The sequence below is a fragment of the Marinobacter sp. genome, from assembly GCF_046484525.1.
GTDB lineage: Bacteria > Pseudomonadota > Gammaproteobacteria > Pseudomonadales > Oleiphilaceae > Marinobacter.
This window is the reverse complement of the sequence record NZ_JAWOIS010000021.1, coordinates 1-57,671: the sequence shown is the minus strand read 5'-3', so window position 1 is coordinate 57,671 and position 57,671 is coordinate 1. Positions and strand designations below refer to the sequence as shown.

Annotated in this window: 50 protein-coding genes, 1 tRNA gene and 1 pseudogene (1 of these 52 running past the window's edge); 34 read left to right on the top strand and 18 right to left on the bottom strand. The window is 59.1% G+C overall.

Annotated elements, in window-relative coordinates; genetic code table 11:
- The 4 genes from R6W86_RS04985 to R6W86_RS04970 form a co-directional block, all read left to right on the top strand.
- Positions 1 to 722, top strand: the 3' portion of a protein-coding gene (locus tag R6W86_RS04985) for an acetyl-CoA C-acetyltransferase (RefSeq protein ID WP_410328278.1). Its footprint begins 487 nt before the window's first position; the window shows 722 of its 1,209 coding nt (coding positions 488-1,209); its start codon lies off the left edge, out of view; its stop codon occupies positions 720 to 722.
- Between the two features lie 29 nt (positions 723 to 751).
- Positions 752 to 2,902 (top strand): 3-hydroxyacyl-CoA dehydrogenase NAD-binding domain-containing protein, encoded by a 2,151-nt coding sequence (locus R6W86_RS04980; protein ID WP_410328277.1) that lies wholly within the window; start codon positions 752 to 754, stop codon positions 2,900 to 2,902.
- Between the two features lie 222 nt (positions 2,903 to 3,124).
- Positions 3,125 to 5,296 (top strand): carboxy terminal-processing peptidase, encoded by a 2,172-nt coding sequence (locus tag R6W86_RS04975; protein ID WP_410328276.1) that lies wholly within the window; start codon positions 3,125 to 3,127, stop codon positions 5,294 to 5,296.
- A 15-nt stretch (positions 5,297 to 5,311) separates the two neighbouring features.
- Positions 5,312 to 6,052: a helix-turn-helix domain-containing protein gene (locus tag R6W86_RS04970; RefSeq protein WP_410328275.1), complete on the top strand. Its 741-nt coding sequence runs from the start codon at positions 5,312 to 5,314 to the stop codon at positions 6,050 to 6,052.
- On the opposite strand, the gene mtnA is transcribed toward R6W86_RS04970, so the two are convergent.
- On the bottom strand, positions 6,041 to 7,102 hold the full coding sequence (gene mtnA, locus R6W86_RS04965; RefSeq protein WP_410328274.1) for an S-methyl-5-thioribose-1-phosphate isomerase: 1,062 nt from the start codon (positions 7,100 to 7,102) through the stop codon (positions 6,041 to 6,043). The two genes, R6W86_RS04970 and mtnA, sit on opposite strands and share 12 nt — an antisense overlap.
- Before the next feature lie 212 nt (positions 7,103 to 7,314).
- Between mtnA and R6W86_RS04960 the strand changes: the two genes are divergently transcribed.
- The 8 genes from R6W86_RS04960 (at position 7,315) to rdgC (ending at position 13,145) form a co-directional block, all read left to right on the top strand.
- Entirely contained in the window at positions 7,315 to 8,658 is a 1,344-nt protein-coding gene (locus tag R6W86_RS04960) for a TRZ/ATZ family hydrolase (RefSeq protein WP_410328273.1), read from the top strand.
- A 33-nt stretch (positions 8,659 to 8,691) separates the two neighbouring features.
- Complete coding sequence (ubiG, locus tag R6W86_RS04955; protein ID WP_410328272.1) at positions 8,692 to 9,408, top strand: bifunctional 2-polyprenyl-6-hydroxyphenol methylase/3-demethylubiquinol 3-O-methyltransferase UbiG; 717 nt, start codon at positions 8,692 to 8,694, stop codon at positions 9,406 to 9,408.
- Positions 9,398 to 10,063, top strand: a complete 666-nt coding sequence (gene gph / locus R6W86_RS04950; RefSeq protein ID WP_410328271.1) for a phosphoglycolate phosphatase — start codon at positions 9,398 to 9,400, stop codon at positions 10,061 to 10,063. Before ubiG ends, gph begins: the two co-directional genes overlap by 11 nt.
- Positions 10,064 to 10,124: 61 nt before the next feature.
- Positions 10,125 to 10,877 carry a YciK family oxidoreductase gene (locus tag R6W86_RS04945; RefSeq protein ID WP_410328270.1) on the top strand — a complete coding sequence of 251 codons (753 nt, stop codon included), beginning with the start codon at positions 10,125 to 10,127 and terminating at the stop codon, positions 10,875 to 10,877.
- Positions 10,877 to 11,110 (top strand): glutaredoxin family protein, encoded by a 234-nt coding sequence (locus tag R6W86_RS04940; protein WP_410328269.1) that lies wholly within the window; start codon positions 10,877 to 10,879, stop codon positions 11,108 to 11,110. Before R6W86_RS04945 ends, R6W86_RS04940 begins: the two co-directional genes overlap by 1 nt.
- 12 nt (positions 11,111 to 11,122) lie before the next feature.
- A complete protein-coding gene (gene yaaA, locus R6W86_RS04935; RefSeq protein ID WP_410328268.1) occupies positions 11,123 to 11,893 on the top strand; it encodes a peroxide stress protein YaaA in 771 nt (256 codons plus the stop codon).
- Between the two features lie 24 nt (positions 11,894 to 11,917).
- On the top strand, positions 11,918 to 12,118 hold the full coding sequence (locus tag R6W86_RS04930; RefSeq protein ID WP_372985698.1) for a DUF2788 domain-containing protein: 201 nt from the start codon (positions 11,918 to 11,920) through the stop codon (positions 12,116 to 12,118).
- 100 nt (positions 12,119 to 12,218) lie between these two features.
- The gene (gene rdgC, locus R6W86_RS04925) at positions 12,219 to 13,145 is read left to right on the top strand and encodes a recombination-associated protein RdgC (protein WP_410328267.1); all 927 of its coding nucleotides are present in this window, start codon (positions 12,219 to 12,221) and stop codon (positions 13,143 to 13,145) included.
- A gap of 115 nt (positions 13,146 to 13,260) precedes the next feature.
- On the opposite strand, the gene R6W86_RS04920 is transcribed toward rdgC, so the two are convergent.
- On the bottom strand, positions 13,261 to 16,014 hold the full coding sequence (locus R6W86_RS04920) for a GNAT family N-acetyltransferase (protein ID WP_410328266.1): 2,754 nt from the start codon (positions 16,012 to 16,014) through the stop codon (positions 13,261 to 13,263).
- A gap of 210 nt (positions 16,015 to 16,224) precedes the next feature.
- Between R6W86_RS04920 and R6W86_RS04915 the strand changes: the two genes are divergently transcribed.
- From R6W86_RS04915 to rnt, 3 genes are all read left to right on the top strand, one after another.
- Positions 16,225 to 17,151, top strand: a complete 927-nt coding sequence (locus R6W86_RS04915; protein WP_410328265.1) for a histone deacetylase family protein — start codon at positions 16,225 to 16,227, stop codon at positions 17,149 to 17,151.
- An 87-nt stretch (positions 17,152 to 17,238) separates the two neighbouring features.
- The gene (pyrC, locus tag R6W86_RS04910) at positions 17,239 to 18,270 is read left to right on the top strand and encodes a dihydroorotase (RefSeq protein ID WP_410328264.1); all 1,032 of its coding nucleotides are present in this window, start codon (positions 17,239 to 17,241) and stop codon (positions 18,268 to 18,270) included.
- 43 nt (positions 18,271 to 18,313) lie between these two features.
- Positions 18,314 to 18,970, top strand: a complete 657-nt coding sequence (rnt, locus tag R6W86_RS04905; RefSeq protein ID WP_410328263.1) for a ribonuclease T — start codon at positions 18,314 to 18,316, stop codon at positions 18,968 to 18,970.
- A 58-nt stretch (positions 18,971 to 19,028) separates the two neighbouring features.
- Here rnt and R6W86_RS04900 read toward each other — a convergent pair whose 3' ends face one another.
- The gene (locus R6W86_RS04900; RefSeq protein WP_410328262.1) at positions 19,029 to 21,014 is read right to left on the bottom strand and encodes an SDR family oxidoreductase; all 1,986 of its coding nucleotides are present in this window, start codon (positions 21,012 to 21,014) and stop codon (positions 19,029 to 19,031) included.
- 383 nt (positions 21,015 to 21,397) lie between these two features.
- Here R6W86_RS04900 and R6W86_RS04895 point away from each other — a divergent pair, with 383 nt between their 5' ends.
- Both R6W86_RS04895 and R6W86_RS04890 read left to right on the top strand, forming a co-directional pair.
- Positions 21,398 to 21,697, top strand: coding sequence for a hypothetical protein (locus R6W86_RS04895; protein WP_410328261.1), 300 nt, complete (start codon positions 21,398 to 21,400; stop codon positions 21,695 to 21,697).
- A 31-nt stretch (positions 21,698 to 21,728) separates the two neighbouring features.
- Complete coding sequence (locus R6W86_RS04890) at positions 21,729 to 24,566, top strand: insulinase family protein (protein ID WP_410328260.1); 2,838 nt, start codon at positions 21,729 to 21,731, stop codon at positions 24,564 to 24,566.
- 5 nt (positions 24,567 to 24,571) lie between these two features.
- Here the strand turns inward: R6W86_RS04890 and R6W86_RS04885 are convergent, their stop codons facing one another.
- The gene (locus R6W86_RS04885; RefSeq protein WP_410328259.1) at positions 24,572 to 25,204 is read right to left on the bottom strand and encodes a TIGR04282 family arsenosugar biosynthesis glycosyltransferase; all 633 of its coding nucleotides are present in this window, start codon (positions 25,202 to 25,204) and stop codon (positions 24,572 to 24,574) included.
- Positions 25,191 to 25,904 carry a TIGR04283 family arsenosugar biosynthesis glycosyltransferase gene (locus R6W86_RS04880; RefSeq protein ID WP_410328258.1) on the bottom strand — a complete coding sequence of 238 codons (714 nt, stop codon included), beginning with the start codon at positions 25,902 to 25,904 and terminating at the stop codon, positions 25,191 to 25,193. Before R6W86_RS04880 ends, R6W86_RS04885 begins: the two co-directional genes overlap by 14 nt.
- Before the next feature lie 81 nt (positions 25,905 to 25,985).
- On the opposite strand from R6W86_RS04880, the gene R6W86_RS04875 reads away from it, so the two are divergent.
- The 4 genes from R6W86_RS04875 (at position 25,986) to R6W86_RS04860 (ending at position 28,025) form a co-directional block, all read left to right on the top strand.
- Positions 25,986 to 26,062, top strand: a tRNA-Arg gene (locus R6W86_RS04875).
- Positions 26,063 to 26,156: 94 nt separating this feature from the next.
- Positions 26,157 to 26,531, top strand: a complete 375-nt coding sequence (locus tag R6W86_RS04870) for a hypothetical protein (protein WP_410328257.1) — start codon at positions 26,157 to 26,159, stop codon at positions 26,529 to 26,531.
- 48 nt (positions 26,532 to 26,579) lie between these two features.
- Positions 26,580 to 27,314 (top strand): HupE/UreJ family protein, encoded by a 735-nt coding sequence (locus R6W86_RS04865; RefSeq protein ID WP_410328256.1) that lies wholly within the window; start codon positions 26,580 to 26,582, stop codon positions 27,312 to 27,314.
- 15 nt (positions 27,315 to 27,329) lie between these two features.
- Positions 27,330 to 28,025, top strand: coding sequence for a hypothetical protein (locus tag R6W86_RS04860; protein WP_410328255.1), 696 nt, complete (start codon positions 27,330 to 27,332; stop codon positions 28,023 to 28,025).
- Between the two features lie 67 nt (positions 28,026 to 28,092).
- Here R6W86_RS04860 and R6W86_RS04855 read toward each other — a convergent pair whose 3' ends face one another.
- A complete protein-coding gene (locus R6W86_RS04855; protein ID WP_410328290.1) occupies positions 28,093 to 29,529 on the bottom strand; it encodes a TrkH family potassium uptake protein in 1,437 nt (478 codons plus the stop codon).
- 294 nt (positions 29,530 to 29,823) lie between these two features.
- Here R6W86_RS04855 and R6W86_RS04850 point away from each other — a divergent pair, with 294 nt between their 5' ends.
- The 5 genes from R6W86_RS04850 to R6W86_RS04830 all read left to right on the top strand — a co-directional run bounded on the left by R6W86_RS04850 (position 29,824) and on the right by R6W86_RS04830 (position 34,803).
- Positions 29,824 to 30,477 (top strand): potassium channel family protein, encoded by a 654-nt coding sequence (locus R6W86_RS04850; protein WP_410328254.1) that lies wholly within the window; start codon positions 29,824 to 29,826, stop codon positions 30,475 to 30,477.
- Positions 30,474 to 31,835 (top strand): TrkH family potassium uptake protein, encoded by a 1,362-nt coding sequence (locus R6W86_RS04845; protein ID WP_410328253.1) that lies wholly within the window; start codon positions 30,474 to 30,476, stop codon positions 31,833 to 31,835. The genes R6W86_RS04850 and R6W86_RS04845 overlap by 4 nt, the downstream gene beginning before the upstream one ends.
- A gap of 7 nt (positions 31,836 to 31,842) precedes the next feature.
- On the top strand, positions 31,843 to 33,375 hold the full coding sequence (locus tag R6W86_RS04840) for a DUF4118 domain-containing protein (RefSeq protein WP_410328252.1): 1,533 nt from the start codon (positions 31,843 to 31,845) through the stop codon (positions 33,373 to 33,375).
- Positions 33,362 to 34,081, top strand: coding sequence for a response regulator (locus R6W86_RS04835; RefSeq protein WP_410328251.1), 720 nt, complete (start codon positions 33,362 to 33,364; stop codon positions 34,079 to 34,081). The genes R6W86_RS04840 and R6W86_RS04835 overlap by 14 nt, the downstream gene beginning before the upstream one ends.
- A gap of 143 nt (positions 34,082 to 34,224) precedes the next feature.
- A complete protein-coding gene (locus tag R6W86_RS04830) occupies positions 34,225 to 34,803 on the top strand; it encodes a DUF3365 domain-containing protein (protein WP_410328250.1) in 579 nt (192 codons plus the stop codon).
- 36 nt (positions 34,804 to 34,839) lie between these two features.
- Here the strand turns inward: R6W86_RS04830 and R6W86_RS04825 are convergent, their stop codons facing one another.
- The gene (locus R6W86_RS04825; RefSeq protein WP_410328249.1) at positions 34,840 to 35,502 is read right to left on the bottom strand and encodes an alpha/beta hydrolase; all 663 of its coding nucleotides are present in this window, start codon (positions 35,500 to 35,502) and stop codon (positions 34,840 to 34,842) included.
- A gap of 189 nt (positions 35,503 to 35,691) precedes the next feature.
- Here R6W86_RS04825 and R6W86_RS04820 point away from each other — a divergent pair, with 189 nt between their 5' ends.
- Positions 35,692 to 37,188 carry a diguanylate cyclase domain-containing protein gene (locus R6W86_RS04820; protein WP_410328248.1) on the top strand — a complete coding sequence of 499 codons (1,497 nt, stop codon included), beginning with the start codon at positions 35,692 to 35,694 and terminating at the stop codon, positions 37,186 to 37,188.
- A 6-nt stretch (positions 37,189 to 37,194) separates the two neighbouring features.
- Here R6W86_RS04820 and R6W86_RS04815 read toward each other — a convergent pair whose 3' ends face one another.
- From R6W86_RS04815 to R6W86_RS04800, 4 genes are read right to left on the bottom strand one after another with little or no spacing between them, the layout of a single operon-like run.
- Positions 37,195 to 37,803 (bottom strand): condensin complex protein MksE, encoded by a 609-nt coding sequence (locus tag R6W86_RS04815; protein ID WP_410328247.1) that lies wholly within the window; start codon positions 37,801 to 37,803, stop codon positions 37,195 to 37,197.
- Positions 37,796 to 39,220, bottom strand: a complete 1,425-nt coding sequence (locus tag R6W86_RS04810) for a hypothetical protein (RefSeq protein WP_410328246.1) — start codon at positions 39,218 to 39,220, stop codon at positions 37,796 to 37,798. The genes R6W86_RS04815 and R6W86_RS04810 overlap by 8 nt, the downstream gene beginning before the upstream one ends.
- Positions 39,213 to 42,155: a hypothetical protein gene (locus R6W86_RS04805; RefSeq protein WP_410328245.1), complete on the bottom strand. Its 2,943-nt coding sequence runs from the start codon at positions 42,153 to 42,155 to the stop codon at positions 39,213 to 39,215. Before R6W86_RS04805 ends, R6W86_RS04810 begins: the two co-directional genes overlap by 8 nt.
- The gene (locus tag R6W86_RS04800) at positions 42,148 to 42,831 is read right to left on the bottom strand and encodes a hypothetical protein (protein WP_410328244.1); all 684 of its coding nucleotides are present in this window, start codon (positions 42,829 to 42,831) and stop codon (positions 42,148 to 42,150) included. Before R6W86_RS04800 ends, R6W86_RS04805 begins: the two co-directional genes overlap by 8 nt.
- A gap of 217 nt (positions 42,832 to 43,048) precedes the next feature.
- Here R6W86_RS04800 and R6W86_RS04795 point away from each other — a divergent pair, with 217 nt between their 5' ends.
- Positions 43,049 to 43,696: an MBL fold metallo-hydrolase gene (locus R6W86_RS04795; protein WP_410328243.1), complete on the top strand. Its 648-nt coding sequence runs from the start codon at positions 43,049 to 43,051 to the stop codon at positions 43,694 to 43,696.
- Between the two features lie 34 nt (positions 43,697 to 43,730).
- Here R6W86_RS04795 and R6W86_RS04790 read toward each other — a convergent pair whose 3' ends face one another.
- Both R6W86_RS04790 and R6W86_RS04785 read right to left on the bottom strand, forming a co-directional pair.
- Positions 43,731 to 44,354 carry an L-threonylcarbamoyladenylate synthase gene (locus R6W86_RS04790; RefSeq protein WP_410328242.1) on the bottom strand — a complete coding sequence of 208 codons (624 nt, stop codon included), beginning with the start codon at positions 44,352 to 44,354 and terminating at the stop codon, positions 43,731 to 43,733.
- The gene (locus tag R6W86_RS04785; RefSeq protein WP_410328241.1) at positions 44,351 to 44,707 is read right to left on the bottom strand and encodes a BolA family protein; all 357 of its coding nucleotides are present in this window, start codon (positions 44,705 to 44,707) and stop codon (positions 44,351 to 44,353) included. The genes R6W86_RS04790 and R6W86_RS04785 overlap by 4 nt, the downstream gene beginning before the upstream one ends.
- A gap of 351 nt (positions 44,708 to 45,058) precedes the next feature.
- Here R6W86_RS04785 and R6W86_RS04780 point away from each other — a divergent pair, with 351 nt between their 5' ends.
- The 4 genes from R6W86_RS04780 to R6W86_RS04765 all read left to right on the top strand — a co-directional run bounded on the left by R6W86_RS04780 (position 45,059) and on the right by R6W86_RS04765 (position 51,221).
- Positions 45,059 to 47,233 (top strand): DNA topoisomerase 3, encoded by a 2,175-nt coding sequence (locus R6W86_RS04780; RefSeq protein WP_410328240.1) that lies wholly within the window; start codon positions 45,059 to 45,061, stop codon positions 47,231 to 47,233.
- A 63-nt stretch (positions 47,234 to 47,296) separates the two neighbouring features.
- Entirely contained in the window at positions 47,297 to 48,025 is a 729-nt protein-coding gene (locus R6W86_RS04775; protein ID WP_410328239.1) for a response regulator transcription factor, read from the top strand.
- Complete coding sequence (locus R6W86_RS04770; RefSeq protein WP_410328238.1) at positions 48,018 to 49,220, top strand: FecR domain-containing protein; 1,203 nt, start codon at positions 48,018 to 48,020, stop codon at positions 49,218 to 49,220. The genes R6W86_RS04775 and R6W86_RS04770 overlap by 8 nt, the downstream gene beginning before the upstream one ends.
- Before the next feature lie 108 nt (positions 49,221 to 49,328).
- Complete coding sequence (locus R6W86_RS04765) at positions 49,329 to 51,221, top strand: ATP-binding protein (RefSeq protein ID WP_410328237.1); 1,893 nt, start codon at positions 49,329 to 49,331, stop codon at positions 51,219 to 51,221.
- A 35-nt stretch (positions 51,222 to 51,256) separates the two neighbouring features.
- Here R6W86_RS04765 and R6W86_RS04760 read toward each other — a convergent pair whose 3' ends face one another.
- From R6W86_RS04760 to R6W86_RS04750, 3 genes are all read right to left on the bottom strand, one after another.
- The gene (locus R6W86_RS04760; RefSeq protein ID WP_410328236.1) at positions 51,257 to 51,643 is read right to left on the bottom strand and encodes a fibronectin type III domain-containing protein; all 387 of its coding nucleotides are present in this window, start codon (positions 51,641 to 51,643) and stop codon (positions 51,257 to 51,259) included.
- A 248-nt stretch (positions 51,644 to 51,891) separates the two neighbouring features.
- Positions 51,892 to 52,713 (bottom strand): ethanolamine ammonia-lyase subunit EutC, encoded by an 822-nt coding sequence (eutC, locus tag R6W86_RS04755; RefSeq protein WP_410328235.1) that lies wholly within the window; start codon positions 52,711 to 52,713, stop codon positions 51,892 to 51,894.
- A complete protein-coding gene (locus R6W86_RS04750) occupies positions 52,706 to 54,118 on the bottom strand; it encodes an ethanolamine ammonia-lyase subunit EutB (RefSeq protein ID WP_410328234.1) in 1,413 nt (470 codons plus the stop codon). Before R6W86_RS04750 ends, eutC begins: the two co-directional genes overlap by 8 nt.
- A gap of 394 nt (positions 54,119 to 54,512) precedes the next feature.
- Between R6W86_RS04750 and R6W86_RS04745 the strand changes: the two genes are divergently transcribed.
- Together R6W86_RS04745 and R6W86_RS04740 are read left to right on the top strand one after the other, a co-directional pair.
- Entirely contained in the window at positions 54,513 to 55,253 is a 741-nt protein-coding gene (locus R6W86_RS04745) for an NYN domain-containing protein (RefSeq protein ID WP_410328233.1), read from the top strand.
- A gap of 27 nt (positions 55,254 to 55,280) precedes the next feature.
- Positions 55,281 to 56,027, top strand: coding sequence for an SDR family oxidoreductase (locus tag R6W86_RS04740; RefSeq protein ID WP_410328232.1), 747 nt, complete (start codon positions 55,281 to 55,283; stop codon positions 56,025 to 56,027).
- Here R6W86_RS04740 and R6W86_RS04735 read toward each other — a convergent pair whose 3' ends face one another.
- Positions 56,028 to 57,359, bottom strand: coding sequence for an NADH:flavin oxidoreductase/NADH oxidase family protein (locus tag R6W86_RS04735; RefSeq protein WP_410328231.1), 1,332 nt, complete (start codon positions 57,357 to 57,359; stop codon positions 56,028 to 56,030).
- A 47-nt stretch (positions 57,360 to 57,406) separates the two neighbouring features.
- A pseudogene (locus R6W86_RS04730) lies at positions 57,407 to 57,601 on the bottom strand (hypothetical protein); the annotation flags it as partial.
- Positions 57,602 to 57,671 lie beyond the last annotated feature (70 nt).

Below are 57,671 nucleotides of genomic sequence, written 5' to 3'. Positions count from 1 at the left end.
GCCGGGAAGATGTGGACGGATTTGCCGTCCGGTCCCAGCGGAAAGCGGCCCACGCCTGGGAAAAGGGCTATTTCAGCAAATCCATCATTCCCGTCACCGACCGGAACGGCGTGGTCATCCTGGACCGGGACGAACACGTGCGCGGCAACACCACCCTCGAATCCCTGGCCGGGCTCAAGCCTTCCTTCCAGATGATGGGCGAAATGGGCTTTGACGGCGTCGCCCGTGAAAAATACCACTACGTGGAGAAGATCAACCATGTGCACCACGCCGGCAACTCCTCCGGCATTGTGGATGGCGCGACCGCCATGCTCATCGGCAGCAAGGCCAAGGGCAAGGCCCTGGGGCTGACCCCGCGGGCCCGCATCGTCGCGACCGCGGTCACCAGCACCGACCCGACGATCATGCTGACCGGTCCCGCCCCGGCAGCCCGCAAGGCGCTGGAAAAAGCCGGCATGACCGCAGATCAGATTGACCTGTTTGAAGTGAACGAAGCCTTCGCCTCCGTGGTAATGCGCTTCCAGAGGGAACTCTCGGTTCCGGACGAGAAAGTGAACGTGAACGGTGGCGCCATTGCCATGGGCCACCCCCTGGGTGCAACCGGCGCCATCATCCTCGGTACCCTGCTGGATGAGCTGGAACGCCGAGAACTGCGCTATGGCCTCGCCACTCTCTGTGTCGGCGGCGGCATGGGCATTGCCACCATCATCCAGCGCGTTTGAACCCACGTTCCACAACAGGAGAACCGAACATGAGTGCCATCAAGTACGACCTGGGTTCAGACCAGATCCTGACCCTCACCATCGACATGCCAAACCAGTCCGCCAACACCATGAACGCGGACTTCCGCGCCGGCCTGTCCGAAACCGTCAGCCGGGTAAAGGCCGACCTTGAGAGCATCCGCGGCATTATCATCACCTCGGCCAAGAAAACCTTCTTCGCCGGCGGCGACCTCAAGGAACTGCATAGCGTCACCCGGGACCAGGCCCAGGAATTTGAAGACATGGTCAATGGCCTCAAGGCCGACCTGCGTTTTCTGGAAACCACCGGCAAACCCGTTGTCGCTGCCATCAACGGTACTGCCCTCGGTGGCGGACTGGAAATTGCCCTCGCCTGTCACCACCGTATCGCTCTGGATGACGACAGCATCCAACTGGGCCTACCGGAAGTCACCCTGGGCCTGCTACCCGGTGGTGGCGGCACCCAGCGACTGCCCCGGATGATTGGCCTGGAAGCCGCTTTCCCCTTCCTCATGGAGGGCAAGAAGGTAAATCCTGAGGCGGCCCTGAAGGCCGGTATTGTGGATGAACTGGTCAGCACCCCTGAGGAACTGCTGGGTACCGCTCGGGCCTTCATTGAAGCCCACTCGGAAAAACAGCAGCCCTGGGATCAGAAAGGCTTCAAGTTTCCCGGCGGTGCACCGCACCACCCGGCCATGGCCCAGAAGCTGGCCATTGCTCCGGCCATGCTCAAGCAGAAAACCAAGGGCTGTTACCCGGCGCCTGAACGCATTCTGTCCGCCGCCGTGGAAGGCGCGCAGGTGGATTTCGATAACGCCAGCCTGATCGAGACCCGGTACTTCACCGAATTGGTGGTGGGCCAGGTCGCCAAGAACATGACGGGCACCTTCTGGTTCCAGCTCAACGCCATCAAGGCGGGTGGTAGCCGACCGGACGGTGTTGACCGTGCGACCTTCAGCAAGGTGGGCGTGCTGGGCGCGGGCATGATGGGGGCAGGTATTGCCTATGCCACCGCCGTTCGCGGCCTCGACGTTGTCCTCAAGGATGTGTCCGTGGAGAACGCCGGAAAAGGCAAACGCTATTCCGAACAACTGCTGGACAAAAAGGTCAGCCGTGGCCGGATGACCGATGAGCAGAGGACGGCCACCCTGGACAGGATTACGCCGACGGCCTCTGCAGATGATCTCGAGGGTTGCGACCTGATTATCGAGGCGGTATTCGAGGACAGCGCCCTCAAGGGCAAGGTAACCCGGGAAGCGGAACCGAAAATGGTAGCCAACGGCATCTTCGCCTCCAACACCTCCACCATCCCCATTACGCAGCTGGCCGAAGCCTCCGGGAAGCCCGAGAACTTCATCGGTCTGCACTTCTTCTCGCCGGTGGACAAGATGCAGCTGGTGGAAATCATCGTGGGCGCCAAAACCTCCGATGACACCCTGGCCCGCGCCTTCGATTACGTCCAGCAGATCGGCAAGATCCCGATCGTGGTGAATGACAGCCGGGGGTTCTTCACCTCCCGGGTATTCGGCACCTTCGTAAATGAAGGCATTGCCATGCTCGGCGAAGGTATTCACCCGTCGAGTATTGAAAACGCAGGTGTGTTGTCCGGTATGCCGGTGGGTCCACTGGCAATTTCGGATGAAGTCAGCATGACCCTTATGCAACATATCCGGGACCAGAGCAGAAAGGACACCGAGGCGGCCGGCGGAACGTGGAAGGCACATCCCGCCGAAGCCATCATCGATGCGATGGTCAACGAACATGGCCGCAAGGGCAAGGCGGCCGGCGCCGGTTTCTATGAGTATCCGGACAAGGGCAAAAAATATCTCTGGCCGGAACTCGAGAACTTCTTCGTTGACCGGGACAAGGCCCGAAGCACCTCGCTGCGGGACCTCAAGGACCGAATCCTGTTTATCCAGGCCATCGAAACCGTGCGCTGCCTTGAAGAGGGTGTGCTGAGAACCGTTGAAGATGCCAACGTCGGCAGCATCTTCGGTATCGGCTATGCCCCCTGGACCGGCGGCGCCATCCAGTTCATCAACCACTATGGTGTGCGCGCCTTTACCGAGCGCGCCAGGGAGTTGGAGTCACAATTCGGTGAGCGTTTTGCGCCTCCGCGCATGCTCCTGGAGAAGGCTGAAACCAATACCGGTTTCGCCTGATCCCACCCGGCCAGCGGGTGTTTTTCACCCGCTGGCACTCTTGCCTGTTGTTTTGTCCTTCCCGGTTACCAACCTGACGATTTCATGGACAGATTGTCACGAACCGATACTCCCTGCCTATGGCAACAGGGAAAGCGCTTGCCTACAATAAATTTATCGCTCACGCGTTCGATATCGCCAGAAGGTGGCTATCGATTACCCAGCACCGTCAGGTAAGTACTTATGACCATCGCGGAAAACATGATGTCCCGTCGCCTTCCATTCACCGGTCGAGGAAAAGGCCTTGGCCGGGCGCTGGCTGTAGCCCTGCTGGTCTCGACGTCACTCGGGCTACAGGCAAAAACGGAAGACAGCACGGCCTACGAACCGGTTGCACCGACCATTGACCAGGCCCGGGCCAACATTCTTATCGCCCGCCAGCTGCAGTTCACCCACTTTCGAGACCTGGGCATCAGCGACGAACTTTCCGGGGATGTTTTCAGCTCCTACCTGGAATACCTTGATGGACAAAGGATCTACCTGACCCAGGAGGACCTCCGGCGGTTTGAAAGGGTAAAATCCCAGCTAGGCTCCGCCCTTAAAACCGGCCAACTCCAGCCCGGATTTGATATCTACAACCTGGTCCAGCAACGCATAATCGAACGCCTCCAGTTCGCGTTGAAAACGCTCGATCAGGGCCTCGACAAGCTGGACTTCTCCGCCGAGGAAACCGTCCTGCTGGACCGGTCCGAGGCAGACTGGGAGCCTGACACCGCCGCGCTCGACAAACTCTGGACCAAACGCATCAAGAATGCGGTGCTTGCGCAGCGTCTGAACGGCACCGAAGACGACAAGATCGAAGAAAACCTGCGTCAGCGCTACGAGGGCCAGCTCAAGCGCGCCTACCAGGCTCGCAGCGAGGATGCTTTCCAGGCCTACATGAATGCCTTTACCAGCATGTGGGACCCGCACACCTCCTACTTCTCTCCCCGCACCTCCGAGAACTTCAACATCAATATGAGCCTCTCGCTGGAGGGCATCGGGGCCGTCCTGCAATCCGATAACGAGTACACCAAGGTTGTGCGCCTGGTGCCGGGTGGCCCGGCCTCTAAACAGGGCCAACTGCAGCCAGCCGACCGGATCGTTGCTGTGGGCCAGGAAGGCGAAAAAACCGTTAACGTAATTGGCTGGCGCCTGGATGAAGTCGTGGATCTCATCCGCGGCCCCCGGGATTCCGTGGTGACCCTGGACGTAATTCCCGCCAACGCTTCGGACGAGACGGTCACCAAGACCATTGCCATCAAGCGGGACGAAGTGAAACTCGAGGAGCAGAGCGCCAGCAAGGACGTGATTGAGCTTGAGCGTGGCAGCGAGGATTACAAGGTAGGTGTGATCACCATCCCCACCTTCTATGCCGATTTCCAGGCCATGCAGGCCGGTGATCCGAACTACAAGAGCACGACCCGGGATGTGCGCAAGCTGATTGGGGAATTGCAGGATGACGGCGTCGACGGCCTGGTAGTTGACCTGCGTAACAATGGCGGCGGCGCCCTGCACGAGGCCAACGATCTGGTCGGCCTGTTTATCGACAAGGGCCCCACCGTACAGATCCGCAATGCCAACAACGACGTCCAGGTCCTGAACGATGAGGATCCGTCGGTCGCCTACGATGGTCCCCTGGTGGTACTGGTCAACCGAATGAGCGCCTCGGCCTCGGAGATCTTTGCCGGCGCCATTCAGGATTATGGTCGCGGGCTGGTGGTAGGCTCCCAAACCTTCGGCAAAGGCACCGTACAAGCGGTTCGCCCGCTGAATCACGGTCAGCTGAAAATCACCCAGTCCAAGTTCTACCGGGTGTCCGGTGGCTCCACCCAGCATAAGGGCGTGATTCCGGACATTGAGATCCCTTCCAGGATCGACAAGACCCGGATCGGTGAAGATGCCCTCGATCATGCCCTGCCCTGGGATCAGATTGAGGCGGTGCCACACACCCGCTATTTCGATTTCAGCGGGATCATCGGTGAGCTGCGCAAACGCCACGAGACCCGGTTTGGCACCAGTCCGGAATTCAAGCTGCTTCAGAGGGAAATCGAATTCCTTGAAAAGCAGAGGCAGCTTGAGACCGTCAGCCTGAACTTCAAGGAACGCAAGGCCCAGCATGAGCAGATCGAGCGCACCCGCCTGACCATTGCCAATGCCCGCCGGGAACTGCGCGGCGAGGAGCCGTTCGAGTCCCTGGAAGCCCTCGAAGACTGGCAAGACGCCCAGGCGGCAGATCTGGACACCACCGATGAGGAGCTCGACTTCGTCATTCGTGAGGGTGGCCACATCATGGCAGACATGCTGGAACTGGATCAGCAGATGGTCTCCATCCTGCAACTCCGGCACTTTGCAGTCCAGGCACCGGCCCAGTAAACCAGTGGCCCTCTTATGACCTCCAGGAAGGAAACGTCGAAAAGCAGCCAGCAGAATGCCCGGGAAATCCGTGACATGCTGCTGGATGCGCTCCATGCCATGAAGTCCATGGAGAAAGTGGAAGCCATCGACACTTCCGGTGCGACCGAGAAAACGCCGGAAAGCCTCGTCGACCGAATCTATCAGCTCACCGGATCCGCCCTTCGCTTCGGCGCCCGCGCCACTGACACGTCACTCCGGTTTGGTCGGGCCCTGATCAACTCCCAGGACCAGCTCCGGGCGATGTTGCTGGCCGGGCAGTCTCTGAAAGACATCCGGGAAGTGGCAGGGCTCACGCTGACGGAGATGAGCGAGGCGCTCAATCTCAGGGACAAATCGGTGCTCGAGGCCATCGAGAACGGCACCGCGACCCTCTCCTTCGAACTGATCCTGCGCCTGGCGGCATTGATTGCCCGCAATGATCCTATCCCCTTCATCATGCGCACCACCCGGAACTACAACCCGGAAGTCTGGGAGATACTGAACGATTGGGGGGTGGGCAGACTCCCGCTGCAGTTTGAACGGGAGCGGGAATTCATCAACATCTTCCGCCGCCACGATGACGCCCGGAACCTGTCCGATGAAGGGTTCCGGCGGGTCCTGGAATTCACCCGCCAGAGTTTCGAGATGTCACTGCACTTCGTGGAAGAACAGGAGCAGGAAGTCCGCAATCTGAAAGCCCGCTACGACGACAAGGACGACACCTCAACCAAATAGCGCCCGCATCCCGGTAATGTTGGGATTGTGGATGACGCCTTTTTCCGTGACGATGGCATCGATCAGACTGGCCGGAGTCACATCAAACACCGGATTGAATACCTGTACACCCGGCGGCGCCAGCGGAATGCCCCGAATCTCTCGTACTTCGGTGCCGTCCCGTTCCTCGATGGGGATGTCACGGCCGGAAGCCAGGGACATATCGACCGTGCTGGAGGGCGCCACCACCATGAACCCGACCTTATGGTGCCGGGCCAGTACCGCGAGACTGTAAGTACCAATCTTGTTGGCAACGTCACCGTTGGCGGTAATCCGGTCCGCGCCCACTACGATCCATTTAACCTTGCCGCTTGCCAGGATGGCAGCCGCCGCGCCGTCGGCATTGAGGGTCACCGGAATGCCGTCCCGGGACAGTTCCCAGGCTGTCAACCGACTGCCCTGCAGCCAGGGCCGGGTCTCATCGGCATAGACTCGCCGCAGCAGCTTTTCCTCGTGCAACCGGCGGATGACGCCCAGGGCAGTGCCATAACCGCCAGTGGCCAGGGCCCCGGTGTTGCAGTGGGTCAGTACGGATATCGGCTTATTCGGGTTGATGAGTTCCAAGGCATGATCCGCCATGGCGAAATTCGCTTCCAGATCCTCTTCGTGAATGCTTTGGGCCTCTGCAGCAAGGCGTTTTACCGCCTCATCCAGGGAATGGCACTCATGGAATACCTTCTCCATCCGCTGCAACGCCCAGAACAGGTTCACCGCCGTCGGCCGGGATTCCGCCAGCTCGCGGATCGCCTGCCGGATTTCCGCTTTCCAGTCGCCACCCCCCGCGTGGCGGGCGGCCAGGGCGACGCCGTAGGCGGCACTGATACCAATAGCCGGTGCACCCCGCACGACCATGTCCCGGATACACTGGGCAACACCCGAAGCCCCTTCCGAGGTAATCCAATGCTCCTCCGTGGGCAACAGCCGTTGGTCCAGTAACGCCAGGGAGTGCCCGTGCCAGCGCATGGCCACGGTACCGATGTTGCGTTCAGCCGGACGGGATTCTTTCGCCATAAACGTGCTCCGTGTCAGTCCTTCAAAAGCCCGCAGTATAACGGTGATGGCCGGGGAAGCACCCCGAAATTTCGCTGCTCTATTAAGGTTGGTGCCAACCCACGCATTAAACAAGTCCCCGGGTAGTTCTTGCCGCAGCCACTGGTTATACTTTCGGGCTACATTTCATTTCGGAGCGTACTGAGTGCGCCCAGTTGCTGTAAGGCAGGTCCATGACGGCAGAAACCATCACCACCGCGGCTGATATCCGAATCAATGCCAGATGGGTGATTCCCATCGAGCCCGCCAGAGTCATCCTGGAGAACCACGCCATTATCCTCCAGGGATCGCGCATGCTTGCCCTGCTCCCGCAGGACGAGGCGGACCGGGACTACCGGGCCCGGGAAACCATCGACTTGCCCGATCACGTAGTCATGCCCGGCCTGATCAACATGCACGGCCATGCCGCCATGTCCCTGTTCCGTGGAATGGCCGACGACCTGCCGCTGATGGCCTGGCTGAACGATCATATCTGGCCGGCGGAACATCAGTTTATCGGTGAGCAGTTCATCGCCGATGGCACCCAACTGGCCATGGCCGAAATGCTGCGCACAGGCACCACCACCTTTTCTGACATGTACTTCTTTCCGGAACTCGTTGCCCAGGCCGCCCACGATGTAGGCATGCGGGCGCAGGTGTGTTTTCCCCTGATCGACTTCCCCACTGCCTGGGGCTCAGGGCCTGAAGAATATCTGAGGAAAGGGGCCGACCTGATCGAGGCCTGGAAAGACGATGAATACATTACGCCGGCGATCGGTCCCCATGCGCCCTACACTGTTTCCGACGGACCACTGGGCGATGCCCTGGCACTCTCGGAGGCTACTGGCGCCCGCATCCAGATTCACTTGCACGAAACCGCGTTTGAAGTGGCGGATGCCGTCGAGAAATTCGGCCAGCGGCCAACCGGGCGCATTGAGGAGAAAGGCCTGCTGGGCCCCCGCACCCAGTGCGTGCACATGACCCAGATTGATGATTCCGACATCGAACGGCTGACGACCAGCGGGGCCCATGTCATCCACTGTCCGGAATCCAACCTGAAGCTGGCCAGCGGTTTTTGTCCGGTACAGAAGCTGATTGATCAAGGCATCAATGTCGCCATCGGTACCGACGGCGCAGCCAGCAACAACGATCTCGATCTGTTTGGTGAGCTCCGCAGCGCCGCCATGGTAGCCAAGGCCGTCGCCGGCGATGCCGCGGCCCTGTCCGCCCACCAGGCACTGGCCATGGCTACCATCAATGGTGCCCGGGCACTGGGTCGCGAACACGATCTTGGCTCCCTGGTACCCGGCAAACTGGCGGACATCATCGCCATCGACCTGAGCGATCCGTTCCTGCAGCCGGTCTATGACCCGGCCTCCCATCTGGTATACAGCAACCACGCCCGGGCGGTAAGCCATAGCTGGATTCACGGCGTACCACAGTTACAGGAAGGCAAACTGACCCGGATCGATGTGGCCGACCTCATGCTAAGGGTCAATGACTGGCGTGACCGTATCCGGCAATATCAGGCCCAATAACCGATTTCAGACGTTTTCCAGGCAGAGACCAACATGACCAATCAGAACGTAGACCGGAATGAAATTGCCAAATTCGAGGCTCTGGCCAGTCGCTGGTGGGATCCTTCCAGCGAGTTCAAGCCGCTGCACGACATCAACCCGCTGCGGCTGAACTACATTGACGAGCGAGTCTCCCTGGCGGGCAAGAAGGTACTCGATGTGGGTTGCGGCGGCGGCCTGCTATCCGAAGGCATGGCCCAGCGCGGAGCCCACGTGACCGGCATCGACATGGGCGAAGCCCCGCTGTCCGTCGCGAAGCTCCACGGCCTGGAAAGTGGCATCAGGGTGGACTACCGGCAAACCACGGTCGAAGACCTGGCCCGTGACCCGGACCAGGCCGGCCAGTACGACGTGGTTACCTGCCTGGAAATGCTCGAACATGTGCCAGACCCGGCCTCGGTGATCAGGGCCTGCGCTGCCATGCTCAAACCCGGCGGACACATGTTTGTCTCCACGATCAACCGGAATCCCAAATCCTTCCTGTTCGCCATCGTCGGGGCCGAGTATGTGCTGAACATGCTGCCCAAGGGGACCCACGAGTGGAAAAAGTTCATCCGCCCGTCGGAAATGTCCGATCACCTGCGCCACGCCGGTCTGGAGGTGCAGGAGCTCACGGGCATGACCTACAACCCGATCACCAAGGTCTACAAACTCGGCCGGGACGTGGACGTGAACTACCTCATGCACGCCAGGGATGCCCGTGACGACTGATCCGAAACCTTCCGTGGTGCTGTTCGACCTGGACGGCACCCTGATCGACACCGCTCCGGATTTCATCCGCTGCCTGAACCAGCTGCGGGAACAGCACGGTCTGGCGCCGCTGCCTCCGGAAAGGATCCGCCGCTCCGTCTCCAACGGCGCCCGGGCCATGATACGGGTGGGCTTCGGCCTGGAACCGGAACACCCGGAGTACACGGAAAAGCACACAGCCTTCCTGGACCTCTACGAGGCCGGCGTCGCCGTCGAGACCACCCTGTTCGAGGGGATGGAAGAACTCCTGCGCAGTCTTGAAGAGCGGGATATTCCGTGGGGCATTGTCACCAACAAGCCATTGCGCTTTGCCGCTCCGCTGGTGGAGGCGCTTGGCCTGGCCCAACGCTGCGCCGCAGTGGTCTGCCCGGACCATGTGGCCCAGCGTAAACCCCATCCGGAAGCCCTGTTCCTGGCCTGCACACAGATCGGAGCACAGCCGGAAACCGCCATTTACGTGGGCGACCACGAAAGGGATATCGAGGCCGGTCGCAACGCCGGTATGCGGACCATTGCGGTACGCTATGGCTACATCGAAGAGCCGGAGACGGTTGATTTATGGCAAGCCGACCTCATAGCCGATACCGTCAGCGATCTGGCAAAGCTGTTACAATAGCGCCTCAAATGAATCCGTATCCGGCATACAGACCGGCAACAACCTGAAACGGAGACAGGTTATGCATAATTACCAAGCACCCGCCGATCTTCTGCAGGACCGCATCGTGATGGTGACGGGTGCCGGCAGCGGAATCGGACGTGCCGCCGCCAAGGCCTATGCCGCCCATGGCGCCACCGTGATCCTGGTGGGTCGTACCGTGTCGAAGCTTGAGGAGGTCTACGACGAGATTGAAGCCGCCGGGCATCCCAAGCCCGCCATCGTCCCGATGAACTTCGAGGGCGCGGCTGTGAAGGAATACGAAGAGCTAGCGATGACCATCGAGGACAACTTCGGTCGGCTGGATGGCCTGCTGCATAACGCTGCCATCCTGGGGAACCGCAGCCCGGTGGAGCTGTACGATCCGGAAATGTGGAACAAGGTGATGCAGGTGAACGCCACCTCGCCGTTTCTGCTGAGCCGCGCCATGATCCCTCTGCTTCGCAAATCCGACGACGCTTCGGTGGTTTTCACCTCCTCCGGCGTGGGTCGCAAGGCCAAGGCCTACTGGGGCGCCTACGCCGTCTCCAAGTTCGCCGTTGAGGGCCTGAGCCAGCTGCTGGCTGATGAGCTGGACGACGAGCGCCACAGCATCCGCGTCAACAGTCTGAATCCGGGTGCCACCCGGACCAATATGCGCGCCAAAGCCTACCCTGCGGAAAACCCGCAACAAAACCCGGCGCCGGAAGATCTGATGCCTATCTACCTGTACCTGATGGGTAAGGACAGTCAGGACGTCAACGGCCAACAACTGGACGCGCAGCCCAGGAAATAATGGAACTGTATTTTTACACCACATCCCAGTGCCACCTTTGCGAACTGGCAGAAGCCCTGCTGGTGAGCACGCCGATGCCGGAACCGATTCCGGTGGACGTGGTGGACATCGCCCAGTCTGAAGAGCTGGTTGAGCGTTACGGAACGCGGATTCCGGTGCTGCGCCGTAACGACACCGGTGCGGAGCTGGACTGGCCATTTACCAGGGACCAGTTACTGACCTTTCTGCAATGAGGATTTCCTGACATGTTGATGGTTATCTCCCCTGCGAAGACGCTGGACTACGAGAGCCCGCCGGCAACGGAAAGCTACACCCAGCCGGATTTCCTGGACGATGCCTGCGAACTGGTCGACCAGCTCAAGGAACTGGAGCCACACCAGATCAGCAACCTCATGAGCATCAGCGACAAGCTGGGCCAGCTCAACGCCGAGCGCTTCCGGACCTGGCACACGCCGTTCACGCCAGAGAATGCCCGCCAGGCCGTTCTCGCGTTCAAGGGCGACGTGTATACCGGCCTCGACGCCGAAAGCTTCAGCGAAGAGGATTTTACCTTCGCCCAGGAACACCTGCGTATGCTCTCCGGTCTTTATGGCATTCTTCGCCCGCTGGATCTCATGCAACCCTATCGGCTGGAGATGGGAACCAGGTTCGAAAACAATCAGGGCAAGGATCTCTATGCCTTCTGGGGCAGCAAGATTACCGACGAGATCAACCGCCTACTGGCCGAGAATGACGGTGTACTGGTGAACCTGGCTTCCAACGAGTATTTCAAGAGTGTGAAGAAGAAAGAACTCGATGGCAGACTCGTAACTCCCCAGTTCAAGGACTGGAAAAACGGCCGGTACAAGATGATCAGCTTCTACGCCAAGAAAGCCCGGGGCCTGATGTGCCGCTATGCGATCCAGAACCGCATCACCCAGGCCGACGACCTCAAAGGTTTCAACCTCGAAGGCTACTATTTCAGCGAAAACCAGTCCGACAAGAACAACTGGGTTTTCCTGCGCGACGAACAGTAATTTCAGTTGTTATCGGAGTAATCAATGAACGAAGCAGTCTTTTCCCAGATCGCCATGCTGGTGTTTCTGACCGGCCTGATTGTCTGGATGGGTTTCATCGTCTGGGATCTCGCCAAGAAGTCCCAGGCTGGCCGGTTCGGCACCATGGCCCTGTTTACCGTACTCGGTGCCGGCGTGGTCGGCTTTATCGTCAAGACCGTTCTGGTCGAGATCATGCAAATATAGCGTTATACCCGTCACTTTACGGCCACCGTCCGGTGGCCGTATCATCCTTACCCCTTTTCGAACCGTCACCGATTCAAATCAAGAGCAAGGACCGAACCTGATGTGGTTTCGTAACGCCCGTGTATTCCGTTTCACCAAGCCGTTTGATATCTCCCCTGAAGAGCTCGAGGAGAAACTGCGGGGCGATGCCTTCAAACCCTGCGGGCCCCAGGAAACCAGCCGTCAGGGTTGGGTGGCGCCGCTGGGCAAGCATGGCGAGCAACTGGTGCACAGCGCCAATGGCTATCACCTGATTTCCCTGCGCAAGGAAGAGAAGATCCTGCCGGGCCCCGTGGTGAAGGAAGCCGTGGAAGAGCGGGCCGAAGCTATTGAAATCGAGCAGGGTCGCAAGGTGCGCCGCAAGGAGAAGGACGAAATCAAGGAACAGGTGATGCTGGAGATGCTGCCCCAGGCATTTTCCAAAAACCGCCGCTGCTACGCCTACCTGGCACCCCAGGACGGTGTTCTGGTGGTGGACGCAGGATCTGCCAAACAGGCGGAAGATCTGGCCTCTACTCTGCGCAAGAGCCTGGGCTCCTTGCCGGTTCGCCCGCCCGCAGTGGAGCAGTCACCCGCCTTTACCTTTACCGGCTGGCTGAACGAAACCATCGACCTGCCCGCCAGCATTGCCCTGGGTAGCGAGTGCGAACTGAAGGATCCCTCCGAGGATGGCGGTGTGGTGCGCTGCAAAGGACTGGACCTGAAAGCCGACGAAATCCGCAACCACCTGGAAGCCGGCATGCAGGTCACCAAGCTTGCCGTAACCTGGGACGACAACGTCTCCTTCGTGCTCGACGAGGAGCTGGGCATCCGCCGCCTGAAATTCGGCGAGACCCTGCAGGAGCAGTTGGATGATGTCGACGCCGATGATGCCGTGGCCAAGTTTGATGCCGCCTTCAGCCTGATGACGCTGGAGCTGTCACGGATGATTCCGGGGCTGCTGGAGGCGCTTGGCGGCGAGGATCGCTCGGCGATTGTCGAAGAGTGAAGTGTGAACATGGGGTCAGATGAAAGCCTTCATCTGACCCCGTCTTGGACGAAACCTCTTGGGCAGGCGTGAACTTGAAGTTGGGGTCAGAAGAAAGCTTTCTTCTGACCCCCTCTTAGAGATGCGCCCCGCGCTTCTTCAGCCGCTCCTTTTGCCAGTCCTTCTCCGGCTCGTTAAGCACCAGCCGAAGATCCATCACCTCTTCTTCGGTGTTGTACTTGATCTCGAAACCCAGGTGCTCCGCCAACTGCAACATCGGCCGATTATCGGACATTACGTTACCGACCATCTCCACGGTGCCCCGAGCGCGGCAGTAGTCGATCATTTTCTGCATCAGCGCCACGCCCAGACCCTCGCCTTTCATCTTGTCATCCACCATCACGGCGAACTCGCAGCGCAGGTTGTCGGCGTCGGTCCAGGTGCGCACGGTGCCCAGCGTTTCCTCACCCTCACCATCTTCCCGGGGCGCGTTGGCGATGAACACCATCTCCCGGTCGTAGTCGATCTGGACCATCTGGGCCACGTCTTCCCGGGAGAAGTGCTTGCGGTACTGGAAGAACCGGTAGCGGATCGATTCCGGCGACTGGTGCTCGTGAAACTCCCGGTGCGCTGGCTCGTCCTCCGCCAGCACCGGCCGGATGATCACCCGGCGGCCGGACTTGGGCAGCACAATCCACTCTTCCAGTTCGCGGGGATATGGCTGGATAATCGGCCTGGTCGGGGTGTCATCGAGATTGATGGCGATGTTGACCGCCACCGCCCCGCTCTCGTTGAACAACAACGGCGAGATCTCCAGCCCCTTGATCTCGGGAATATCGATCACGATCTGGGATAGCGTCACCAGGGTTTCGGATACCGCCCGGATGTCTTCCTCCGGCTTCAGGCTGTGCTCCTTCAGGAGCTTGTACATGTAAGTACGCCGCAGCAGCTCCCGTGCAAGAACCATGTTCAGCGGCGGCAACGCAATCTGCCGGTCCGTCATCACATTGATCTGGGCACCCGAGGCCCCGCAGACCACCAGTGGCCCGAATTCGGAATCCCGGGTAATACCGACACTGAACTCTACGCCGCCCACATGCTGGTAGGAGCGCTGGACCGCAAAACCCAGGAACCCGCTGTTCGGAAAATGCTCCTGGTACTCCTCCATCAGGAAGCGACAGGAGTCCATGATCGCCGCCTCGCTGTTGAGCTTCTTCACGGTGCCTTTATAACGGCGCTGGGTCGGGCTGAGATCGAGGAACGGGTGGCAAGCCTGCTCGTGCACAATGGTGATGTCCACCGGCCGGCGTTCCACCGCAAAGGCTTCCAGCACCTCTTCGATATCATCGCAGTAGATGGTATCGATGGTATTGATGCCGTAATCCCCGATCACCTCGCGGGCTTCCCGGTTTGAGAGATGCATTCTCCCAGAACGTAAGGCATTGGCCACCAGCCGGCGGGGCCGGGTCCGGTCGGCGAAATGGTCGGTGAAGGACTCCGGGGTCTCGGTCAGCAGGCGCTGTACCCGTTGGTGCCGGACATGCTGCATGAACGCCATCACCGCCTTCTCCGGATTGAAGAAGGATGGAAGCCCTGCCCGGTAGAATTCCTCCCGCGATTCCATCACCGTGCTCTGGCCCAGCCAACAGGTGAACACGTTCAGGCGCGTCCCCTTCGAGGCCTGCACCACCGCATCGGCGATCTGCAGGCTGTCCTCGGTCAGACTGGGAGCGTACATGACCAGCACATTGGCCACCTCCGGGTCCTTGGCCAGGATCTTGATGGCCTGGGCGTAGAGCTCCGGAGATGCGTCGTAGTTCAGGTCGATGGGATTCTTGCGGGTCCAGTACGGGGGCAATAACTCGGCCAGGGCTTCAATACTCTGCTCCGACAACTCCGCCAGCTCGCCTCCCAGATCCGCCAGCCGGTCCACCGCCAGCACACCCGGACCGACACCATTGGCCATGATCGCCAGGGACTCCCGGCGCAACGGGCGCATGCGGGTCAGGGTTTCCAGGGCATCGAACATCTGCCCCAGGCCATCCACCCGCAACACACCGGCGCGCTGCAGCATGGCATCGTAGATCGGGTCACTGCGTTTCAGGCCGGCAGGCAGTTCGTGGTGGAACCATTCCGATTCCGGCACCCGGCCGGACTTGACCGCAATCACCGGCTTGGTGCGGGAAGCCACCCGAACCGCCGACATGAAGCGCCGGGGATTGGGCACGTTCTCGATGTGCAGCAGGATCGCCCGTGTCTGGGTGTCCTGGGCCAGGTAATCGATCAGGTCATCATGATCGATGTCCATGCCATCACCCAGGGTCAGGAAATAGGAGAACCCGACGCCCCGGGCAAACGCCCAGTCCAGCACCGAGCTGGCGATGGTGCCGCTCTGCCCCACAAACGCCACGCGCCCGGGAATAGCCCCCATGTGGGCATAGGTAGCGTTCAGACTCCGGGCCGGCACCATGAGGCCGATGGTGTTCGGCCCGAGCACACGGATACCAGTCTCCTTGGCAGCCTCGCGAACAGAGTACATCAGGGGCTGCCCGGTCTTGCTGTGGGTCCGGGACATACCACCGGTCATCACGATGGCGGTTCGCACACCCGCCTCGCCAAGGCGCTTGATGGTTTTTGCGACGGTATCGGGCGGGGTACAGATAATAGCCAGGTCCGGCGTGAAGTCCATCTTCGCCACTTTGGGCACGCAAGGCACACCGTGAACATTGTCGTAGCCGCTCTGGTTGATCACCAGAAGCTTCTCCGTGGGGTAGCCGCCACCGAGAAGGTTCCGCAGGACCATGCCACCCAGGTTATCGGCGCGTTCGGAGGCACCAATCACGACGATGGAACTCGGGTTGAAAAGACTTTCCAGGTAACGGGTGCTCAAAGCGGTCTCCTCAGACCAGCCCCCGCCGGGCCGGTTCAGGTGATAATGTCAATAAAACAGAATACTTATCAATGTATGTCTTATCTTAGGCCTTCCGGTATTGATGTAAAACGGCTATCAGCCCCATAAGACCAAAGAAATACGACGGACTACGTTTTTCCCTGATAACATTGATGAAAATACAAGCATATTCCGGACGAACAGAGACGTATGACCACGGCATTTTTTTCCCACGATGACTGCATGAAGCACAACATGGGCCCGGAGCACCCGGAATGCCCCGAACGTATCTCTACGATCCTCGCCTACCTGGCAGACACGCATCTGGAACAGGATCTGGACTGGGTTCGTCCGGAAGAGATCACCCGTGACCAGCTGTTGGCCGTACACCCGGAAAAATACCTGCAACAGCTTGAACTGATGGAGCCCACCCGCGGCCGTGTCTTTACCGATCCGGACACCGCGATGATGCCAGACACCCTGAGGGCCGCCCGCCTGGCCGCCGGCGCCAACGTTCAGGCCGTCGACATGGTGATGAGCAGCCAGGTTACCAATGCCTTTGTCTGCGCCCGACCTCCCGGCCACCATGCCGAGCGTGCCAAATCCATGGGCTTCTGCTTCTACAACAACATCGCACTGGCCGCCATGCGGGCACTTAACTTCCACCATCTCGACCGGGTTGCCATCGTGGATTTCGATGTACACCAGGGCAATGGCACCGCGGACATCGTGGGCGGCGACGAGCGCATTCTCATGTGCTCCAGCTTCCAGCACCCGTTCTATCCCCACTCCCACGTACACCGGCAGGCGCCGAACATCGTCAATGCGGCCATCGAAGCTGGCTGCTCCTCCGCCGAGTACCGGAAAACCGTAGAGGCCGTCTGGCTGAAAAAGCTGCAGGACTTCAAACCGCAGGTCATCCTGATCTCCGCCGGCTTCGACGCGCACAAGCTGGACCCGATGGCGGAGCTGAACCTGGAGACCGAAGACTTCCGCTGGCTCACCGAGATGATCACCAGCGTCGCCAACGACTACTCCAACGACCGGGTCATCTCCACACTGGAGGGGGGCTACCACCTCAGGGCGCTGGCCGAGAGCGTGGCCGCACACCTGGAAGTTCTGGACTCCGTCTACTGATCCACGGGTTCTCCGGGAGGGCGAGCAACAACGCCGTTCACCTTCTGATATAATTCGGCAAATTTTCAGGCCTCCCGGAAAACACCCATGACAGAACAGCTGATTATCACCCGCCCGGACGACTGGCACCTGCACGTTCGCGACGGGGATATCCTCAATGACGTGGTCCCGGCCACCGCCGTCTGTTTCGGCCGCGCCATCATCATGCCCAACCTGGTGCTGCCCGTGGTCACAGCAGCGGACGCGACCGCCTACCGCGAACGCATCCTGGCAGCAGCCAACAGCGCCAGCTTCGAACCGCTGATGACCCTGTACCTGACCGAAGCCACCACGCCGGAGATGATCCGGGAAGCCAGGAGTGCCGGCGTCATCGCCGCCAAACTCTACCCGGCCGGCGCCACCACCAACTCTGCTTCCGGTGTAAAGGATATTCGCAACATCTATCCCGTGCTGGAGGCAATGGCCGACTGCGGCATGCTGTTGCTGGTCCATGGCGAAGTCACCGATGCGGACATCGATATCTTTGACCGGGAGAAGGTGTTCCTGGAGCGGGTACTGGCGCCTACGCTGCAAGCCTTCCCCAGCCTGAAGGTGGTGCTCGAACACATCACCACCGCCGATTCCGCAAACTTTGTCCGCGACTACAAGGGTGACAACCTCGGCGCGACCCTGACGCCCCAACACCTGATGTACAACCGCAACCACATGCTGGTTGGCGGCATCCGCCCTCACCTGTACTGCCTGCCCATCCTCAAGCGCAACCTTCACCAGCAGGCTCTGCGAAACGCAGTGGCCAGCGGAGACAAACGCTTCTTCCTGGGCACCGATTCCGCCCCCCACGCCAGGGACAGGAAAGAAGCCGCCTGCGGCTGTGCCGGCTGCTTCTCCGCCTTCGGCGCCATTGGCCTGTACGCGGACATCTTCGAGGAACTGGGCATCCTGGACAAGTTCGAGGCCTTCGCCAGCCATAATGGTGCCGACTTCTACGGCCTGCCCCGCAACCAGGACACCATTACCCTGGTACGCAAGCCCTGGACCATGCCCGAGCAACTGCCCCTGGCAGACGGCTCCATTGTGCCCCTGAAAGCCAGTGAAACCGTTAACTGGCAAATGGCGTAATCTGTTACGCCGCGTACACACACTGTCGACAACCGGAGTTCGAGTGACAGACGAAAACAAAGAACCGCATCCCATGTCCAAACGCTTCCGTGGTTTCCTGCCGGTGGTGGTAGATGTGGAGACCGCCGGCTTCAACCCCGAGCGTGATGCTTTGCTGGAAGTGGCAGCGGTGCTGCTGACCATGGATGACGACGGCTGGTTGCGCCGGGGCGAGACCCACGTGCAGCAAATCGACCCGTTTGAGGGCGCCAACCTCGAGCAGTCTGCCCTGGACTTTACCGGCATCGACCCCTGGGATCCCAGCCGCGAAGCGGTGCCCGAGCGTGAGGGCCTGAGCGAAATTTTCAGCCCGATCCGCAAAGCGGTGAAGGCCCATGACTGCAAGCGGGCTGTGTTGGTGGGCCACAACGCCACCTTCGATCACAATTTCGTGTTTGCCGCCACCATGCGTGCCGACATCAAGCGCAACCCGTTCCACCCGTTCTCCACGTTTGACACTGCCACCCTGGCGGGCCTGGCCTATGGCCACACGGTGCTGGCCCAGGCCTGCAAGCTGGCCGGTATCCCGTTCAACAACAAGGAAGCCCATTCGGCGGCCTACGATGCGGAAAAAACCGCCGACCTGTTCTGCGGCATCGTCAATCGGTGGAAGGAGCTGGGCGGTTTTCCGCCGCCTCCGGTGGAAATCCCCGAGCAATAACCCATACCCATTAAAAAACCCGCCAAAGCGGGTTTTTTAATGCCTGCGTGGTCCACCGTTACCAGTAGATACCCCGCATGATCGCCGCAAAGGCCACCTGCTCGGTGGACACGTTCGGTTTCTCGCCGGACTTGCTGCCGGCGGCCGCCGGTGAATCCGGGAACATCCGGTAACCGGTGTTCATGATGATCTCGCCCATCTTCGGCGCCAGGGCGTGCAGCACCTGGGCGAAGATACCCAGACGGGTGGCAATGCGTTTGGGCCGGTAGACGATAGCCTCGGCCACCATGTCCGCTGCCTCGTCCGGTGTCAGGGTCGGCACCTGATCGTAGATTTTCGTCGGCGCAATCATCGGCGTTTTCACCAACGGCATATTGATGGTGGTGAAAGTAACATTCCGATCGGACCATTCCGCCGCGGCACAACGACTGAACGCATCCAGGGCGGACTTGGACGCCACGTAGGCCGAGAACCGCGGAGCGTTGGTGAGCACCCCGATCGAGGAAATGTTCACCACGTGACCCCGACGGTGCTCCATCATGCTCGGGGCAAAGCCCATGATCAGCCGCACAGAACCAAAGTAGTTCAGCTGCATGGTGCGCTCGAAATCGTGGAAGCGATCAAAGGACAGATCCAGGGACCGGCGGATGGAACGGCCGGCGTTGTTTACCAGCACATCCACGTGGCCGTGGTTGTCCAGCACGGTCTTGATGAACTCGTCACAGGCGTCCATGTCCGAGAAATCGCACTGATAGGGGTGCACGCTGGCGCCACGGGATTCCAGCTCCGCCGCCACTTCCTTCAGCCGCTCGGGCTTGCGGGCACCGATGACCAGAATGGCACCGGCATCCGCCAGCTTCTGGGCTGTCGCCAGACCAATCCCGGAGGTTGCACCGGTGACCACACAGACCCGGCCCTCGACCGTGCCCTTGAGGGTGCGGTCCTTGAACAGATCCGGATCCAGGTTCCGTTCCCAGTAATCCCAGATCACCGGAGCGTAGTCCGGCAGGCGCGGCACCTCGATACCGGTGCCCTTCAGCGCCCGCTCGGTCTCGCGGGCGTCAAAACGGGTGGGATAGTTAATGAACGACATCACCGACGGCGGAATACCCATGTCATCCAGCACCGCACTGGTAATACGCTTCACCGGCGGCAGGTTCTTGACACTCTGGCGGATAAACGGCGGGATGAAGCCGAACATCCGGGAATCGATGCGCATGCCCATCTTCGGAGCGTGGCCGGCCTCGCTGAAAATATTGAGGATCTCGCCAACCTTGTAGGGATCGGAATCCACCAGGTGGAAACAGTTACCGTCCTCGCCATCGAGGTGGGCAATGTGATCCAGTGCATCTACCACGAAATCCACCGGCACAATGTTCAGGCGGCCGCCCTCGATGCCGATAGTGGGCACCCACTGGGGCAGCGCGTGGCGAATCTTCTGGATCATCTTGAAGAAGTAATAGGGACCATCCACCTTGTCCATTTCGCCGGTTTCGGAGTGGCCGATCACCATGCCCGGCCGGTAAATTCGGAACGGAACCTTGCACTCTTCCCGCACCACTCTTTCAGACTCATGTTTGGTAAGCAGGTATGGATGATCGAGCTTTTCCGCTTCCTCGAACATGTCCTCGCGGAAGGTGCCCTTGAACAGGCCTGCCGCTGCAATGGAGGAGACGTGATGGAAGTGCTTTGCGCCCATGGCCTCTGCCGCCTGGACTGCAGCCCGGGTTCCGTCAATGTTGGCCGCCTGCTGACTGTCCTCATCCGCGCCCATGTCGTAGACGGCGGCAAGATGGAAGAAATGATCGATCTTGCCCTTGAGGGAGGCCATGGTGTCGGCGTCGATCCCCAGATTCGGACGGGTCAGATCACCAATCACCGCCTTGACCCGGGTTTCATCCGCGCCCCAGCGCTCCCGGAGCTTCTGGAGCTTGTCCTGGCTCTGTTCGCGCACCAGTACGTGAACGGTGCCGCCACGCGCCAGAAGCTTCTCAACGAGAAAACGGCCAATAAATCCGGTACCACCAGTAAGGAAGTAGTTCATTAAATTCCACCCTGCCTGTTGCTCTGTTTTTGTCTATCCATGCCGGGCGCCATTCGACTAAAGTCGTAGTCACCCGAAAACGCCGGCATTGTACTTAATTGCAACGTTCATGTATCGAACTTTTTTAGAGCATTTACTCTTTAACCTCTTGTTTTATATAGAGCCATTACTCTAATTACCGGACAGGCCCTGCAATCGGCCTGGCTGAATTTTCCGACACATTGTCTCTGAGACTAGCACAGGGCGCCGGGATTGCCGGTCTTGAAAATCCCATCACAGAAAGCCATGAAACCCATGGCCGGCAATGCCATAATCAGGAACTTATTGCGCTTTCCGGCGTCATTTCATGTCACAGTCAACAAGGTTCCCTGAAAACCACATCCATGCAAAAAGACAACCCGAACACTGAACGCTACATCGCCATCGCCCGGGCATGCCTGAAAGCCATCAACGATACCGCCGCCAACTCCGGCTCCCGGGAGGAAAAAATCCAGGCGGTCTACGAGGCCATCGACCAGGCCTTCCAGGCCGAATTCTCCGAGTACCGCCAGTCCGTCGCCATCATGGCCACCGTGCTTGAGCGAATTGCATCGGGTCAGCTGGACGGTGAGAAAGCGGCCGATCTGGCTCGTAAAACCCTGGACCAGCAGCCCGAGGCCACCCGCAACGCGCTGATGCACTGAATCGACCGAATCCACAGACCGCAGAGGCCCTATGACCCACGGAAAGCAAATCCGCCAATACTTTCGAGTGTTGTCCTGCCTGGCACTGTTACTGCTGAGCAGCCTTGCTCTGGCCGCCAGCGACATCCGCAAGAGCCCGAACGACGATAACCAGTACCGATACATGGAACTGGAGAATGGTCTGAGGGCGATCCTGGTTTCCGACCCTGAGGCGGACAAAGCAGCCGCATCGCTGAATGTGGCGGTCGGTAGCGGCGATGACCCGAGGGGGCGCGAAGGCCTCTCCCACTTCCTGGAGCACATGCTGTTCCTGGGCACCGAGAAGTACCCGGAGCCCGGCGAATACCAGCAGTTCATCAAGAGCCATGGCGGCAGTCACAATGCTTTCACCGCCTTCCAGGACACCAACTACTTCTTTGATGTGCAGGCCCAGTTCCTGGAACCCGCCCTGGACCGCTTCGCCCAGCAGTTCTCCGCCCCACTGTTCACACCGGAACTGGTGGACCGGGAACGCAATGCCGTGCACTCGGAGTTCAGTGCCAAACAGAAAGACGATGGCCGGCGTTTCTATTCCGTGAAGAAGGCAGTGAGCAATCCGAACCACGCTTTCAGTCAATTCGCTGTGGGCAACCTGAGCACACTGGAGAACACCGAAGACAATCCCCTGCGCCCGGACCTGATCGAGTTCTGGGAGAATCACTACTCTGCCAATCTGATGACGCTCTCGGTCTATGGTCCCCAGTCACTGGACGAGCTCGAAACCATCGTGCGGGAGCGATTCAGCGCCATCGAGAACCGCAATCTTGAGCAGAAAGAGCACCCGGAACCGATGTTCCGCGCCGACGACCTGCCAGCCAGGGTCACGGCCGATGCCATCAAGGATGTCCGTAGCTTGACCCTCAGCTTCCCGATTCCATCCCAGCAGGACAACTACCGGACCAAACCGGCGAGCTATATTACCAACCTGCTGGGCCATGAAGGCCCCGGTAGCCTGTTTGATGTGCTCAAGCGCGCCGGACTGGCCGACAGCCTCTCCGCCGGGTTGGGCATGGACACCGGCGACAATGCGACGCTGGAAATCAGCATGGCACTGACACCCGAAGGCCTCGAACGCCAGGACGAGATCCTGCCGCTGGTGTTCGACTACATCAAGCGGATACGCCAGTCCGGCATCGGCGAAGACCGCTTCCATGAAATGCAACAGTTGGCCACCATCGATTTCCGCTTCCGGGAGCAGGGAGAACCTCTGCATGAGGCCATGCGCCTGGCCGGCCAGCTCCAGCACTATCCGGCCGAAGATATCCTGAGTGCCCCCTGGCTGATGGAACGGTATGCACCTGAGCAGTACCGCGATATTCTGGACCGGCTGACTCCAGACAACCTGTTGGTCTTGGTGCTGGCCCCGGAGCCAGAACTGGACGAGCCAAACACCACCCAGTGGTATGGCGCCGCCTGGCAGATGACCGAGCTCTCGCCATCGGACATCACCACTGGCGCACCGGAACAACTGGCCACCCAACTCGCACTGCCTCAACCCAACCCGTTTGTTCCGGAAAACCTTGCACTGGTTTCCGGCGACACCATGTCGCACCCGGTGCAACTGGGCGGCCAGGACGGGATGGAAATCTGGTTTGCCCGGGACAACCGGTTCGGCACGCCCAAGGCCAACGTCTTCGTCAGCCTGCGCACGCCGGCCGCCCGGGCCAGTGCCCGCAGTGCCGTGCTGACCAAGGTTCTGGTGGATGCGGTCAATAGCAACCTGAACGCCGCCTCCTATGCCGCCAGCCTTGCGGGCCTGGATTACAGCGTCTACCCCCACCTGCGGGGCATCACCATCCGCGTGGGCGGCTACAACGACAAACTCCACACCCTGCTCAACCGGATTCTGCTCCAGGTTGGTGATCCGCTGCTGACCGAACAACGGTTCCGGATTGCCCGTCAGAACCTGATCGACAACCTGCAGAACCAGGCCAAAAACCGCCCGGTCGAACAGACCTCCGAGTTTGTCCAGACCGCCCTGATCGAAGGCGCCTGGAGCACCGATGAGAAACTGGCCGCTGCCCGGGAAATCACCCTGGACGAGCTGCGCTCCTTTGCCCTGAACCTGCTGAGTGAGGTTGATCCGGTCATGCTGGCCCATGGCAATGTCACCGAATCCTACGCACTGAACCTGGCCAGGCAGGTGGAGGCCATTGTGCTGGATGACAGCCGGCTTGCCGAAGTCCCCCGCAGCCAGGTGCGCCAACTGCCCGAGGAAGAGACCGAGGTTTCCCTGGCCGTGGATCACCCGGATACCGGCTACACCCTCTACATGCAGGGGGATAACACCAGCTTCGCGGAGCGAGCCCGCTATCGTTTGCTGGGGCAGATCATCAGCAGCCCGTTCTACGAGGAAATCCGCACCAACCGTCAGTTGGGATACATCGTGTATGCCACCCCGTTCGAAATGTTGGAAACGCCGGCGTTGGGATTTGTGGTGCAATCTCCCTCGGCATCACAAACCGAGATTGATCGTGCGGTACGGGAGTTTTCACAGAGCTTTGAGGACGTACTTTCCAGCTTGACCGAGGAGCAACTGGATCGGGAAAAACAGGCCGTGATCAGTAAGCTGCTGGAGCAGGATCGGCAACTGGGTCACATTTCGAGCCGTTACTGGCGGGAGATCGACCGTGGCATGGCAAACTTCGACTCACGGGAGCAACTTGCCGGGGCCGTGAGGAATGTCACAAGGCAGGAACTGCTGGACATCTTCCGCGAGTCCGTACTGGAAAGAGACCAGGCGCTGCGGGTAGTCACCGGAGGCAACGGCCTCGAGGCCGAGCGGGCTCTTGGCACACTCACCGAATTGCCGCCAGTGCCGGCGAGCTGACCGATTCAGCGACTACCCAGAAAACGGGCCCAATCCCCGGGCTCGTCCACATCCCAGCGGGGCTCCAGCAGGAAGTAGCTGAGCCCCGCTTTTTCGAGTCGTTCGCAAGTCTGCTTCAGCACTTCCGGCGTTCCCCACTCAATATCATCCAGCATGCCCTCGACTACCCGGGAAGCGCCGATCAGAACGTACCCGCCATCGTCGGAGGGACCGAGTACCACGTCATGATCCGCCAGGCACGCCACGGCATGCCGGGCGTAGTCAGGATCCACCGACGGGCAATCACTGCCAACGATCAGGGCCCGGTCATACTCTTGCAAGGATAGACCCAACGCAGCCTCCATTCGTTCACCGAGACTGTTGCCCTGCTGCACCATCTGAATCAGGCCTGCGCCTTCCACCTCTTCGAGAATGGGCAAGGCCTCGGCGGTTGGTTCGTCCTCCTCCCGATCCCACCAGAACTCGACCGGATAACCGGTGGCGCACAGGTTATCGAGCACCTTCAGGGTCAGCCGGATGTGGGCCTCGAGCGCACCGACAGGGCCCAACTCCGGCATCAGCCGGGTCTTGACCTTGCCCGCTTCGGGCCACTTGGTAAACTGGAGAAAAACAGCGGAGGGAGGATTACTCAGAGGCATTTCGGACATCCGATCGATAGGCCTTCGCCAGGGATTCCGGCGATTCACCACGCCAGTAACGCCAACGCAATCGCCACATCAGCAGAATAGTACGCCAGGGACCGTTCTGTTCCCAGCGCCGGCTGTCGGTGACCACCGGATCGGTAATACACCAGGGGCGGGACACCAGTCGCAACCGACCAGAAATTTCCACATCTTCCATCAATGGAATTTCACGGAACCCGCCGAGGGCCTCGAACACATCCCGGCGCACAAACATGCCCTGATCGCCGGTACAGATTCCGGTCAGGCGGGACCGATGGTTCATAAACCAGGCGATAATCCGGAAGATCGGGCGGTGGGCACTCAGGGCCACATCAAAACGCCCCCAGCCGAAACGGGTCCGGGAGAACTGTTCAAGTTCAGCGAGGGCCGATTCGGGCAGCCGGGTGTCAGCATGGAGGAACAGCAACACATTGCCCGCCGCCACTGCAGCCCCGGCATTCATCTGCATCGCCCTGCCCTTGCCGGTTACCACCACCCGGTCACACCACGGCCGGGCAAGCTCAGCCGTCCTGTCCGGGCTGCCGGCGTCCACCACGATCACCTCAAGGCCAGACCCGCGCAGCGGCTGAAGCGCCTGCAGGGTGTCAACGATGGTTCCAGCCTCTTTCCAGACCGGAACAATCACGCTTAACGACAACGGCTCGGACAAAATCACACTCCCGGAAGACCACTCAACACGCCCACACCTTGAGCCACAAGCTTTCGCCCGCTATCATACCGGCCTTCTCGCAGATTTGCCCCCGTAGCTCATCTGGATAGAGCGTCCCCCTCCTAAGGGGAAGGTAGCAGGTTCGAGTCCTGCCGGGGGTACCATTCAGATTGGCCATTTTTAATTCCTGCTCCCCTGCGGGCATGCTATTCTCAGACCCCGTATTGATCCACCAGCCGGACCAGCAATCTGACGCCCATGATTACGGCTATCCACCGTAAAAAACTGTTTCCGTTTTTTGTCATGCTGGTGGCGCTGGCCGGGATGACCCTTTCGGTCGTCGGTGAAGCCTCATCCCATGGTATCGCTGAACTGACTGAGACGTCGGCAACGGACTTTGGTGATTACCCGCACAGTCACGATCATCACAGCCATGACACCGACGAAAAACCAGACATTCCCCTGCATCACGATTCTGGCAACCACACCCACGAATCTGTGGATCAATTGACCATCCGCCTTGTCTCCAGCCATGTGCTCGCCTTCCGGCAGGCTGTTTCGTTCGCCGGAGACTCTCCCCGCAGTTTTCGTTATCGACTCGAGCGCCCGCCAAAGGCATCGCTCACCGTTTGAGTCTCGCTGCGTCTGCAGCCCAATTACACGAAAACTGACGGAGTCACTATGTTGTCAACTTTGCTTGACGGCCGCTGGCGGGCGCACAGCCTCGCCGGTGAAAATCGCCTCATCTGGATATTCCTGACCCTCGGACTGCTCGGAGTGAGCACCGATGCGCTCGCCCATGCCGTCGCCCAGGGTGACAAGGGGTACATCCAGGAAATCACTGGTGTAAACCTGATTGCTTTTATCTACCTCGGGGCCAAACACATGGTCACCGGCTATGACCACCTGCTGTTCCTGCTGGGTGTCATCTTCTTCCTCTACCGCATGCAGCATATCGCCATCTATGTAAGCCTGTTTGCGCTGGGGCATTCCACAACGATGTTGTTGGGTGTGTACTTCAATGTCGGCATCAACAGCTACCTCATTGATGCCATTATCGGCCTGTCGATCGTGTATAAGGCCTTGGACAATATTGGTGCCTACCAGCGCTGGTTTGGTTTCCAGCCCAACACCAAGGCTGCCACCCTCATTTTCGGATTCTTCCACGGCTTTGGCCTGTCGACCAAGATCATCGAATACGACATCTCGCCGGACGGGCTGATTCCGAACCTCCTTGCTTTCAACGTGGGCGTGGAAATCGGACAGCTCATTGCCCTGAGCATAATCCTGATTGCCATCAGCTTCTGGCGCAAAACAGACGGCTTTTACCGCCACGCCTACACCGCCAACGTGGCCATGATGAGCGCAGGCTTCCTGCTCTTCGGCTACCAGCTCACCGGTTACTTTGTCGCCTGATTCTGGAGATTCGTTATGTACAACACTGATATACCAAACCGTGAAGAATTACCCAGCACCGCCAAACTGATTCGCTCAACCATCATCGCAGCCATCGTGGCGCTGGTTCTGCTGGCAACCATCGTAATGCCCGCGGAATACGCCCTGGACCCAACCGGTGCGGGCCGACTCCTGGGTCTGACTGAAATGGGCGAGATCAAAGAACAGCTCGCACAGGAGGCCTCCGCGGACAAGGCTGCCCAGACGGTTGCCGTGCAATCCTCGACCGGCCAGAAGGCTCCGGAAGCAGCCGAACCTGTCGCCGCCAAACCGGCTCAGGAAACCGCCTCGGCTTCCGCACCTGAAGCTGAGCCCGCCCCGGAAGAACCTGTATCAGAGCCTGCACCTGTGGAACCTCAGTGGCAGGATGAAGTGCGTGTGGTTCTTTCACCGGGTGAAGGCACAGAGTTCAAGCTCACCATGGAAGAAGGTGCTGTTGCCCGGTTCTCGTGGATTTCTCAAGGCGGCGCCATCAATTACGATACCCATGGCGATGGCGGTGGACAGTCCATTTCTTACGAGAAGGGGAGAGGCGTTCCGGAGGATGAAGGCAAGCTTGTGGCGGCGTTTACTGGCAACCACGGCTGGTTTTTCCGGAACCGGAACGATAACGACATCACGCTCGTGCTTCGTACCGGCGGCGATTACGGTAAGTTGAAGAAGATGCTCTGACTGGAACCTGGCTCTCGAGAGTTGGCTCCCCATGGCGGGAGCCACTTCCCGGCCTTTGGTACTTCTTTCAGCTCCGCCAGAAATGCGGCGAGAACATCACAAACACACTTAACAGCTCCAGACGGCCCAGTAACATGGCTCCCATCAGAACCCATTTGGCGGCGTCGGGAAGTGGCTGGAAATTTCCGGCCGGGCCAATGATTTCGCCAAGCCCGGGGCCTACGTTTGCAAGGGCTGTCGCTGCACCGGTCAGACTGGTCACCAGGTCCAGCCCGAGGGCAGCCAGGATCGCCGCGACAACGGCCAGTGTAGCCAGGAAGATGAAGGAAAAGGCCACGCTGGATGCGACGATCTCGTCACTGATGATCCGGCCGTTATAGTGACGCGCCAACACGGCATTGGGATGGAGCAAGCGTAGAACCTGCTCCCTGAGCAGCAACATCGAGAGCTGAAAACGGAAAATCTTCATGCCGCCGCTGGTGGAACCTGAACATCCACCCACAAAGGTCAGAAAGAAAAATAGAACAACAACGAATGGTCCCCACAGGGAATAATCTTGCGAGGCATACCCAGTGGTAGTAACCACCGATGTCACATTGAAAAGCGCGTGAACAAAAGCATCGACCGGAAAGGTCCCATCCTTTACGACCCGATAAACCGCAATCAGACTTGCCGTTACCAGAAGAAACCGGACAAAAAAGTGAACCTGTCGATCCCTGAGCAACGGCTGGGCGTGACCATTCAACAATCTGACAAACAGGAAGAACGGCACCCCCCCAAGCATCATGAATACTGACGAGGCAAACAGAAGCGAAAGTGCGTCAAACTGGCCCATGGAACTATCAGAGGTTGAATACCCGCCGGTGGATACAGTCGTCAGCGCGTGGTTGACCGCATTGAACAGATCCATGCCAAGTGCCCAGTAAACGAAGATGCAACCGAACGTGAGGGCGAGGTAACTGAACACCAGCCCACGAGCCAGGCGACTGGTGCGGGGTACGGCTTTCTCTGTCCATTCCGAGGATTCAGTGGCGAACAGGCGCATACCACCAATGCGCAGGAACGGCAGGATGGCCACCGCCATACCAATAATTCCGATACCACCCATCCACTGCATGATGGAACGCCATAGCAGGATATCCCCCGGCAAGTCATCAAGCCCCGCCATGATCGTGGATCCGGTGGTGGTAACCCCGGAGATACTCTCAAAGAACGCATCCGTGATAGAAAGCTTCAGATCGCTCATCAGCAATGGGAGGCTGGAAAACAATGGAATGACAATCCAGGCAGAGACCGTGAGAATGAACATCTGACGCTGCTTGAGGGCATGACGTTTTCGACCGGCGCTCAGAAAGCAGATCAGTCCTACCAAAAAGCTGATGCTCGCTGACTTTACGAATGCCATCCAGTCAGGGGTATTGCCGAATATCAGCAGATTGACCGGGAGCGTCATCAAAAAGCTAAGCAGGATCAGGAGAAAACCGAGAATCTGAATAACCGGCATGAGATGTAACAACGGCATAGTCAGTAGCGCACGGCCCTTTGGGAAAGTCGTTTGGCAGTCACATGGCGTGGCTACCAATGCTCCGGTCATGCCGGATTTGATCAGGAGCTAAAGGAAAGCACAAACGATAGAACTTTAGCACACACCAGTGGAAATTTTTACGCTATTTTTACGGGTACAACGGAACCGGATTGTCGGCTTTATGCGACTATTTTGACGCACGCTCACTATCAACCGCAGCGGTCGGGTTGGTTGCCATTTTCTCATTCAGGCTCCTGGAGCATTGTTCTCATCATGGCTGAACAGCAGCAGATCATTGTGATTGGACTTGGGGTGTTCGGTGCGACTATTGCCACCGAACTAACCCGGCTCGGGCACGATGTGCTAGGAATCGATACGGATGCCCAGCGGGTCGACCGGATGGCGGACGAGATAACCCATGCCGTCATTGCCGACGTAACCGATGAATCCAGCCTGGTCGAGCTGAATGCCGGCAGTTACGATGTGGCCGTGGTTGCCATCGGCCGAAACGTCGAAGCCACCATGCTGGCCACCCTTCAGCTACGGGAACTCGGCGTGGCTAAAGTTTGGGCCAAAGCACTAACCAACCAGCATCACCGGATTCTTGAGCGCCTTGGGGCGACACGTATCATTGCCCCTGAATACGAAATGGGCGTTCGCATTTCCCAGGAACTGAACTACCCCATGGTTCACGACTACCTGAGTCTGGATGACGATTATTTTGTGGTGGAATTCCGCGCGACGGACGATCTCGTCGACAAAACCATCGGGGATCTGGTTGGAGAGCTGGATGTTAAACCCCTGGTTGCCAAACGGCACAAGAAGGCACACACATACCCTGATCATACGTGGACTATCCTGGCCGGTGACAGACTGGTTCTCAGTGGCCAGTTGGAGGATCTCAGAAAACTCGTCAACAACCTATGACCGCTCGCCCGTTTGATCTGGTCGGCAAGAGGCCGGAACCCGCCAATCAGCGGCGGATCAACCCTCCGAGACTGTTGCTGCAGAGTTTTCTGGTGCTGATCGGTCTCGGCACGGCACTGCTCAAGCTGCCGTTTGCGACGACGAGCCCGATTACGTGGATGGAGGCGGCTTTTACCGCCACCTCGGCGGTCACTGTAACTGGCCTCGTGGTTGTGGACACCGGTACTCAGTTCACGCTGTTCGGCCAACTGGTGATACTCACATTGATCCAGTTGGGTGGTCTGGGCCTGATGACCTTTGCAGTTCTGACTGCCCTCGCTCTGGGCTTCAAGCTCAAGCTAAAGCATCAACTGGTAGCCCAGGAGGCCTTTAACGACATTTCCCTGCATACCGCCCGCAGAGCCGGTGCGTCGATCGCCGGATTCGCTCTCACCGCCGAACTGATTGGCATTGTGATCCTGAGCAGCTTCTTTGTGCCGGAACTGGGCTGGCCTGAAGGTATTTATCATGCGATTTTCTACACCATTTCGGCATTCAATAATGCCGGGTTCGCGCTGTCACCAGACAGTCTGTCCGGGTATGTCACCCATCCAGGTATCACACTTTCGGTGACCGCCCTGTTCATCGCCGGCGGTCTGGGCTATATCGTGATGATGGAGCTGTTCGAGCACCGCTCCTGGCGTAAGCTTTCGGTCTACGTAAAGATCATTCTCGGGGCTACGCTGCTTCTGAACATCATCGCAACGTTGGCGGTGCTGGCGCTTGAGTTTGGCAACCCGGAGACACTTGGAGCACTGGACAGTTTCACCGACAAACTCCTGGCAGCCTGGTTTCAGGGCACCACGCCCAGAACTGCCGGTTTCAACACCCTCGATATCGGCGCCCTGACGGCAGGCACAAGTGTCTTGATGCTGCTGCTGATGTTTGTTGGCGGAGCGCCCAACTCGACGTCCAGCGGCATCAAGATATCCACGTTCGTCATCCTGCTGGCCGCGACCAGATCCTTCCTGCGGGGCAATCTGAAGGTTTCGTTTTTCAAACGTTCCCTCAGCCAGGAGACAGTCCTCAAGGCACTGGCCACAGCAACTCTCGGCATGGCAATCATCTTCCTGGCGGTATTTTCCCTATCGGCCACCGTTGATGACGAATTTCTGGACATCGCCTTCGAGGCTGTCTCCGCATTCGGGACCGTGGGGCTTTCCAGGGGCACCACCGGCGAACTGGGAACCGTCGGGCAGTGGATCATCATGGCAGTCATGTTGATCGGGCGTCTTGGTCCACTGACCCTCGGGTACACACTGACCGTCCGGAGAAAGTCGCACGTGCAATACGCTACGACCGAGTTCCCTGTGGGATAAACGGCATATGGCCAACCTGAACAACGATTATGCGAGGGGAATCCTGAGTGTTGCCGCAGCGACGGCCATTTCCCTTGCTCTCCAGAATATCCTGCCACTAGGCAACCTTTCCCTGGTGTTCCTGACCGCGGTGCTTTGGGTGGCAGCTCGTACCGGCATACGGCCAGCCCTGTTTACTGCCTTTATCAGCTTCCTCACTTATAACTTCGTCTTCACCGAGCCCCGGCTGACGCTCCACATGACGGACTCGGATGAACTGCTGACAGTCGTGTTTTTCCTGATCACCGCGGTGATCGTCGGAAATCTGGCAGCACGTCTGCGCCAGCAGATCAAGAAACTCCGGGCATCGAATAACCGGACCACCGCTCTGCTGGAATTCACGCGCCGGCTGGCCTCGGCGCCCGATATCGAGACGGTCCAGGCCGAAGCCGTCAGCAATCTGAGTACCCACCTGGCGTTGCCTATCCTGATCATGGGAAAGGACCCGGAGAACGGCACACTTCGAGTGTTGGCGGGTTCCGGAGGCGCAGAGCAACCGATGCCGGAGGATTACCACGCCGCAGAGCACACACTGAAAACCGGCAAGGCCAGTGGCGCGTTCACCAGCATCCACCCCGATCGACCATGGCGCTTTGAGCCGATTGAAGCTGACCGGGCCATTTACGCCGCTTTGGGAGTAAAAGTCCCCACCCTCTCCGCCGAAAATTACCGGGAGCTGTTTATTGATGCGTACACGCACCAGTTGGGCCTGGCCTGGCTAAGGACAGAGTTGGCAGCCCGATTGTCGGCGGCACGAATCGCCGAGGAAACCGAGCGCCTCCGTTCGGCTCTGCTGTCGTCCATTTCCCATGACCTGAGAACGCCCCTCGCGTCAATGATTGGCTCTGCCAGCACCCTGCAATCCATGCTGGATCGGCTGAGCCCGGAAGATCGAAAAAGTCTGCTGGATTCGATCGTGAGCGAGGGCCAAAGGCTCGATCGGTACATCCGCAATCTCCTGGACATGACTAAACTCGGGCATGGCTCACTGAGAATCGAACGGGACTGGATCGCCCTGACCGACCTCCTGTCCTCCGCTCTCCGCAGGACCCGTGGCCTGCTTGAGGGTTTTCACATTGATCGCCGTATTGACGACGACCTGCCCCTGCTTTTCGTTCACCCAGCCCTGATTGAGCAGGCTCTGGTGAACGTGCTGGAAAACGCCACAAAATTCGCACCGGCGCACTCAACCATTCTGATTGCGGCCCGGGCCACCGAAAGCGAACTGATAATCTCCATATCGGACCAGGGGCCAGGCATACCGGAAAGCCAACGGGGCAAGGTATTCGATATGTTTTTCACGGGTGGCCAGGGAGACCGTGGCCCCCATGGCAGCGGTTTGGGACTGGCGATATGTCAGGGAATGGTGGCCGCCCATGGCGGCAGCCTCCGTGCCCTGAGCGGTCCCGGCAATAAAGGGGCCACCATAGAAATCAGCCTGCCCTTGCCCCAAACGCCCTTGCAGCACAATTCCAGGAATCAGGTTCATGACAAGCTTTAACCAGGAGTCGAGGTTGCCCCGGCTATTGATCATTGATGACGAACCCCAGATCCGCCATTTCCTGAGGATCAGCCTGAAAACCGAAGGCTACGACCTGCTCGAGGCGGATAGCGGGAAACAGGGACTCTCTCTCTGTGAAACGGAAAAACCGGATCTTGTCATCCTCGACCTTGGCCTGCCCGATATGGACGGTGCGGATGTCCTGGCTGCCCTGCGAATGTGGTCCACGATCCCCGTGATTATTCTGTCCGTAAGGGATAGAGAACAGGAAAAGGTCAAGGCATTGGACCTCGGCGCGAATGACTATGTCACCAAGCCATTCGGTATCGAGGAGCTTCTTGCCCGGGTCAGAAGCCAGCTTCGTGCCAACGGAAGCCTATCGGCCGGCCTTGAGAAAAACCGGTCTGTGTTTGACGACGGTACGCTGCATATCGACCTGACACTTCGCAAACTGTCCCGCAACGGAGAGCCCCTTCGGCTCACCCCAAAAGAGTTCGCGGTGTTGAGGGCCCTGATGCTCAACGCCGACCACCTGGTTACCCAATCCCAGCTCCTCAGGGAGATCTGGGGGCCTACCCATACCGATGATACCCACTACCTGCGGGTGGTAGTTGGCCGATTGCGGCAGAAACTGGGGGACGACCCGACCGAGCAGCACTATATCCAGACCGAACCGGGAGTGGGTTACCGGTTTGTCGGGAAATGAAGTGTCAACCTGAAAAAGGATTTTCATCACCCTCCTGTTTTCATTCAGTGTAGGACGACAAATCGTCGCACTCCTGCTCTGACTCAAGTTGTGGGCTAAACTCATGTTATATACTTATGCCACATCAACAGGGAGGATACTCAATGGCCCGACAAATTATCACGGCGGCTGCGCTGTTATCGATGCTTTCCGTGCCCGCCCTCGCCGAAACACCGGCGCAACCCACAGATGAGCTGGTTACCGAGGCCCGCGCGAAGGTGAAAGCCTTTGGCGGCTCACTCAAACAGGCCCTCCAGGCGGCCATCAAGGAGGGCGGACTCACCAACGGTATCGGTGTCTGCAACACCGTGGCGCCTGAAATTGCCGCCGATAACAGCAGTGAGGAATGGACCATCAGCCGGACCAGCCTGAAGGTACGTAATCCGGATAACGCTCCAACCGACTGGCAGAAGCTGCAGCTGCTGGCAATGGACAAGCAGCCGGTGAAAAACGGCAAACCGGTGGAAGTGTGGCAGGTGTCGGAGGCATCCGGACAACCGGCGTTCCGGTACATGAGCGCCATTCCGACCCAGAAGCTGTGCCTGGGCTGTCATGGCAAAAACATTGATCCGGACGTAAAAGCCAAACTGGCCGAACTGTATCCGAATGATCAGGCAACCGGCTTTTCCGAGGGTGATCTCAGGGGTGCCTTCGTGGTGACCTATCAGCCAACCACGAAGTAAGGCCAAGGCGCGGGCTGCCGGTTGGCAGCCTCGCCATTAGCTGCCGAGGCAGCGACTGAAGAACCGATCCAGATCCCGGACCTCCTCCAGGCACAGGCTGTGTTCCATAGGGTAACGATGATACTCGGGCTCGAAGCCCAGTTCTTCAAGCATGCCCCGGGCGGCATCGCCCAAGGATTCCGGGACTACCGGGTCATAGCTGCCGTGGCCGACAAACACCGGGATATGGCGATTGGCGTCCGCCAGCCGGATACTGTCAGCGGTGGCAAAGTAAGTGGAGAGCACAAACAGCCCACCCAGTTTTTCGGGATAACTCAGCGCCAGCTCATAGGCCACCGCGCCACCCTGAGAGAAACCGCCAATCAGGATGTTCTCACTGGGAATGCCCTTTTCCAGTTCCTGCTCGATCAGTTGCGCAACCGCATCTGCAGAGGCCTTGAGTTGTGGCACGTCCACTTTCCGGTCGATTTCCATCGCGAGGATGTCATACCAGGCGGGCATCACCATGCCACCATTCACCGTCACCGGCAGCTCGGGCGCGTGGGGAAAAATGAACCGGACAGCCTGATCCCTTGCAAACGCGAGTTCCGGCACCACCGGCTCAAAATCGTGGCCACTGGCGCCCAGGCCGTGCAGCCAGATGACAGCCACACCGGGATCTTCGCCGGTTTCGATTTGCAGGGTCTGCAATGCTTTCATGTTCTCTCCATCGGGTGAATGCTTTGATACCACTCAGGGTAACCGAGGGCTGAGTCTACACGGAAAGTACCCCGCATGGGGGGGGCCAGGCCAACTCTCCATTGGGCCTTTGGCTAACCATCCTTGCAGACTGAAAAATCGGTTATAGTATGTCACTTATTGCAACAGTTTTTCCCGGCACGGCTATCGATGGATATCACTGAACATAAACGCCATATCATCATCACGGCCGTCGTCGCTGTTGTACTCACAGGCATTCTGGTCGCGACCATTGTGGCCACGCCCCTGATCAACCAGATCCACTCCCGGGCCGAACTCTCCGCGGCCAACTTCGCCGATGCCGAGGCCGCCAGCATCTGGGCTGCCTTCGATCAGCATCGCAACCTGGCCGCGCAAACCGCCAGTCGCTCCGAACTGGCCAGAAGACTGGCGCAGTATCGCAACGGCGAAATCACTCGAACGGTCCTGGTGAACTTTACCCGCCCGCGCCTCGCGGACGCAGCAGAAGGCCTGACCAACTTGCAGGCCATCCTTCGTTTTGATGCCGATGGCTCGGAACTGATTCGCATTGGTCCGATGGCAGACCGGTTACCTGCCCGGCTACTCCTGCGGGAGCAACTCGACATAGTGACGTACCCACTGGACAGCGGAGTGACCAGCCCGCCCCTGCTCCAGGTTGCCAGTCCGATCACCTCGGAGCATCAAGTGGTGGGTTTTGACCTTCTGCTGTTCAGCCTGAATTCGCTCCAGAGCCTTTTCGAGGGCCCGGATAATTCACAGATCTGCCTGCTCGACAGCGACCGCACCAAACGAATCACCATTGACCAGACCACAGGTCAGTTTGTCATGACCGCGGCAGACCCGTGCCTGGCGGATCAGCTGAAGGTGCAAACCAGCGAGGACGGGGTGTCCTTCCGGGCCACACTGGAGAATGGCACCCGGGTGATGTCCTTCCTGCGCCCCTTGCCCGGCTATGACTGGGAAGTGCACGTATGGGCAGAAACCAATGAAATCTTTGGCTCGGTTATCCGGGACATTGTTTTCAGTGTCATGGTCACCCTTGCGTTATCCCTTCTGGCTGGTTTGCTGGTGTGGCGATCCCTGAGGCCGGTTCTGCGGAGGATGGCTCAACAGGCATCCGAGCTTGCCAGGTCCAATAGGGAGCTACAACTGGCGCAGCGCCAGATCCGGCGCCAGGCCGACCATGACCTGCTGACCGGCCTGCCAAACCGGGCCGCCCTGCTCAACTCTCTGAGTCAAGCCGTCGATCGCGCCAAAGGCGAAAACAGCCGCTTTGCTCTAATGTTCGTCGATCTGGACCATTTCAAACCGGTCAACGACCGGTACGGCCACCAGGCCGGGGATGAGCTGCTGAAAGTGATCGCAAAACGCCTGGGGGGATGTATTCGGGAGGAAGATGTCGTCGGCCGCCATGGCGGCGATGAGTTCCTGGTGATTACCGCGCCCCTGGCCAACACCGATGATGCCGAAGTGATCGCACAGAAAATCATTGCCGTGACCGCAAAGCCATTCCGGATTGAAGATGACGCGGTGCAGGTGGGCGCCTCCGTGGGCGTGGCCATCTATCCGGACAGCGCCGCCACCGTAACAGAGCTCCTGCAGGCGTCGGATGCCGCCATGTACCGGGCCAAGGCCTCCGGGCGCGGTGGGGTCAGCTTTGCCTGATGCACCTCACCCGTTTTCATACTCCCTCACCAGTTCTGTCAGAAAGTACATGCCCGCGGAACTGAGGAAATAACGGCCGGCCCCGGCCTTGAAGACAAGGTTTCGTTTGTCGAGATAGTCCAGGGCTTCGGCCAGGCCCTTTTCAAAACGGGCTGCACGCAGGATTTCCCTGTATTCCTCATCCGCCTGGAGAGCAATCAGATCATCTTCCTTAAGCCCGGCATCCGGCCGGCCCAGGTAATCGAGGTCCCGGCCGCTGCGGGCAAAATAGCGGCCTATGAGCAGCAAAACCACCTGGACCCGAAATGCATTCTCATCATGTTCTTCACCTTCATCGTCGCTACTTTCTTTCAGGTAGAAGAAGCTGCCGGATTCGTTGAATACCAGCTCACTGCCCAGATGTTCGTAGAGCATTCGAAAGTGCGAGAGATTGTTATACACAAGGTTGTATAGCGGGTTGGCAACCAGTTCGGAACGATTGGCATCCCAAATCTCACGCACGATCACCCGGCCAGCCTGGAATTCCCGGTACACCGCCGCACTCTGCGCCGGCAGAATGGCGTCGAAGCTACTGGTGCCTTCTGTTACCTGTTGCATATCGGTTACATCAGTCATGGATTGTCTCTGTTGATGGTTCCAGCCGCCGTTTCCGGTAAACAAACTGTTCTGGCGGGGTATCACCAGCCTCAACCGGGGCAAGAGTGCGGAACCGGTTGGTTGTCACCACGTGAAATCCCTGTGGGGGCGTGTTCACCAGCCGATTCAGGGCCGCCAGCAAGTCCGGGAACCGATAGCCCTCGATAAAGCCGTCCAGTCGCCCGTGGAGTTCCCGGACAAGATCATGGGTGGGGCGTAATTCCAGGCTCTCCAGCCATTGATAGAGCTGATTTATACGCTGCACATCAACCCTGGCGTCCCGACTGCCACCTTCCAGCTCTTGCAATACCGGCACCTCAGCACTGCGTTTCAGGTCAGCGAGGCGCAGGTCCAGTTCACTGAAAAGCAACTGGTAGTAACTGGGCGAGCCGCCGAACGCGTAGTGCTTCGGCCGGGACTGGGCCCGGAGCCCCATGAGAAAACCTGTGCCACGGGCAAAGTTGCTACCTTCAAGCCATTTGCGGCGCATACTCAGGGTTTCGGTTTCCCCTTTCAGTTCCCGCAACTTGCCGAAGAAGTGCTCCATGGCGTTGTACTGGACCATACCCCGGCGGGTCTTGCGCAGGAAATGCTCGACTTCCTGCGCTACGACCTGGATCGGCTTATAAAGTGCATTGAGACTGATTGAGGAACGAAAAAGCTGGTCTGCCAGGCTATGGTCCCCGTTCTGTTCCAGAAGCCGGACCATGGCTTCGAGTGTTTCGAACAGATTCGTGCCATCAGGCAGGCGGGTATCGGGATTCAGGAAGACCAGCGTGGGTTTAATGTGGCGATCATACAAGGTGACAATCTGCTCAAACAGATTCTGCCGGAACTCCAGGTATTTTTCCGGCACTCGACTTGCGTCGCCCGACATTTCTGCCAGCTGGGCACTGATGGTCTGCATTCGCAACACATTCTGGCGAAGCAGACCGATGAGCTGGCTGACCCGTTCGTTCAGGTCGTCCCGCAACTCGGTGAAGTCCGGATCGGATGGGCTGAAACTGCTGGTTTCGAGCCGGTCCCGCACATCACGGAGCGTCACCAGGTGCCCGCGCAATCGGGCGTCCGTAAGCTCCTGGTAAAGCGACGCGTTGCACGCCCGCATCAGATTGATCAGGGCATCCTGAAACACCAGCCGACGTTCGCCATCGGCCTTGATGATATCGATCACCAATCCGGTCCGGAACAGGTTGTCGGTACTCAGTGCCAGCCGCACCCGTTCCCGATCAGCTCTCGCGAGGGCCTTCGAATAATCCATCACCTCGGAGATCAGATCCGCCTCGCGCACATAACGGGCCTCGAAACGGTCCATGCGTTCAATCAGCCGAAACAGGATCCTCGGATGCTCGAAGAGCAGCCGCGTGGTATCCAGGGTACTGAAGCGCTTACTCATCCGTCGGCTCCAGCAAACTGCTCTGGGACTGATCCACCCAGTGACTCACCGACTCGCCACCGGTAAAACCCTCGGCACCGCCCCAGAACACCAGCGTCCGCTGCGGGCTGTAAGGCCTGGACGTGCGCATCTGTCCCACCTCCAGGTGCCGGCCAACCAGGTAGATCATCTCGGCACTGGCGCTGTGAGTCGCTGCGGAGAACAGATTGAAGCCCTGCTTGCCAAGCCGATCCAGTAATGCCGGCATCTGACTGATATCGACGCTGGCCAGCTCGTCCAACACCAGGGGAAAGGAAAGCCGAACGCCCGGGTAAAGCACCCGCCGTAGCAGACGGTACACCAGCTCCAGATTGATCAACGCCGTGGTGGATGTTGACTGGCCCTTGCGGTCCAGGGTGGTGGCGCTTTCCTTTCTGGTTCGATAGGAAATACCGGTAATGACCCGGTCCATGGTCAGCCGCTTGCTGCCACCCTGCTCGCCAAAGAAGTCCGCCACAAATACCCGCAGCCGGTCATAAAAGGCATCGGACTGAAGCTGGTTACCGTAGGGATCAATGTTGTTGGCTTCCTCCACCAGGTTACGGAATTTCGGATCGGTGTGGATATCCACCCGGATTTCCACCAGGTCATTGATGCGAACACCTTCGAGTTCACGGTTCAGTTGGGCTTCAAACCGCGCAATGTGCTCGTGGTTGGTTTTCAGGGCCTGTCGATAACTGGCAACGGTTTCATTGTGGATACTTATCTGCCCTTCCAGAACCGTCCACCGCTCCGCCAGCGCGGCGAAAAGATCGGACAGACTCTTGAACACACCGCGAATCACCGAAGAAGACGGGCTATCCTTCTGCAGCTCGCCATCTGCGTCTTCATACACTCCCTGATAGACAAACTGGCGCAGGTGATCGAGGATGTTGCGTCGCAGTTCTTCCAGTTCGTCCAGCTGGTTCTGCAGGTCATCAAAGGCGGCGACGGAAACCTGATCCATCGCCAGCGGCTCGTCAGCCGTTGCCGCCTTCAGGTGCTGGAAACGATGCTCCACAGTACCGACACTCCGGTTCAGTTGCGCCAGTTCCTTTTCCCGTTCCTCAATACGCTCCTTCTCATTCCGGGCCTTCGCCACTTTATTCTGGAGAGCCTCCAGCTTTTCCTGCTCCAGACGACCCTGCTCTTCCAGTTTCGCCAACGCCTCTTCAGCCGCCTCCTTTTCCTGTGAGGCGTCCCTGAGCGTCGTGGCAGCGGCAGGATAACGAGCCAGGGTCTCCAGGTCCTTTTCCAGTGCCTTGATTTCCTTTTCTGTACGGGCAATCAGCTGCGGGCGATCCTGTTCCTGGTTGGCGGTATCCGACAGCTCCGCCCGCTCCTTTTCAAGGCCACGCTTCTCGCCCTCAAGTCGCCGGCGTTCGCCGTCGAAATCCTGTTGCCGGGCCGGCTGCGCCGGATACTCGACATCAAACCAGTCAAAACAGGATTCCCTATGCCCGAACAGCCTTGCGAAGGCTGCAATGGTTTTCCTGGTGGATTCGTCAAGATCCCGGCCGGGGCTGGCCATCACCAACTTGGCATCAACTGCACGCAGGGGCGCCGCCACGGACTCATCCAACTGGTTCTGCAGTTGCCACTGCTGTTTGCTTTCCTTCTCGGTCAGGCTGGCCAGCCTGGTCTCCAGCTTTTCGATTTCCCCGGCCAGCCTCGCCAGGCGGATCTCAGCCTGGGCCGCACTTTTCAGCGCATTCAGATGGCCCTTTTTCCGATCCAGCTCTTCCCGGAGCGTTTCACCAATCTCCTGCACGGTCATATCACCATACTGGGAGAGCAGCAGCTCGCCATCCGAGCGGTCCTGCTCCGCTCGCTTCAGATTCCTGTCGGCAGCCCGGATTTCACCCTTGAGACCACTGGCATCCTGATCCAGCTTTTTCAAGTTCTGCATCACATGTTTCAGGGTATCATTCTGCTCGTTGTACCCCCGGACCGCTCTGGTTCGCTGCTCACCTATGTCTCGCAGGGCATTGGCAAGACCGTCCCGGAAAGCGGCAAAATCCTGCTGGCTGCGTAACAGGCTCTGGTAATGTTCGTAATCCCGACCAAGCTTTTCGAACCGGGGACGCTCTTTTTCAATACGATTCAGTTGCGCTTGTTGCTGCTTGAGTTGTTCGTGCCGGTCAAGGAATTGATCGATATTGAAGTCGAACGCGTCGTCAGCAAATTTCTTGTCCGCCTCGATAATGCTGGCCACGGCATTGGCCATAGCCCGGTCATCCGCCTTCATCTCGAACAACAACAGAATCAATGTGCGCAGCGACTGCACACGGCGCTCATCCGATTCCCCAAGTGGCAAAACCGAATATCGCACGGCATCGCCCGTCATCAATTCGCTGTTGTAGAGCATGGATTTGAGCTTGCCCGGATCGTTGGTGAATACCGTTTCCCGGGAAAGCTTTTTCAGCGCATCGGATAACCGACTGAAGGACAACTCCGGCACTGCCTGGCCAATGCCATCAGGATCTTCACCATTCCAGAACAACGGTCGCAGGTGTTCATAAGGCACTGGCACAAAGGCGCGCCCGTAACTCAGTTGGCTGCTGTTCTCCCGGTATAAAATCTGGCAGTGCACTCCGGCGGGATTCTCCGCCTCCATAATCAGAAAGCTGAACTGACTCGGAAAGTAATGCTGGTAACTCTCCTCGTTCGTGTAGAAGCTGCCGGCACTGGCGTTACGGAAAGCAAACTTGTTCCGGCTGTTCTTGAAGTTGTTCTCCGGCAACAGGAAAAGTCGCAGGGAGTTCAGCAGGCTGGACTTGCCCAGGTTACCCGGACCGAGAATCAAGGCGTGGTTATCCACGGGGATCTCCACATAGCAGAAGCCCGCCGAATCCACCAGCACCAGGCGGCGAACACCAAACCTGAACGTGTTTTTACTCTCCTGCTGATCAGTCATCCAGTATCATCTCCTGCTCCATGAATTTTCCAGTCTCCCGAAAGGCGGTTGCCAACGACGAAAAACCCAGATCTTCTGCCAGTTGGATAGCCCGGGTAAATCGCTCGGTGCTCGCAGGGGCCTTGCGAAACTTCGGATGCCAACTCTCCAGATGCCCGGGCTGTACAAAGCTGGCCTTCTCACCAAGGTGGCCTGCCATGGTCGCAAACATCTGCAATCCGCCGGCATCATAATCGAAAGCGCAATAAACCCTCTGGTACCTATTCAGCCAGGCCATGCAGGCCCTTCGAGTAATCCGGTTGCCACTGCCAAGGACCACATCGCAGTTTTCCAGGCCAAGACTGGTATTTTCACAAGCAGATGCAAAGACCAGCATTCTCTGATACTTGAAAAAATTCTCTTCGTTTTCTATGACCATCGCCGAGGATTTTAACGGAAAACCACAGTCTGCCCCTGATTCAGATACCACTACAGTATCGGGACGATCCGAAGCCAGGCCCTCTCGATAAACCAGAAGAAAGCTGTGGCCGGTTCCGTGCCTGTGGGAATCACCCTGCTCCGCCGCATGCGCACGACTGACCGGAGACGCCGAAGATTGTTCAAGCTCTGCGAAGGCCGACGGAGCCAGGATGTGAACAACCCATCCGTTACTGGATACCTTTACGGGCCTGAACATATCCCGGTGCTTCCGACGGATGGCCTCTGGCAATCTGCGAAGGAATGCTTCGTAGTTGATTGGCTGCCCCCGCCGGATCTTCTGAAGATATTGTTTCAACCTGAGCACCTATTGTTTCCGTGAGAAGGTTTGCCCGTTATCTTGAAAACTCGAGCGGCAGCCCGAATACCGTTACCATAACTCGATTATCTATCCCCGACACCATCCGAGAAAAGGTATGTCCCTGAAATACAGAATCATTCCCGTCACGCCGTTCCAGCAAAACTGTTCACTGATCTGGTGCGAGGAAACCCGTAAGGCCGCCGTTGTCGATCCCGGGGGCGATCTGGACCGCATCCTAGCCGCGGTCAGGGAGGAAGGCGTGACGGTGGAAAAGATTCTGTTGACCCACGCCCACATCGACCATGCCGGGGGCACAGCAGAACTGGCGAAGGAATTGGGCTTACCTGTCGAAGGCCCCCACAAGGAAGACAATTTCTGGATCCAGGGCTTGCCCCAGCAGGCGCAGATGTTCGGTTTCCCGGCACCGGAAGTATTTACGCCGGATCGCTGGCTGGACGATGGTGAAGAAGTGACGGTCGGAAAGCAGACCCTGGAAGTGCTGCACTGCCCGGGCCACACACCGGGGCACGTCGTATTCTTCCACCGGGAATCCGGGCTGGCGCTGGTAGGTGATGTACTGTTCCACGGCTCCATTGGCCGCACCGACTTCCCCAAAGGCGATCACAACACCCTGATCCGGTCCATCCGGGAAAAACTATTCCCACTCGGAGACCAGGTCTCTTTCATCCCCGGCCACGGTCCCATGTCCACCTTCGGCCAGGAACGCGCCAGCAACCCGTTCGTTTCCGATCACCGGGGCTGAGAACAGCCCCGTGTTCTGTCTGAAAGGCACCTGATCAGACCTGGAACGGCTCGGGATCACCCTTGCCCACCCGGGTCACCTCCGGCACATCCCCGGTGAAGTTCACCACCGTGGTGGCTTCCATGCCGCAGAAGCCGCCGTCAATAATCAGATCGAGCTCATGGCCCAGAACGTCCCGGATTTCCTCCGGATCGGTCATGGGCTCGGTTTCACCCGGCAGGATCAGCGTACTGCTCATGATGGGTTCACCCAGTTCACCCAGTAGCTCCCGGACAATGGCGTTGTCCGGCACCCGAACCCCGATCGACCGGCGCTTGGGATGCATCAGCCTGCGCGGCACTTCGGTGGTTGCATCGAGAATGAACGTATAGGGCCCGGGTGTGAACGTCTTCAGCAGCCGGTACTGGGTATTATCCACCTTGGCGTAAACGCCGATGTCCGAAAGATCTCGGCACACCAGCGTGAAATTATGCTTGTCATCCAGCTTACGAATCCGCTTGATCCGATCCGCCGCAGGCTTGTCACCGAGATGGCAGCCGATGGCATAAGCCGAATCCGTGGGGTAGACAATCACCCCACCCCGCCGAAGGATCTCCACCGCCTGGTTGATCAGCCGCTTCTGGGGCGTTTCCGGATGAATCTGGAAAAACTGACTCATGAACCTTCTCCCTGGCCGGTTTTCATCGCCATAGCCGGATCGCCCTTAGACCCGCCCATACAGTTCGGTGAATCCGGCGAAGCCTGGCCACTGGCCTCCCACTCCTCCGGCGTATACAGATGCAACGCCAGCGCATGAACCGGCCCTGCCAACTCGTCCGCCAGCACCTTGTAAATGGCCTGATGCCGCTTCACCTTCATCTGCCCCTCAAAATCCGGCGACACCATCGTCACCTTGAAATGGGTCTCCGAATTCGGCGGCACACTGTGCATGTGGCTCTCGTTTTCCACCTGAAGGATGTTTGCATCGAATGCATCCTTAAGTTTTGACTCAATGGCTTGCTGTACTTTCATTACTACCGGGCTCCAACATTTAAATATTGATCTGGCGAATTGCACGGAGTTTAGAGTGGATGTGGGAGAGGAGTTTCCAAAACTGTGTGTTGCCAGGGATGGCAACACCAAGCCCCCAGGGGTGAGCCAAGCGTTTATGAAGCGAAAGCTTCATGCGCAGGCGAACGACTGCAATCTGTGATTGCAGGCCGGACCCGGAGGGGGTTCACGGCGTGTTTTGGAAACTCCTCTCCCACAGCCACTTACTCCACTCCTATCAGTCTACTATACATTTCAACCGTAACCCGAGCCGCTTGACAGCAACCGGCTAACACGCCACATTCCCTCGCCAATCAGCAAATACCCGAAACCATGCACCTTTATATAGCCGAAAAGCCCAGCCTCGCCCGCGCCATCGCCGCTGCCCTCCCCGGCCCCCACCAGAAAGGCCAGGGCTGGATCCGCTGTGGCAAGGGCGAAGAAGCGGCCACGGTCAGCTGGTGTATCGGCCATTTGCTGGAACCTGCAGAACCCGCGCGCTACAACCCGGTGTGGAAGAAATGGCGCGCCGAAGACCTGCCCCTGATCCCGGAGCGCTGGGAAGTTACCCCAAAGGACAGCGTCTGCCAGCAACTGAAAGTGCTCGAATCCCTCATTCGCCAGGCCGATACCATCGTCCATGCCGGCGACCCGGACCGTGAGGGCCAGCTGCTGGTAGACGAAGTGCTGCGCTACGTGGGCACCCAGGCGCCCATACAGCGCCTGTTGATCAACGACCTCACACCCTCGGCCGTAGCCAAAGCCATCCGCCGCACCCGGGACAACCGTGAATTCCGGCGCCTGTCCCACTCCGCTCTGGCACGGCAACGGGCCGACTGGCTCTATGGTATCAACCTGACCCGGTTTTACACTCTCAGCTACCAGCAGCAGGGACAACAGGGCGTGTATTCCGTGGGGCGGGTGCAGACTCCGGTTCTGGGCCTGGTGGTGGAGCGGGATAACGCCATCGAAAACTTCGAGCCGAAACCCTACTTCCGCATCGAAGGGCAATTCAGGGCCCACGAGGAAGAGGCCGACCCGAAGCCCTTCAACGCCCGCTGGCTGCCAGACGAACAATTCCAGGACTATCTGGACGAAGAAAACCGCCTGATGGACCGCTCGGTAGCCGAGCAGATTGCCGCCAGCGTCCAGGACCGGCCAGGAACCATTATTGAATCCCGCTTCCGTGACCGGCCCGAGGCGTCGCCGCTGCCGCTTTCCCTTTCCGCCCTGCAGATCGAGGCCGGCCGACTGTTCCGCATGGGCGCCAAAGACGTCCTGGACACCGCCCAGAATCTGTATGAGCGGCACCAGTTAATCACCTACCCCCGGTCCGACTGCCGCTACCTGCCGGAGGAACATTTTGGCCAGCGCCAGCAGGTGGTACAGGCCATCTCCCGGGTGGTACCGGCTCTTGCCAGCCACTGCGAACAAGCCGACCTTGACCGCAAGAGCGCGGCCTGGAACGACAAACAGGTGGATGCGCACCACGCGATCATCCCCACCAACCGGCCCACGCCCAATGGCAAGCTGACCCAGGCCGAGGAGAATATCTACGGACTGATCAGCCGCTTCTACCTGATGCAGTTTGCGCCGGATGCCATCCACCGTGAGGGCCGGCTGACCGTCCGGGTAGCAGACCACCGATTCCGGGCCACGGAAACCGCCATCCTGGAGCCGGGCTGGAAAAACCTCGAACTGAAGCTCCGGGAGCAGCGCCAGGAGCCCCATAAAGCACCGCTGCCACGACTGGAAAAGAACGAACCGGTACATTGCGATTCGGCGACCGTTACCGAGCGCAAAACCCAGCCACCCCAGCATTTCACCGACGCCACCCTGCTCTCGGCCATGACCAACATCGCCAGGTTTGTCAGCGATGCCGAACTGCGCAAGACTCTGCGGGAGACCGATGGTCTGGGTACCGAAGCCACCCGAGCGGCCATCATCGAAACCCTGTTCAAGCGTGACTACCTGTTCCGGGAAGGGCGGCACATCCGGGCCACCACCAAGGGCAAAACCCTGATCGAGGCTCTGCCGGAATCCGTCAGCAAACCGGATCGCACGGCAGTCTGGGAAGCAACGCTGGAGGGCATTCGCCGTGGCGAGGATGATCCGCGCAAATTCCTCGATACCCTGAAGCAGGAAATCCGGGACCTGGTGAACCGGCCCCAGGGCAAGGCCAGTCCGGAGTCAGAGTCTGAGGAAGCCGGCCAGGCGATCCACTGCCCCAAATGCCGCGCGCCAATGGTGGAGCGGGAAGGCAAGTTCGGTCGTTTCCATGCGTGCACCCGCTACCCGGACTGCAAGGGCACCCGACCGATCGAAGACAACGCTCCGGCCGATGGCACCGGCCAGAAGCCCATACCCTGCCCCCACTGTTTTTCACCTCTGGTACGGCGCAAAGGCAAGAAAGGCTGGTTCTGGGGTTGCAGCAATTTTCCGGACTGCCGGCAAACGATCGACGATGACAACGGGAAACCCGCAATGGGTTTACGCAATAATACATAACGATACTGAAATCCGCCCTTGCTTTTTGTCATAATCGGTTGATACCGAAGGGAGAAGATCAACATGCGCATTGCTCTGCTTGAAGACGAACACGAACAGGCGCAGAACGTTAAGAACATCCTGAACGAACGTGGGCACCACTGCGACAGCTTTCCGACCGGCCAGAGTTTTCTGAGTGCTGTATTGCACCGCAGTTACGACCTTCTGATCCTGGACTGGCAGATACCTGACATGACGGGCATCGATGTGCTGGAGAGTGTTCGGTCGCATCTGAACTGGCCCATTCCGGTGATCTTTTTGACCCAGCGTGACAGCGAAACCGACATTGTCCGGGCGCTGGAAGCGGGTGCCGACGATTATCTGGCAAAGCCGCCCCGTGCAGCGGAACTGTCTGCGCGAATCAATGCACTGGCCCGCCGCACCAATCCGGACAACGAAAAAGAAGTCCTGATATACGGCCCGTTCGAGATCAACACCCAGCAGCGCTCCATCTCCCTGCACGGTGAGGAGCTTACCCTCACGGATAAAGACTTCGATCTGACCCTGTTCCTGTTCCAGAACCAGGGCCGCCTGCTGACCCGGGAAATGCTGCTCGAACGCGTCTGGGGTCTGGCCCGTGACATCAACACTCGCACGGTGGATACTCACATGAGCCGCCTGCGCCGGCGCCTGGGCCTGAACCCGGAGAACGGCTTCCGGATCAAGACAATTTACCAGCGGGGCTACCGGCTTGAAGCCATGAAAGCCCTGGACAACGACGAACTGGAAAGCCCCCTCGCAGCCAATGAGTGACACCCTGATCCGCCGCCCCCTGATATTGCTGGCACTGACAGCTTCGCTGGCAGCGTCAGCGACTTACACTGCGGCGGAGACGACCCAGGTGTCCTACACCACAGGAAGCGTTCAGCTTCGAGCCAGCCAGGCCGAACGCTTGGTGCCGCTGGACAGGGGAGCCCCCCTCCGGGTTGGCGACGAAATCATGTCCGGTGCGGGTACCGCCACGATCCAACTGAACGAAGACATCGAGCTGCGCCTGTTCCCGCGTACACGCCTGCAGATTGTTGAACTGGCACCGGAAAGCCCACCGCGGGTGCGGCTGATCGAAGGCAAGGTTCACGCCCGGGCACAATCCGGCGACTGGAACCCTCTTCCCGTATACATCGAGACGGCAACTTCCGTTGCGCTGACGCAGCACTCGACCTTCACCGTTCAGGCTTCTGTCGAGGCAACGCTCGTCCGGGTTACCGAGGGCGTGGTTGATTTCGGTACCCCTGGCAAGGCACAGCGGATTCCTGCCGGATATCGGGCCAGTGTTGGCACCGATGGACACACTGGCGTTACCATCCGGCAGCTACCGGATGCCCCCGACATCGCTCCCCTGCCGGAGGTTGTTTCAACACTCCCTCTCGAAGTGACCTGGCATGGCGAGGCTGCACCTGCCTACCGGCTCGACATCTTCGAGACCGCCAGCGGCGAATGGATCGGTAGCCGTGAAGTCACCGGCAACCGGTTCGACATCGGCCTACTGGACAACGGCGGGTACCAGATCCAGGTCGCCGCCCTGGACGCCAACGGACTTGCAGGCATGCCGGCCACCGTACCAATGGAAGTCCGCCTTCAGGCACAAACGGCCACGCTTTCCTACCCCACCCCGGGTGCCAGCGCCAACGACGACATGCCCGAATTCCGTTGGCAGCTCAATGGCGAGAACGAGATCGCCAGAGTGGAGGTCGCCAGTGACAGGAACTTCCGGAACGTTATTACCACCAGTGAGTGGGCGCCCGAAACCCAGGCACTGCCCTCACGGCCCCTGGAACCCGGCCTGTACTACTGGCGCGTGGTGACCGAAGCCGGCGGAAAGTCGGTGGCGACGACCGAACCCCGGGCACTCACCATCTATCCCAATCGCATCGCCACTCCCGAAAAATCGGGCGATGTTTCCGGCCAACAGGTTACGTCGATCCACGACCGCGGCAATCGCGGCTAGAACAATACGATCCAAACCTTGGAACTCGTCCCTGAAAACGGTATTTTGACCGGCTGAGAGTTCTTTCTGGAAAAATACCTTGAACGACCAACACCAACAGCAGGGCGCATGAGCCGGGACTTGCCAATCATCCGAACAACTCCCTGGAACCTGGGCCTGATCCTGCTCGCGATACTGCTGCTGATCCAACTATCAGTCCTGCCCAAGATCCTTGACCAGGGGCTGCTGGAAACCGCTCTCTCCAGCAGCCAGCTGGCCTTCCCGGAACAAAGCAAGGCCCTGTTTATCCGGCAGGCTCCCGCTTGGGCCGGCGCCGCCCTGAGCCTGATTGTCCTGATTCTGGTTTCGGTATTGCTGCCCAGGATACGCCCGAGCCGCACCTTGTTTACCTGTATTGCGATCTCAGGTTCGGCCACCGCGTTGTGCATGGTGGTGCTCTTCAGTGCCGGACTCTGGATACCGGTGGCAAACGCCATACTGATTCCCCTGGCCGCGTTCCCGCTCTCCAGTGGCCTTCGCCTGGCCACCGCGAACCGCTTTCTCAACCAGCAGCTGGACAGGCTGGTCACCAGCCCGAGGGTCAACCTCCAGGCACCTTCCAGGAACCATCCGGCCCAGTTGCTGAACTACTTCCGGGTCCTTTTCCAACCCGAGGGCTGGTTGCTGACCGACGGACAAGACATTCTCTCCGTGCGCAACCTCACCATGACGGACATCCCCGATTCCCTGACCATCGGGCAATGGGTGCACCAGCCGCAGGTGAGCTGGATCCGGCTGGAACGGGGCGAAACCCGATACACACTGGGCTTTACCATGCCCAACGACCTCAGCCGGGAGGCGATTCAGCGCTACCTCAGACGCCTGCGCCTGGAAGAAGCGCCACCCGTTGCCGATCGTTCCGAGATCCGGGAAAACATTTCAGCCCGCATAGAACAGCTGCACACAGCAACAGAGCGCATGAACCGGATGCAACAGTTCATCCGTCGCAGCTTCGAGCACATGCCCGATGGCATCATCGTGACGGACGAGCTGGGTGTAATCCGCTTCGCCAATGGCCACATCGAGGAATGGTTCGGCGACCCCATGCCGAGTCTGGACGGAATGCCCCTGGCCCGCCTTCTGGAGGGCCACGACCCCCGGGAAATTCCACCCTGGCATGAAACCATCTCGGAAACCCTGACCATGCAACAGAGCCGCACGGTGGACCTGCGCATCCATGACAAGGACTTCCTGATCCACTTTGCACCCTTCGCCCTGCCGGATACGGACCAGCACGGCATCATCGCCAACATCTCGGACATCTCCGAACTGCGGGAACAACAGCGCCAGCACCGGGAGGCCATCGACTTTATCTCCCACGATGTACGCTCGCCGCTGGTGTCCCAGCTCGCCCTCATCGAGCAGCTGAAACGGGATCCCTCCAACATCGAACCGGCGCAGCTGGAACAACTGGGCAAGCTGGCCCGGCGCAGCTACAACCTGGCCGAGGAATTTGTGCAGCTGGCCCGTGCCGAACAGCTGACCGAAACCCGGTTCTACGAATGTGAGTTCCTGGCCATTGCCGAGAATGCCCGGGACAGCGTCAGCGAACAGGCCGCCGAGAAACACATCGAATTTTCCCTGCAAGGCACCGAGGACCTCTGGCTACGGGGCAATGCGGAGCTGCTGGAGCGGGCGGTGATCAACCTGATGACCAACGCCGTGCAGTACAGCCCGCCCGGCTCCACCGTCAACGTCCAGGTATTCCGGGCCGGCCACCAGGCCTGCCTGACGGTTTCGGATGAAGGCAGCGGTATTGATGAGCAGGAACTGCCCTACCTTTTTGACCGTTTCATGCGCCAGAAAAGTACCGAGCTGGCCGGCGTTCACGGCGCGGGGCTGGGGCTGTCATTCGTGAAGACAGTGGTGGAAAAACATCGGGGAGAGATTTCGGTCGCTTCGACTTCCGGAGAGGGAACCTCGTTCACCCTGAAGCTACCGATGGCCGACCCGCTGGCCTGAGACTGCACACTTCAGGCACGGGCGATACGGCCAGATCAGGACTGGATGGTTTTACTGACAATCGCAGAGGGAGGACTCAGCAGGCCACTGGTGTCCTGAACCTGAATGGAAAAATACCAGGTACCCTGGCTCAGACCACCGACGGTGTAAGACATGGTGGCATCCTCGGCCGCATCACTGATCACCACCTGTTCGGTGAGATTATCGGCATCCTGGCCGTAACGAATGATATAGCTGTCCAGCTCACCCATGGAGATGCCATCACCGTTTACACGGGTGGAAGGCGCAGTCCAGCTAAGCAGCGCCTTGCTGTCACCATTCCCGATTGCACCCTGGGACGACGTTTCAGAAGAGGAAGAACCCCCACCACAGCCTGTGAGCAACGCGCCCAGAAAAGCTGCAGCTATTAATGACCCTGACATTTTAATGACACTATTCATATATATTCCACACCACTTTTCCGACGATTTGACGATTTTTCACAAAAACGCGGCGATTATCCTCGCGAAGAATGGCGTCGACCAGTTACGAAATCGTCAATTTTTGGACAGGTTCGGGTAAGTAGAAATCGCAGGGTTGCTCAATGGCGGGAAATTACTTCGGAGAGTTTGAGAAATTTGAAAAGGGTGGGCTGGCAATTTCTTGCCAAATCGTATGGTTCGCGGGTCGTTCAGAGAAAGTTTTTGTTGTCACTCTTTTGGTCAATCACGACCTCTTCCGTCCGGTCCTTGAGTGCCACTCCGGAGAGCTGTCTGCGAAAGGCTTCCCGAATCAGATAGAGGAGTCGCTGGCTGGCGTTGGAATAACTGAGTCCTGCGGGACGAATGTTTGAAATGCAGTTGCGATCGGCGTCATTCCGGCCGGTGCGCGGCCCCCAGGTCAGATAGGCACCGAGGCTGTCCGGTGAACTCAAGCCGGGCCGTTCTCCAATCAGCACGAGCACCGCCCGCGCCCGCAACAGAGAGCCGATGTCATCACCGATAGCGACGCGTCCTTGCTCGACAATGGTCAACGGCGCCAGGCGCCACCTGCCCTTCTCCGCTTCCAGATCTGCCTTCAGCTGGGCCACCATGGGGGCCGCGTTGGTCTGAACCGCCCAGGATGACAAACCGTCGACAATGACGATGGCCAGGTCCGGTGCATCTCCCTCAGCGGGAACCCGGCCTGAGAGAAGATCCCTGGATGCCCCGGACAATACCCGACCCAGATCAGGCCGTTGCAGATAAGTCGCGCGGTCCGGGGCCTGGCTCTTCAGCGTCAGAACTTCCTCCTGCTTGCCAACAAATCCGGCGGTCACGAGGTCGGCCTGAAGTTTTGGCACCTCCAGCGGGCAGTGGACTGCATCAATCGCGCGGGCGTGGGCTAGCTGGAACTGCAGGAGTTCGTGCGTGGGCAGGCTGATCCCGGCCCGACCCAGTCCGATACGGGCGTCAGTAAACTGCCTCAGCTTTCGCCAGGGGTTCTGGTGCACCAGGGGACGTTTCTCACTCATGATCCGTCCTCCCCGCTATTGCTCTCAGGGCCGGGCCGAAGGCATCGGGCAGCGCGGCGCTGGGCTCGAACCGCTCCGCATCTTCGAAGATACGCATTCGGGTCAGCCACTGTTCGAACTCCGGCGCCGGTCGGAGACCCAGTACCCGGCGTGCATAGAGAGCGTCATGGAAGGACGTGGTCTGGTAGTTCAGCATGATGTCATCCGAACCCGGAATCCCCATGATGAAGGTGCAACCTGCCACGCCCAGCAGCGTCAGCAGGTTATCCATATCGTTCTGGTCCGCCTCGGCATGGTTGGTGTAGCAGATGTCGCAGCCCATGGGCAGGCCCAGCAACTTGCCGCAGAAGTGATCCTCGAGGCCTGCACGGATGATTTCCTTGCCGTCGAACAGGTATTCCGGCCCGATGAACCCAACCACTGTGTTCACCAGCAGCGGATTGAACTTGCGGGCAACTGCGTAGGCGCGGACCTCACAGGTCTGCTGATCAAGGCCATGATGGGCGTTGGCAGAAAGCGCGCTGCCCTGCCCGGTCTCGAAGTACATGACGTTGTTGCCGACCGTGCCACGGTTAAGGGACAAGGCCGCATCATGGGCCTCCCTGAGGGTGGCAAGGTCAAAGCCGAAGCCACGGTTCGTAGCCTCCGTGCCACCAATGGACTGGAAAACCAGATCCACCGGCGCACCCTGATCGATCGCCTCCAGTGTGTTGGTGACATGGGTCAGCACGCAGGACTGCGTGGGAATCTCGTATTTCTGGATCACCTCGTCCATCAGCTGCATCAGCTTGATGGACTGGCTGACGTTGTCGGTGGCGGGATTGATGCCTATCACCGCATCGCCGTTGCCGTACAGCAGGCCATCCAGAATGCTGGCGGCTATGCCCGCCACATCGTCCGTCGGGTGATTGGGTTGCAGGCGGGTTGAAAGATGCCCCGGCAGGCCGATGGTATTCCTGAACCCGCTGGCAACTTCGCACTTACGGGCGACCAGTATCAGATCCTGATTGCGCATCAGCTTTGACACCGCCGCCACCATTTCCGGCGTCAGGCCCGGGCGCAGCGCCTTGAGCACCGCAGGCGTGGCGTGGTCACTCAGCAGCCAGTTCCTGAAATCACCCACGGTCAGGTGAGCCACCGGAGCAAAGGCGCCGGCATCGTGCTCGTCCAGAATCAGCCGTGTGATTTCGTCGGACTCGTAAGGCACGAGCGCCTCGTTCAAGAACCGCTTTAGCGGGATTTCGGCCAGGCACATCTGGGCCACCACGCGCTCTTCAGCACTGGAAGCAGCTACACCGGCAAGTCGGTCACCCGATCTCAGGGGTGTCGCCTTGGCCATAACATCCCCCAGGTTCCTGAACGACCAGGTCCGCGTGCCCAACTGATAGCGGTATGGATGCGACATAGACTTCCCTGCACTTCCCTAATACACCCTTAATGTACGGATGCGGGCGCGCTATGTCTTGTAAAAGTGGCAGCCACACTCCGGGCGGAGTGTGGCTGGGGCATCTTTCTGGCTGTTCCTTTCAGACGCAGATTCGGTGCGTCCTGGTTAGTGACGTGCAAAACGCACAGCACTCTTCCCGATTTCGGGATGCTTAAGCGACGGCTTTTTGAAGAGGGATGTGATCCAGTAGAGCAGACATCCGTTGTCGCTTTGGAAAAGTTACATCTGTTATGAATAGAATAATGATCAACTCTGGTGCACAGTTGAAGATCAACTTTGTAAAAATTGGCAACATCAGTTAATTGATTTTCTTGCCTATTCAGGCCTCAACCAAAAGGAAACCTCAAGGAAGATGAGCTCCAACTACCGAATTGCCCTGCTGATCGATTGTGACAACGTCAGCCACCAGGCCATCGAAGGTGTGCTCCAGGAACTGGCCAAGTACGGTGCCGTGAACATACGGCACGCCCACGGCAACTGGAACGGCCCGCAACTGGGCGGCTGGATTGAGAAACTCCACCCCAATGCCATCCGCCCCATCCAGCAATTCGCCTACACCACCGGCAAGAACGCCACCGACGCGTCGATGATCATCGACGCGATGGACCTTCTCTACAGCGGCAATGTGGACGCCTTCGCCCTGATGACCAGTGACAGTGACTTCACGCCCTTGGTCATGCGCATTCTGGAAGCGGGCCTGCCCGTGTTCGGATTTGGCGAGCGGAAGACACCGCTGCCCTTCGTGAATGCCTGTTCCCAGTTCATCTACACCGAAAACCTCCGGGATGAGGCCGACGAAGACGAAAGTGACAACGGCACAGAGCCGGCCGCAAGGGCCCAGAAGAAATGGGGCCGCAACCAGCTCCGGGGCGACTCCGTACTGGTCAGAACCCTGCGCACTGCTGTTGAGCAAACCGCCGATGACGATGGCTGGGCGCACCTTGGCAAGGTGGGCCAATACATTTCCAACAACAGCTCATTCTCCCCGGTGAACTACGGTTACAAGAAACTGAGCGACCTGATCAAGGCCAGTGAGCTGTTCGAGATCCGGGTTGGGGAGAAGAATGTGGTTTACATAAAAAGCCCCGGCTAAGCCGACGCCAACAATAAGGAAAAGAGAATGCGACGTAACATCCTGATTACCGGAGCCAGCAGCGGGCTGGGCATGGGCATGGCCCGGGCCTGGGCGGCCAAAGGCTGCAACCTGGCGCTGTGTGCGCGGCGGGTTGAGAACCTGGAGGCGCTCCAGCACGAGCTGACCACGAGCTACCCAAACATCCGAGTGGTCATCCAGGCTCTCGACGTGTGCGATTACGATCAGGTACCCAAGGTGTTCCAAAGCTTCAAGGAAGAGCTGGGCGGCCTCGACCGCATCGTGGTCAACGCCGGCATGGCCAGCAGCCACGGCATTGGCCAGGGCCACTTCGAATCCAACCGCCAGGCAGCCGAGACCAACTTCGTGGCGGCAATCGCCCAGTGCGAAGCGGCCATGGAAAACTTCCGGGCCCAGAATGCGGGCCATCTGGTGCTGATGTCCTCCGTCAGCGGCGTACGCGGCTTCCGGGGCGCCATGAATGTCTATGCCGCCACCAAAGCCGCCGTGGCCTCCCTGGCCGAAGGCCTGCAACTGGATACCGAAGGCACCCCTATCCGGGTCACCAACATCATGCCCGGCTACATCCTCACCGACATCAACCGAAGTACCAGGAATGCGCCCTTCCGGGTGGATCTGGAGACTGGCGTAGCCGCCCTCGTGAGCGCCATCGACAAGGAAAAGCGCCGCGCGTACGTGCCCTGGTGGCCGTGGACGCCCCTGAGTTACGTGCTCAAGGCCTTGCCGTTCAAGGTGTTTGCGCGCGCTATGTGATCAGACATCGCGGCGCCGGCGGGCTTTTTTCACCCGCCGGGCCCGGCTGAGCTCATCCTTCAGATAGGCGCCGACCGCCCTGAGTAGCCCCAGATCCGGATCTGCCTCTTTGTCATCTGCGAGCCGGAAAATCTGTTGGTAGTACCAGGCCTGGCCACCCAGCACATTAATCACCTTGAGTGGCATCAGCGGACTGGCCGGCGAGAAAAAACCGCGCTGGGCGAGCTTGATGTGATCCTCATGGCAGACGGTCTTGTCGATGCGCCCTTCGAGCAGATCCCTGGGCGTGTCCGGATCCGTGCAGAGCGGGCGGCCGAGGCCAATCACATCGGTTTCCCCGTTGGCGACCACCTCTTCCATAAAGCTCCGCGTGCGGAAACCACCAGTAACCATCAGCGGGCAATCGCAGACTTCGCGAATCTTCTGGGCGTAATCCAGGAAATAGGCCTCCCGCTTGCGGGTGCTCTCCCGCATGGCCGGCCCCTCGCTCGCGGTTTCCGCATCACCGCTATACCCGAGCAGCCGCGGCTGTTCGTAGGTGCCACCGGACACCTCCAGCAGATCAATCCCTTCTTCATTGAGCCAGCGAACCACCTTCACACTCTCGTCCAGGTTGAACCCGCCCTTACGGAAATCGTCAGAATTGAGTTTGACCGCCACCGGAAACTCCGGCCCCACCGCCGCCCGAGTCGCCCGGACCACTTCCAGCAGGAAACGGGCACGGTTCTCCAATGAACCACCCCAGCGGTCGGTCCGCTGATTGGTCACCGGAGAGAGAAACGACGACAACAGATAACCATGGGCCCCATGCACCTGAACACCGGTGAAGCCCGCGTCTTTGGCAATCCGGGCGACGTTGGCAAAGCGCTGGATGAAGTCGAGGATCTCCGGCTCCGTCAGCGCCCGCGGACGGGCGTAGTTGCCCATCAGCGACAGCTGGACCGCCGAAGGCCCCATCGGCTGAGAGGTGACATAGCGCGGCGACTGCCGCCCGGCATGGGAGATCTGCATCCACAAATGGTTGCCATTGCGGGTGCCGGATTTGGCCCAGGCACGCAATTGCGCCATGCCCTCGGGCTCGCCCTCCGCCGGCGCCGGATCGATAGCCACATTACCCGGCCGCTCCAGCACCCGGTGATCAATCATCACATTGCCGGTGATCAGCAGCCCTGCTCCGCCATCGGACCAGCGGCGATAGAGCGTTTCGTGCCGGATGGTGGCGTGTAGGTGGTCGTCTGACAGGCCTTCGGTCATTGCGGCCTTGGCAATTCGGTTGGGTAAGACAGCGCCGCAGGGGAGTTTCAGGGGTTGGGCCAGGGGGGATTGGGGCATGAGATCGTCCTGATTCTTGTTGATTCGTTGGCTTTCGAATCATGATCCTAGAGTAGAAGGCATGCAATGGCCGGCACCAGCTTCTCCATGAGCGCGACACAATCCCGGAGCTGATACCGGTTCACGGAACTGTTCCAGGTCGCGCCTCCGTGCATCAGCTGATTGCGAAGGGTATAGATCCGGTTTAGAGCAATGCCCAACACCGTCGGCGTATCCTGCTTGCCTAAAGCCGTCTGCGCGGCCACCCTCGCCCTTTCGATGGGTCATACCACGCTCCTGCACTCTACTGCATCCAGCTCCGCCAACTTGCAC

Coding starts and splice junctions, on each gene's coding strand:
- R6W86_RS04980 (WP_410328277.1), top strand. CDS start 752: ATGAGTGCCATCAAGTACGACCTGGGTTCAGACCAGATCCTGACCCTC.
- R6W86_RS04975 (WP_410328276.1), top strand. CDS start 3,125: ATGACCATCGCGGAAAACATGATGTCCCGTCGCCTTCCATTCACCGGT.
- R6W86_RS04970 (WP_410328275.1), top strand. CDS start 5,312: ATGACCTCCAGGAAGGAAACGTCGAAAAGCAGCCAGCAGAATGCCCGG.
- mtnA (WP_410328274.1), bottom strand. CDS start 7,102: ATGGCGAAAGAATCCCGTCCGGCTGAACGCAACATCGGTACCGTGGCC.
- R6W86_RS04960 (WP_410328273.1), top strand. CDS start 7,315: ATGACGGCAGAAACCATCACCACCGCGGCTGATATCCGAATCAATGCC.
- ubiG (WP_410328272.1), top strand. CDS start 8,692: ATGACCAATCAGAACGTAGACCGGAATGAAATTGCCAAATTCGAGGCT.
- R6W86_RS04945 (WP_410328270.1), top strand. CDS start 10,125: ATGCATAATTACCAAGCACCCGCCGATCTTCTGCAGGACCGCATCGTG.
- R6W86_RS04940 (WP_410328269.1), top strand. CDS start 10,877: ATGGAACTGTATTTTTACACCACATCCCAGTGCCACCTTTGCGAACTG.
- yaaA (WP_410328268.1), top strand. CDS start 11,123: ATGTTGATGGTTATCTCCCCTGCGAAGACGCTGGACTACGAGAGCCCG.
- R6W86_RS04930 (WP_372985698.1), top strand. CDS start 11,918: ATGAACGAAGCAGTCTTTTCCCAGATCGCCATGCTGGTGTTTCTGACC.
- rdgC (WP_410328267.1), top strand. CDS start 12,219: ATGTGGTTTCGTAACGCCCGTGTATTCCGTTTCACCAAGCCGTTTGAT.
- R6W86_RS04915 (WP_410328265.1), top strand. CDS start 16,225: ATGACCACGGCATTTTTTTCCCACGATGACTGCATGAAGCACAACATG.
- pyrC (WP_410328264.1), top strand. CDS start 17,239: ATGACAGAACAGCTGATTATCACCCGCCCGGACGACTGGCACCTGCAC.
- R6W86_RS04900 (WP_410328262.1), bottom strand. CDS start 21,014: ATGAACTACTTCCTTACTGGTGGTACCGGATTTATTGGCCGTTTTCTC.
- R6W86_RS04895 (WP_410328261.1), top strand. CDS start 21,398: ATGCAAAAAGACAACCCGAACACTGAACGCTACATCGCCATCGCCCGG.
- R6W86_RS04890 (WP_410328260.1), top strand. CDS start 21,729: ATGACCCACGGAAAGCAAATCCGCCAATACTTTCGAGTGTTGTCCTGC.
- R6W86_RS04885 (WP_410328259.1), bottom strand. CDS start 25,204: ATGCCTCTGAGTAATCCTCCCTCCGCTGTTTTTCTCCAGTTTACCAAG.
- R6W86_RS04870 (WP_410328257.1), top strand. CDS start 26,157: ATGATTACGGCTATCCACCGTAAAAAACTGTTTCCGTTTTTTGTCATG.
- R6W86_RS04865 (WP_410328256.1), top strand. CDS start 26,580: ATGTTGTCAACTTTGCTTGACGGCCGCTGGCGGGCGCACAGCCTCGCC.
- R6W86_RS04860 (WP_410328255.1), top strand. CDS start 27,330: ATGTACAACACTGATATACCAAACCGTGAAGAATTACCCAGCACCGCC.
- R6W86_RS04855 (WP_410328290.1), bottom strand. CDS start 29,529: ATGCCGGTTATTCAGATTCTCGGTTTTCTCCTGATCCTGCTTAGCTTT.
- R6W86_RS04850 (WP_410328254.1), top strand. CDS start 29,824: ATGGCTGAACAGCAGCAGATCATTGTGATTGGACTTGGGGTGTTCGGT.
- R6W86_RS04845 (WP_410328253.1), top strand. CDS start 30,474: ATGACCGCTCGCCCGTTTGATCTGGTCGGCAAGAGGCCGGAACCCGCC.
- R6W86_RS04840 (WP_410328252.1), top strand. CDS start 31,843: ATGGCCAACCTGAACAACGATTATGCGAGGGGAATCCTGAGTGTTGCC.
- R6W86_RS04835 (WP_410328251.1), top strand. CDS start 33,362: ATGACAAGCTTTAACCAGGAGTCGAGGTTGCCCCGGCTATTGATCATT.
- R6W86_RS04830 (WP_410328250.1), top strand. CDS start 34,225: ATGGCCCGACAAATTATCACGGCGGCTGCGCTGTTATCGATGCTTTCC.
- R6W86_RS04825 (WP_410328249.1), bottom strand. CDS start 35,502: ATGAAAGCATTGCAGACCCTGCAAATCGAAACCGGCGAAGATCCCGGT.
- R6W86_RS04820 (WP_410328248.1), top strand. CDS start 35,692: ATGGATATCACTGAACATAAACGCCATATCATCATCACGGCCGTCGTC.
- R6W86_RS04815 (WP_410328247.1), bottom strand. CDS start 37,803: ATGACTGATGTAACCGATATGCAACAGGTAACAGAAGGCACCAGTAGC.
- R6W86_RS04810 (WP_410328246.1), bottom strand. CDS start 39,220: ATGAGTAAGCGCTTCAGTACCCTGGATACCACGCGGCTGCTCTTCGAG.
- R6W86_RS04805 (WP_410328245.1), bottom strand. CDS start 42,155: ATGACTGATCAGCAGGAGAGTAAAAACACGTTCAGGTTTGGTGTTCGC.
- R6W86_RS04800 (WP_410328244.1), bottom strand. CDS start 42,831: ATGTTCAGGCCCGTAAAGGTATCCAGTAACGGATGGGTTGTTCACATC.
- R6W86_RS04795 (WP_410328243.1), top strand. CDS start 43,049: ATGTCCCTGAAATACAGAATCATTCCCGTCACGCCGTTCCAGCAAAAC.
- R6W86_RS04790 (WP_410328242.1), bottom strand. CDS start 44,354: ATGAGTCAGTTTTTCCAGATTCATCCGGAAACGCCCCAGAAGCGGCTG.
- R6W86_RS04785 (WP_410328241.1), bottom strand. CDS start 44,707: ATGAAAGTACAGCAAGCCATTGAGTCAAAACTTAAGGATGCATTCGAT.
- R6W86_RS04780 (WP_410328240.1), top strand. CDS start 45,059: ATGCACCTTTATATAGCCGAAAAGCCCAGCCTCGCCCGCGCCATCGCC.
- R6W86_RS04775 (WP_410328239.1), top strand. CDS start 47,297: ATGCGCATTGCTCTGCTTGAAGACGAACACGAACAGGCGCAGAACGTT.
- R6W86_RS04770 (WP_410328238.1), top strand. CDS start 48,018: ATGAGTGACACCCTGATCCGCCGCCCCCTGATATTGCTGGCACTGACA.
- R6W86_RS04765 (WP_410328237.1), top strand. CDS start 49,329: ATGAGCCGGGACTTGCCAATCATCCGAACAACTCCCTGGAACCTGGGC.
- R6W86_RS04760 (WP_410328236.1), bottom strand. CDS start 51,643: ATGTCAGGGTCATTAATAGCTGCAGCTTTTCTGGGCGCGTTGCTCACA.
- eutC (WP_410328235.1), bottom strand. CDS start 52,713: ATGAGTGAGAAACGTCCCCTGGTGCACCAGAACCCCTGGCGAAAGCTG.
- R6W86_RS04750 (WP_410328234.1), bottom strand. CDS start 54,118: ATGTCGCATCCATACCGCTATCAGTTGGGCACGCGGACCTGGTCGTTC.
- R6W86_RS04745 (WP_410328233.1), top strand. CDS start 54,513: ATGAGCTCCAACTACCGAATTGCCCTGCTGATCGATTGTGACAACGTC.
- R6W86_RS04740 (WP_410328232.1), top strand. CDS start 55,281: ATGCGACGTAACATCCTGATTACCGGAGCCAGCAGCGGGCTGGGCATG.
- R6W86_RS04735 (WP_410328231.1), bottom strand. CDS start 57,359: ATGCCCCAATCCCCCCTGGCCCAACCCCTGAAACTCCCCTGCGGCGCT.